Raw genomic sequence first — 57671 nt, 5'->3', positions numbered from 1 at the left:
GTACAAGAAGATCGTTTTGAAGTCATGGATGATTTTAGAAAAGGGAAATTCCGTTATTTAGTAGCAACAGACGTGGCTGCGAGAGGAATTGATATTGATAATATTACACATGTTATTAATTATGATATTCCACTTGAAAAAGAAAGCTATGTACATCGTACTGGAAGAACGGGACGAGCTGGAAATAGTGGAAAAGCTATTACATTTATAACACCATATGAAAATAGATTTTTAGAAGAGATTGAGGAGTATATTGGTTTTGAAATTCCAAAGGCAATTGGACCTTCAAAAGAAGAAGTTATGAAAGAGAAAGCTGCATTTGAAGAAAAGATATATGCTAAACCAATTATAAAGAAAGATAAAAATGCGGACATAAACAAAGGCATTATGAAGCTGTACTTTAATGGCGGGAAGAAAAAGAAAATTAGAGCGGTAGATTTCGTCGGGACAATTGCTAAAATTAAAGGTGTTACAGCAGAAGATATAGGCATTATTACGATACAAGATAACGTTTCTTACGTTGAAATATTAAATGGAAAAGGACCACTGGTTTTAAAGGTTATGAGAAATACAACGATAAAAGGTAAACAATTAAAAGTTCATGAGGCAATTAAATAAATGAAAATATCCACTTTAAAGGTGGATATTTTTTTGGGGCTTACTTATAGAGTGGATAATGTGAATGGACTTTAACCAATACGTGATTGACGATTGTTTTTTTGTATGTTAGTATTTTTAATTGGTTTTTTCTACCGTTTAATGGGAAAATTGTTAATTCGTTTAGGAGTATATTTTTATATAAGTAAATCAATTTTATTTTAATTGTTGTAAGCTATAAAAAATAAGGACGGTGTTTATGAAATGAATTTTACTCAAGATAGGTGGAGTTTTAAATGGCTTCATTTTTATTTGATGGTAGTAGTTGTTGCATCTCTTTTATTACGAATATATTTAGCATTTCATTTAGAAGGATATGAACGAGATCAACTATTTTTCGTGGATTGGATGAACACGGTAGGTAAATATGGATTAGGTGATGTGTATGCACATGGGGATTTAGTAAACTACCCTCCGTTTTTCTTAGCTCTTTTAGGTATTTATGGAGTGATATTGTCATTTTTTAATATATCCGTGGATGCTGCTGGTGTTTTAATTCGAGTCCCATCAATTGCATTTGAAGTAGTGGCTATAATTATTTTTGCTATAGCTTCTAAAAGGATAGAAAATTCGATTGTGAGAGCAGCATTAGTGACATTTTTTGCATTTAGTCCAGCAGTTATAGTGGATGGGACTATTTGGGGTCAAGTAGACATGTTACATAGTATATTGATGGTTAGTTCTATTTTATTGCTAATGTATAAGCCAACTTGGTCTGGTGCTATTTACGCTATAGCGTTACTAGCTAAATTTCAATCAATCGTAATTGCGCCTGTATTTGCTATGTATTTCCTAAAAATCATTTTTGAAAAAAGAGAAGGTAAGCAATTAATTAAATTTATAATAGGGTTCTGTATCCCGTTATTAATATTCGGCCTTTATTTCGCAGCACATGGAACATTTATTACTATGTTGACACAAGCATATTTAAATGCGGTGGGTACTTTCCCAACGGTAACTGTATTTGCTATGAATATTTGGTATTACGCGATTGGTACGGATCCTAATACGGTAGATACTATTCAAGTTTTACCACATATTACATTGAAAACAGTTGGATTAATACTCTTGTCTATTGCAGCGGCATTAACTTGTTTATATGTCTTTTTCCATCGCCATATGAATACGGCAATTCTATTAAAAGCAGCGACTTTTATAAGTTTTGCATTCTTTATGTTACCTACGCAAATGCATGAGAGATATGCTTTCCCAGCATTAGTATTTGTCATCTTTTTATTGCTATATGAAATGAAGTGGACAGGAATAGCTTTAGGATTAACGTTAACAATCTTTTTAAATCTAGTAATGGTTCTGTATGCAGGCTCTAATACGAATATGGGAATGTTTATCGTTACTATTAATGTTTTTATTTTCTATGCTATGTGTAAATTATTAGTAAAAGAGTATTGTGATCGCTTTGAATTACTAATAAAGAAACAGTAAAAATTATAATTTTAGAGAGAAGTACATTTTGCCAGTATGCAAAATGTACTTTTTTAGTTTGAAAGAGTAAAATCCCAATAGAAAAATAAACATGAGAGGATACTTAGAAAATATAATTTCTAAAATACTACAATCATTCGGATAGTTATTAGGACTCTTTTAAATCATCAATCAACTTCTCAGCTAAGCGTCTGTACATATTACTCATCGACACAAATGATGTTAGTAATAAAAATTTCTCTAGGTTCGGATTTTCTAAGGAAGAAATCTCACTTACTTCTGAAACACGGTTATTTACGTCTTGCGTAAAGTTTTCAACGTTGTTTTCGGTAAGGGTAAGATAATCTTTATATAGCGTATTTAATTCGAAGGAATCATCGCCTAATAAGGATTCATTTATATTTTCTAAGGAGCTTTTTATGTCATTAATGGAAAGGGCCCCTTTTAATTGATAAATTAGGCTAATTAAAATCATATGCTCTTTTGAGTATTTTTTATTTTTGATTGGAATAAACAGTTTCCCTTTTGCATAATTGTTAATCATTGTTTTTGTTAATACTTTTTCATTATCGGTTCTTGTTGTATCCGCATAAGTATTTTCAAATAGTTGGACAACCTGGTCTACATACAAGTCGACATTTGGAATATCCTCAAGCGTAATATTTTTTTCTAAATGTAATGTTTCAAGCAATTTATTTATATTTTTCACGTAGAACCCCTCACTTTTATAACTTAGTGGAGCATAAAGTTAAATTTATCTCTAAATATGGTATTACGAAACAAATGAATTGTAAATGTTGACCTCTAATAATAATGCGTATATAATTACATGTAGTTATCGAAACTACATGTAATTATATGAGGGGTGTTTATATGAATGCTTATATAAGGGAACCGGTTAATGCTTTTACCCACTTGGGGGGAGCTGTATTATCATTTATTGCATTATTAGCTATGCTTGTAAAAGTTTCTATTAAGATGCCATCTTTTGCGGCAATTACAGCTGTTATTTTGTTTGGCATCGGAATGATGGTTCTGTATACAGCATCAGCTGTATATCATAGTGTGGTAGCCAGTGAACGAGTTATTTATTTCTTTCGAAAGCTTGATCACTCTATGATTTTTATATTAATTGCAGGTACATATGCACCCTTTTGCTTAATTACATTAAATTCAGCAAGTGGTTTACTATTATTTTGTTTAGTTTATGCAACTGCGATTTGTGGCATTGTATTTAAAATGTTTTGGTTTAATTGTCCAAGATGGTTATCGACAGCAATTTATATTACGATGGGTTGGTTAATTGTTTTATTCTTTGCACCGTTAGCTGAGAATTTAAGTACAGGAGGCATTATTTTCTTAGTACTTGGAGGCATTTTTTATACAATTGGTGGATTTATTTATGGAACAAAGCCAAAATGGTTAGAGTTTAAATATATGGGGCATCATGAAATTTTTCATGTTTTTGTATTATTAGGTAGTCTTGCGCATTTTCTAAGTGTATATTGTTACGTAATTTAATAAAAAAACGCCACATAATAAAAATTATGTGGCGTTTTTTTATTACCTGATTAGAATCGTATATGTTATAAAATTATTATGGGATAAAATGTAAGTTTATGTGTTCGCATGTTAAACATAGGATAAGAAATATGTGATATACTTTGAGAAGTTTATAATGAATGAAATATGGAGGACTATAATTATGGCAATACTTGTAACAGGTGGAGCAGGATATATTGGTAGTCATACATGCGTAGAATTACTAAATAGCGGTTACGAAGTTATAGTAGTGGATAACCTTTCGAATAGCTCGGTAGAATCTATAAATCGAGTCAAAGAAATAACAGGAAAACAATTTAAGTTTTATAAAGAAGATATTTTAAATTATGAAGTGCTTGACGCAATTTTTGAAGAAAATGCAATTGACGCAGTTATTCACTTTGCAGGATTTAAAGCTGTAGGGGAGTCAGTAGCGATTCCATTAACATATTATCATAACAACATTACAAGCACGTTAGTGCTATGTGAAGTAATGCAGAAACATAATGTTAAGAAGATGATCTTTAGTTCATCTGCAACTGTATATGGTATCCCGGAAACGTCACCGATTACGGAGGAGTTTCCATTAAGTGCAACAAATCCATATGGTCAAACGAAATTAATGATTGAGCAAATTATGCGTGATGTAGCATTTGCAGATGCAGAATGGAGTATCGCGTTACTGCGTTATTTCAATCCATTTGGTGCACACGAGAGTGGGCGTATTGGAGAAGATCCAAATGGAATTCCAAATAACTTAATGCCATATGTAACGCAAGTAGCAGTAGGTAAGTTAAAAGAATTAAGTGTATTCGGAAATGACTATCCAACGAAAGATGGAACGGGAGTCCGTGATTACATTCATGTTGTGGACTTAGCAAATGGTCACGTAAAGGCGCTTGAGAAAGTACTGAATACAACAGGAGTAGATGCTTATAACCTAGGCACAGGCATGGGCTATAGTGTACTAGAGATGGTTAAAGCGTTTGAAAAAGTTTCGGGCAAGAAAGTTCCGTATAAAATTACAGAGCGTCGCCCAGGTGACGTGGCAGTGTGTTTTGCTGATGCATCTAAAGCAAAGCGTGAATTAGGCTGGGAGGCAACACGCGGATTAGAAGAGATGTGTGCAGATTCTTGGAAATGGCAATCAAATAATAAAAATGGCTATTTAGAAGTTTAATGATGAATAAAAAAATGACCTTTGCATAAAAGCAAGAGGTCATTTTTTATTAGGTTTATTAGCGAACCTAGAAAAGAACGTTTGCTGTTTTAAATGATATGATTTTACAATATCTTATGCTAGAAGCTAGTAGAATGAGATAGAGGAATGTATTATTTTATTAATTTTTTATAGAAATTGAAAGCGTATTATTGAAAAGTATTCCAACACTTGTATCATTGATAGAGTCCGTTTATAATCAAGGAATCCTATTTCATATTTTGATAGGATTATTTATTGTTGAAAGCGTTTTAAGTTTCCTCTTTTTTGAGGTAGGAGGTCTGACTTATTCAGATAAAAAATTATGTATGTAGTTTTAAATGGGAAGAAAAATAATATCAGTATCACTTTATAGTGTGGGGAGGTTAAAAGTGTGAAAGGTAAAGATTTTCACACGAATATATATGGGTTATATAGGATTATTACTTTCAGGGGCAGCTTTATTTTTAAATAGTCTTGTTATATTAGGGAAAGCAGAGATGAAAAGTGCGGGTGTTTTTAATTTATTTGTGGGTGCACTACAAATTATTATTCCGTTTTATTTGATCATGATTTCTGACCAAAGCAATTGGACAGTGTATTCATATGCGGCTACTTTCTTATTTGGATTAACTTATTTATATGTAGGTGTTACTTTTATAAAAGGAATGGATAGTAGTGGTCTAGGATGGTTTTGTATTTGGGTAGCAATTATTGCTTTATTCTATATGGTTGTTTCATTTGTTCAATTCCATGATGTTGTTAATGCATTAACGTGGTTTATGTGGGCATTACTTTGGTATTTATTCTTTGTATTAAATACACAAAAGAAGAACATCAATCAATATCTTGGAAGGATTGCCTTCGTACAATCATGGGTAACATTGACTTTACCTTCACTATTTTATTTTATGGGAGTATGGGGAGAGGGATTCGTATATGAACTATGGGTTTATGTATCAGTAATTTCTATTTTGTACTTCTGTTATTGTATTTATAAATATCGAGTACGTTAATATATGATCTGCATAAAAGCATGGAATCGTTAAACTGATTTCATGCTTTTTTATATATTAGCGTTTTATAATAAAAGAGGTGGTATCTCATAAATCATGAAAATGGGGATGATGAAATTGAAGAAAGTGTTGGTGCTAGGAGGAACAAGGTTTTTTGGTAAACATTTAGTAGAGTACCTTTTGCAAGCTGGACACGATATAACAATTGCCACAAGGGGAGTCACTGAAGATTCTTTTGGTAGCGCAGTAAAAAGAATAATTGTCGATAGAGAAGATAGAAAGCTACTAGAAGAGCGTCTAGAAGGAAAAAGTTATGATATTGTATACGATAATTTATGCTATAGTTCAAATGCAGCGAAAATGGTATGTGAAGTTTTGAAAGGAAAAACGAAGAAGTATATTATGACATCTTCAATGGCTGTCTATGAACCTGCATTAAGTTTGTTAGAAGATGACTTTAATCCATACGAATATGCAATTACATATGGAGATAGAAATGATTTTAATTATAGTGAAGGAAAGCGATTAGCCGAAGCGGTTTTATTTCAATATGCAACATTCCCAGTCGTTGCAGTGCGTTTTCCAGTTGTTATTGGAGAAAATGACTATACCAAAAGGTTACAATTTTACGTTGAATGTGTTGTGAACCAAAAACCTATTGTTGTGGATCATGTAGATGGAACTTTGTCATTTATACATGAAAAAGAGGCAGGAGAGTTTCTAGCTTGGTGCGGAATGGAAAATGTGAAAGGACCAATTAACGCCTGTAGTAACGGGGTAGTTTCTACGGAAGAAATTATTCATTTCATAGAAGAGAAGACGGGAATAAAAGCACTCATCCAGGAAGCTGGAGAAAATATAGCTCCTTATAATGAGGTAACTAACTGTACGTTACATAATGGAAAGGCTCGTAAATTTGGATTTTTGTTCCGAGAGCTGAAACTAGAAATAAAAAATGTTTTAAAACATTATATAAATACAATGAAGTAATCATAAATCCCCCGGTGGCAATCCGGGGGATTCTGGAGGATTTCGACAATACTGATTTTACATTACCAAATTTACCTTATACATACGACTAATGTTTTTGTGATTGAATTGCTTGTAAATACTTCTCGTTTACTTGGTCCCAGTTTACTGTATGCCACCAATTGGTAACAAACTCTGGGCGCCGATTTTGATACTTTAAATAATAAGCATGTTCCCATACATCAATTACGAGTAAGGGGATTTTCCCTTCTTGCAAAGGCGTATCTTGATTTGGTGTACTCATAACAGAGAGTTCCTCACCGTCAAGAACAAGCCATCCATAGCCACTTCCAAAACGACTAATAGCTGCTTTGGAAAGTTGATCTTTTAAGTTGTCAAAGGTATTGAAATAATAATCAATTACTTTTGCAACGTCTCCATTAGGCTCACCGCCACCTCGTGGGCTCATCACTTCCCAAAAAAGACTATGACAATAGTGACCACCACCGTTATTTCTTACAGCTGTAACAATTTCCTTCGGTAAAGCATCTAAATTACATAGCAATTCTTCTAAAGATTTATTATGTAATTCAGTATAATTTTCTAAAGTAGCATTTAAATTGTTTACGTATGTCGCATGGTGCTTTCCATGATGAATGGAAAGTGTATTGCTATCGATATGTGGCTCTAGTTCATCATAGTCATATGAAAGCTTTGGCAATTGAAATGAAGACATAACATTACCTCCTTTCTATTTAAAAAAGTTGGTCTAGGTAAAAATACTTTACCTGAGTCAAAAATACACCCATTTTCCATATAAGTCAATAGTAAGTCTGTTAATTTTCTGAAAAATATTACAATAAAAGTAACACTCTCAATTTCATTTGTGACTCCTATCCTTTTTGCTTATACTGTAAAGTAGCAAGGTTTTGTTGAAATAGAAGGAGATTGTTTATGAGTAAAACGAAACAATTAATAGAGGAAGCAAGTAATTTTATTACGATTTGTTATAAGGAGCTTCATAAAGAACAATTGATAGAAGAACGTATAAAAGAAATTCAAATTGAGATAGAGAAGACAGGGACATATGAGCATACATTTGAAGAACTTGTTCATGGTTCACGAATGGCATGGCGTAACAGTAATAGATGTATTGGAAGACTATTTTGGAGTAAGATGCACATATTAGATGCGCGCGAAGTAAATGATGAAGAGGGTGTATATAATGCATTAATTCATCATATTAAATATGCAACGAACGAGGGGAAAATTAAACCAACTATTACGATTTTTAAGCAATATCAAGGTGAGGAAAATAATATACGAATTTATAATCACCAATTGATTCGATATGCAGGATATAAAACAGAAATGGGAGTGATCGGTGACTCGCATTCCGCTACATTTACGGACTTTTGTCAGGAGCTTGGCTGGCAAGGAGAAGGTACGAATTTCGATGTATTGCCACTTGTATTTTCTATAAACGGGAAGGCGCCTACATATAAAGAAATTCCGAGGAAAGAAGTAAAAGAAGTGCCAATTGAACACCCAGAATACCCTATTTCATCACTTGGAGCAAAATGGTATGGGGTTCCAATGATTTCAGATATGCGCTTAGAAATTGGCGGTATTTCTTATACAGCCGCTCCGTTCAATGGATGGTATATGGGAACAGAAATTGGGGCGCGCAACTTAGCGGATCATGATCGTTATAATTTACTTCCGGCTGTTGCGGAGATGATGGATTTAGATACATCGAGAAACGGTACGTTATGGAAGGATAAGGCGCTAATTGAGTTGAATATTGCCGTACTACACTCTTTTAAAAAACAAGGAGTTAGTATTGTTGATCATCATACTGCTGCACAACAATTTCAGCAATTTGAGAAGCAAGAAGCTGCTTGTGGTCGTGTTGTAACAGGTAATTGGGTGTGGCTTATTCCACCATTATCTCCAGCTACCACTCATATTTATCATAAACCGTATCCGAATGAAATTTTGAAGCCAAATTTCTTTCATAAATAATATTTAGTGCAGTTTTTTTCTGCAAAATATATTTTTTTTAATTACTGTTATGTAGCAAATGGAAGCCTTTACTCTCGGTTATTTTTGGAAGAGGATTTTTGAACCAAGGAGTTCCTTATGTTATAATCAAATTTCTGTTTCGAAGACCTTATAGAAATATAAGGTCTTTTGTTTTGCTTTTTTATGTAAGAGAAAGAGATTTTTTCTTTTTAATAAGGGATTTGGCATATTTTTAGGGACAACATAAGTATGTGGGAAGTCGATAAAATGTTATGCATATATAATTATTGTGTTTTGGGTTTAAACAATAAAACATAATAAAGTTGTTTTTTTAGATTGCTGAGGAAGGAGGAAGTGTAAATGAGGATGAAGAGTCGAAAAACTGATTGGCCTGTATTTATTATTAGCGGTGGTTCACTTTTATTATTTGTAATTGCAGTTTTTTTGAACAAGGATTATGTAGAGAGTGCGATTAATAACAGTTTCGCTTTTTCAATTAAATATTTTGGTGCCTTCTGGCAAGTTTTATTATTAGGTACATTTATTGTTGCGATGTGTATGGCGTTCTCCAAATATGGGAGAGTTAAACTTGGGGGATTAGAAAAACCTGAGATTAGTACGGCAAAATGGCTTGCTATTATTATGTCTACCTTACTTGCCGGAGGTGGCGTTTTTTGGGCAGCAGCAGAGCCAATGTACCATTTGATGACGGTGCCACCAATACATGATGGTATATCTGCTGGAACGAAAGAAGCAGTTATGCCTGCTTTAGCACAAAGTTATATGCATTGGGGATTTTTAGCATGGACGATTTTAGGTACAATTAGTGCAGTAGTTATGATGTATGGACATTATCATAAAGGTATGCCGCTAAAACCTCGAACGCTTTTATATCCTATTTTTGGGGAAAAATTAAGAAAGAGCCTGCTTGGAACGATAATTGATGCAGCTGCAATTATTGCAGTAGCTGCAGGTACAATTGGCCCAATTGGATTTTTAGGTTTACAAGCAAGTTATGGGTTACAAGAATTATTTGGAATTTCTGATGTATTTACTACTCAATTAGCAATTATTGTTTGTGTAGTGGCCGTGTCTACCATATCGGCAGTAACAGGTATTGATAAAGGGATTCAAATTATAAGTAATTTAAATGTTAGATTAGCAATTTTGTTAATGGCATTCATATTACTATTTGGGCCAGGTGGATTTATTATTGATTCGTTTGTTTCTTCGTTTGGATTTTATGTAAGTGAGTTTATACCGATGAGCACATACCGTGGTGATACAAGTTGGTTAGGATCTTGGACAATATTTTTCTGGGGATGGTTTATTGGATACGGACCAATGATGGCAATTTTAGTGAGTCGAATTTCAAGAGGGAGAACGATTCGAGAAATCATCGTTGCAATTGGAATTATCGCACCTATTATTACAACGTTTTGGTTTACTATATTAGGTGGATCAGGTGTGTTTTATGAGTTAATGAATCCTGGTTCTATCTCGGATGCATTAAGTGAATCTGGTATGCCGGCAGCTATGATTGCAATTACAGGACAATTGCCACTTTCTAATATTATTGGACCAGCATTTCTTTTATTAACAATTTTATTTGTAGTGACAACAGGAGATTCAATGGCGTATTCCATTTCAATGGCAGTGACTGGAGACGGAGATCCTAGAATTAGTTTGCGAATATTTTGGTCGCTTATTATGGGAGCAGTTGCAGCAATTCTTTTATATATGGGTGAAGGAAGTATTAATGCGCTACAATCGTTTATCGTAGTGACGGCAGTTCCGGTATCAATTTTGTTATTCCCGATGCTATGGTTAGCGCCTAAAGTTGCGGGAGAATTAGCATTAAAACAAGGTATTGTAAAAGAAGAAGATAAAACTGCATTCTTATTTCAGAAGGCTAGTAAATCAAAATAAATAAAAACGTAAAGGAGGAAGCATCTTAAATGAGATGCTTCCTCTTTTACGTTTAATCTAATACTTTTCCCTTTGTTTCTGGTACACATAGTAGCATTGTAATTAACCCGATTGGGTAGATGATAAAAATCAGGGACAATGCTCCAAGTAGGTTGCCACCTGTAGCGAGTAAGCCGATGATAACAGGCCCAAATCCAGCTAATCCACGTCCTGTACCGAAAATAAAGTTTTCTGCGGTAGAGCGAGCTTCAGCAGGATAGTTTTCAGCTAAAATTGCCCCAAATCCTCCCATCATTCCATTTGCAAAGAATCCAAGCAATGCACTTCCCCATAATAATAATGTTGAATCTGTGAATAAGAAGAAGTAAATGAGACAGTATACTGTACCGCCAATATAATAAATTGCAAAAGTTTTACGACGACCAATTTTATCAGCTAGAATACCAAAGGTTGCAATTCCAATTAGCATACCGATGGTAGAAATGAACATCCAGCCACTTGCTTTTGCTAATGTATAGTTATATTTATTTGCTAAAATAGTTGGCATCCATGTGAAGATTCCGTAATATCCGAAGTTCTGGATAAATGACATAATAATAAGCCCGATTGTTGTGATTGTTACTTTTTTACTGGCAAATAACTTTCGAAGTGGGAATTTTTTTATATGTTTTAGTTGTTCTGCTTCAGTAGGTGTTAATTTACCTGCAGCTTCTTTTTGTAATAGTTCTTTTTTGTAGCGTTGTTTTTGCTCCCATATTTTCGGTTCACTTAAACTTTTACGGACATAGACAGCTAGTAAAGCTGGAATTAATCCAAATAAGAAAACGGCTCTCCATCCAAAATGCGGGACAATAAATGCTGGAAGGAGTGAAGCAACCAGTACACCAAATTGCCATCCAAGTGCAACAACAGATGTCGCTTTAGCACGCATTTCTTTAGACCATGTTTCTGTTACAATGGCCATTCCGATTCCGAATTCACCACCAACTCCCATTCCAACTAAAAAGCGAAGAATTAATAATTGCCAGTAGTCTGTTGCGAAATAAATGAGTGCGGTTGCTAGTGAAAACAGTAAGATTGTGAAGGCCATTGTACGAATACGTCCAAATAAATCAGCAATAAATCCAAATAAATAAGAACCAATTAACATCCCTATTGTGGTAGCTAATGTTAAGTTTCCACCTTCAACAGGACTTAAGTGAAACTCTTTTAAAATATAGACAAGTACGAAAGATAATAGCAACATATCTAAACCTTCTGCTGCATATCCTAGCGCAGAACCAAATAATGTTTTATATCTTTTCGCTTTCGTCTCCTCTGTTATTTGTTGTACATCAGTAGTGACGTTCATTATTACTCCTCCTTATTTTCTACAGTCGCTATGGAAGAATAACAAAAGGCCTTCTCACCTGATATGATGAGAAGGCCAAAAAAGCATACGTATCCCCAAGAAAAGAACATACGTATATTGTATTCCGACTTCCTTCTCAACCTCACGGGGTTGGGTTAAAGGACTGTATTATATTACTTTATTTTTAGCACTCTTCTATTGTATTGTCAAATAAAGAGGAAGTTATTATGTGTAAAATATTTCAAAAAACATTTCGTTCTTCTTGACGCCGACTTCATTATTTTCCCATAATAAAACTAACTAAATAAAAAGGAATGAATCAAAGATGCTAAATTTAGTACTCATGATGATTGAACGAGTCGGACTTATAGTTATTTTAGGATTTTTACTCTCTCATATTAAAACTTTCAGACGTCTCCTTCATAAACAGGATGGCTATGTAGATAAGCTTAAGCTTATTTGTATTTTTTCAGTATTTACAATTGTAAGCAATTACACTGGGATTGAAATAGCAGGAAATACGATTATGAATGAAAATTGGTTACAAGGTGTTTCTTCGTCAAGTACAATTGCGAATACGCGTATTATGGGTGTTGGTATTAGTGGCTTACTTGGTGGCCCTATCGTAGGGGTTGGAGTAGGGTTTATTGCTGGTATTCATCGTTATATGCTTGGTGGTACGACGGCGCTAAGCTGCGCAATCTCTTCTATTTTAGCGGGGATTATAACTGGTTATATCGGATATATTTTCAAAAAATATAATCGTACAATTACTCCTAAGTTTTCAGCAGTTTTAAGTGTTTTTATCGTATCTTTAGAAATGGTTATGATTTTATTAATTATAGAGGATGGAATTAGCGTTGTGAAAACAATAGCGATACCGATGATTCTTGTAAATAGTTTTGGAAGTTTTATTTTACTTTCTATGATACAAGCTATTTTGCGTCAGGAGGAGAATGCAAAAGCACTTCAGACTCATAAAGTATTGCGTATTGCTGATAAAACGTTACCGTATTTTCGTCAAGGTTTAACAGAAGAATCGTGTAAGCATGTGGCACAAATTATTCACCGCTTTACAGGAACGGATGCGGTATCTTTAACAGATACAGAGAAAATATTAGCGCACGTTGGATTAGCATCAGATCACCATATTCCTTCACATAGTTTAATAACTGGTTTATCAAAAGAGGTTTTACATACAGGACAAATAATGAAGGCGAAATCACGTGAGGTTATTAATTGCCAACATGAAAGCTGTCCCTTACAAGCCGCTATTGTTATTCCACTAACTTCACATGGAAATACGATAGGTACATTAAAACTGTATTTCAAAAATTCTAACCAGTTAAGTCGCGTTGAAGAAGAATTAGCAGAGGGGTTAGCAAAGATATTCTCCACGCAGTTAGAGTTAGGAGAAGCTGAGTTGCAAAGTAAATTACTTCAAGATGCGGAGATAAAAGCATTACAAGCACAAATTAACCCGCACTTTTTATTTAATGCGATTAATACAGTATCAGCTTTATGCCGAACAGATGTAGAAAAAGCAAGGAAGTTATTATTACAGCTGAGCGTGTATTTTCGTTGTAATTTGCAAGGGGCACGTCAGTTATTGATTCCACTAGAGCAAGAATTAAACCACGTACAGGCATACTTATCATTAGAACAAGCAAGGTTCCCAAATAAGTATGAGGTAAAGATGTATATTGAGGATGAGCTAAAGACAACTTTAGTACCACCATTTGTTCTTCAACTATTGGTTGAAAATGCACTGCGACATGCTTTTCCGAAGAAGCAACCAATATGCGAAGTGGAAGTGCATGTTTTTGAAAAAGAGGGTATGGTTCACTTTGAAGTAAAAGATAATGGACAGGGAATTGAGGAAGAACGTTTAGAACAATTAGGAAAGATGGTAGTTTCATCAAAGAAAGGGACTGGAACAGCTTTATATAATATTAATGAACGTCTTATTGGGTTATTTGGGAAAGAAACGATGCTTCATATCGAAAGTGAATTAAATAAAGGGACGGAGATTACCTTTATTATTCCAAAAAAAGTAGGGGAGGAAGAGCCGGGTGTTAAAAGTATTAGTAGTTGACGATGAAATGTTAGCACGTGATGAACTAAAGTATTTATTAGAGAGAACGAAAGAAGTTGAGATAGTTGGTGAGGCTGATTGTGTGGAAGACGCATTAGAAGAACTAATGCAAAGTAGACCAGATATTGTGTTTTTAGATATTCAATTATCCGATGATAACGGATTTGAAATCGCGAATATATTAAAGAAGATGAAAAATCCACCTGCAATTGTATTTGCTACTGCCTATGATCAATATGCGCTGCAAGCATTTGAAGTAGATGCGTTAGACTACATTTTAAAACCATTTGATGAAGAACGTATTGTGCAAACATTAAAGAAGTATAAAAAACAAAAACAAGCGCAAATAGAAACGAAGCACGAAATAAAGGGGACAGATGTAGCAGCAGAGATGCATAAATTAGCATTACCAATTGAAGAATCAATCGTACTTGTGAATATTGAAGACATTATATATGTAGGGCTTGTAGATGGGAAAGTAACAGTAAAAACAATGAGGGAAACGTATGTAACACATGATACACTTGTAATTTTAGAGAAGAAGTTACCACAAGCAAGCTTCATGCGCATCCATCGTAGCTTTATTGCGAATATTAATCATATTACTGAAATTCAGCCATGGTTCAATTCTACTTATAATTTAATCATGAAAGAAGGATCGAAAGTACCTGTTAGCCGTACATATGCAAAAGAACTCAAGAAGCTGCTTCGTATTTAAGAAGCAGCTTTTGTATTTCATCCTTTTATATTTGTAACTGATTCTGTATATTTGACGTTCTGTTATGTAAACGCTTACTTTAGTGTTTATATCCTATACAATAAAGGTACCAAATCGAAAGAGGTGGCCAAAATGAGTACGAAAAAAGTATATAGTTTCTTATCACAAGCATTTATATTCTCAGCTATTATGTTAATTTCAAATATTATTGCAACGCATTTACCAATTCCAATGCCTTCATCGGTAATCGGGTTAGTTATTTTATTTAGTCTATTATGTTTAAAAGTAATTAAATTGGAGCAAGTTGAATCACTTGGAACAGCTTTAACCGGCATTATCGGATTCCTTTTCGTCCCATCAGGTATTTCAGTTATTAATTCTCTTGGTGTAATGGGGCAATACTTTGTACAAATTTTAACTGTAATTGTTGTAGCAACAGTTATTTTACTCGCTGTAACAGGATTATTTGCACAATTCATTTTAGGAAAAGATGAAAAAGAAACAGAAGATACAAAAGAATTGAAAATAGTAAATAAAGGACGCAAGCACGGAAAGGTTGCGTAACCATTGAATTTATATATTGTTAGGAGGTAATGAACATGGCAAGCACAATGACTCCATATTTCGGAATCGTCGTTTCATTAATCGCATACGGAATCGGAACATTATTATTCAAGCATTCAAAAGGGTTCTTCCTATTTACACCATTATTCGTAGCGATGGTATTAGGGATTGTCTTTCTAAAGGTAGGTAACTTTACTTTTGAAGAATATAATACTGGTGGAAAAATGATTAGTTTCTTCTTAGAGCCAGCAACAATTGCATTCGCTATCCCACTATATAAACAAGTTGATAAGTTGAAAAAATATTGGTGGCAAATTTTATCAGCTATCGTGGTTGGATCTATTTGTTCAGTAATTGTTGTGTTCATTGTTGCAAAAGCAATCGGTTTAGATACAGCAGTAATGAATTCAATGCTACCACAAGCAGCAACAACAGCAATTGCGTTACCAATTTCAGAAAGTATTGGTGGTATTCCTGCAATTACATCGTTTGCGGTTATTTTCAACGCAGTTATCGTATACGCATTAGGAGCATTATTCTTAAAAACATTTAGAGTGAAGCATCCGATTGCAAAAGGTTTAGCACTTGGAACAGCGGGCCATGCATTAGGAGTTGCAGTAGGAATTGAAATGGGTGAGGTAGAGGCAGCGATGGCAAGTATCGCTGTAACGGTAGTTGGGGTTGTAACAGTAGTTGTCATCCCGATGTTCATGCCATTCATTGGATAGTAAAACTTACTTAAAAAATAAGAAAAGCAAGCTATTTGTAGGACAGATTTCTACTGATAGCTTGCTTTTTATGTTACAGTAGTGGTAAGACCTATTTAAAAAAATGTAAGTTTCCTTAAATCTTCATTAATACTATGTAGAATACGTTTTGAATTAGGTCATTGTATTGTAAAATAAGAAGTAAGCTACTATATACCTGTTAAGGTAGGCATATAATGAGTTTATAAAAATCTTAATATGAATGAATAATTAAAAGTAGAAAAGAGAGAGAAATCTACTTATTAACGTTTTAGTTTATAGGACAGGAGAGAGTATTCGTCGATTATGCAAATAAAAAACCTGTTTCAAAGCAAAGGATTTCAGAGGTTACTCGTATTAGTAATACTTGCTCTCGTGTTATACGGGCTGCAAAGTATGTTGAATTTAATATTAATTACGTTTATTCTCACGTATTTAATGGATCGATTCCAAAAGTTTATTTCCCGCAAATTAGATCATTTCATGCCTATTAATCGAAAAATTATTATAGCATTTCTATATGTAATGTTAATTGGTGGAATTGCTATTACGCTATTTAAATATTTACCAGTATTAACGATACAAATTTCACAATTGATTTACCAATTCAATGTATTTTTAAGAAACCCACCAGATAGTGAACTAATTAAGTATGCAGTTAATGCTGTCAATCATATGGAGCTTTCTAAATATGTAGGACAAGGCGTAGACATTTTGTATAAATCAATTACGAATGTTGGTAAATTTGGTCTTCAAGTTTTACTTTCTTTAATTTTGAGTTTGTTTTTCTTACTAGAAAAATCTCGTATTGTTGGTTTTACTGCAAAGTTTAAAGAAAGCAGGCTTGCAATTTTCTATACTGAAATTGAGTACTTCGGTAAGAAATTTGCACGTTCATTCGGAAAAGTAATCGAAGCACAATTTTTAATTGCAGTTGTTAACTGTGTTTTATCCGTGATTGCACTATGGATATTAGGATTCCCGCAATTATTAGGTTTAGCATTAATGATTTTCTTGCTTGGATTAATTCCAGTAGCGGGGGTTATCATTTCGTTATTCCCACTTTGTATGATTGCTTACAATATTGGCGGTATTATGTACGTTGTTTATATTTTAGTTATCGTAACAGTGATTCATGCGCTTGAAAGTTACGTATTAAATCCGAAGTTTATGTCGCAAAAAACAAATTTACCGATTTTCTATACTTTTATGGTATTAATTTTCTCAGAGCACTTCTTAGGTGTATGGGGACTGATTATCGGTATTCCAATCTTCATTTTCTTACTAGATGTTTTAGACGTGACAAGTGATGAAATTGAGAAGGATGTTGGAACAAAATAAAGTGAAGTAGAGAAAAAGCATCGATGTTCGATGCTTTTTCTTTTATAACATTATGTTTCTTATGCCATACTGTAAGGAGAATATAGAATAGGGGTGAAGTAATGGCTGTAAATGAAAAGGTAGAATTGGCTACATTTGCTGGAGGGTGTTTCTGGTGTATGGTTTCTCCATTTGAAGAGATGGAGGGAATTATACAGGTTGTTTCAGGTTATACAGGCGGTCATAAAGAGGACCCAACGTATAAAGAAGTGTGCTCAGAAACAACAGGACATTATGAAGCAGTACAAATTACATTTGATGCAAATAAAATGCCGTATGAGGAATTGTTAAATATATATTGGAGACAAATTGATCCGACTGATATTGGGGGACAATTCCACGACCGCGGGCAGTCTTATGAAACGGTGATTTTTTATCATAATGAAGAACAACATAAAAAAGCTGAGGCCTCAAAAGAAGAGCTTGAGCAGAGTGGACGCTTTTCAAAACCAATTGCGACAAAAATACTACCAGCAGCTACATTTTATCCAGCTGAAGAATATCACCAAGGATATCATAAGAAAAACACATTCCGCTATGAGTTATATCGTAAAGGCTCAGGACGAGATGCTTTTATTAAGCAACATTGGCCAAAGGATAATGCTCATTTAAAAGAAAAACTCAATGAGATGCAGTTTTATGTAACACAGGAAAATGGTACAGAACCACCATTTCGAAATGAGTATTGGAACCATAAAGAGGAAGGTCTTTATGTAGACATCGTTTCAGGTGAGCCGCTGTTTACTTCTCTAGACAAATTTGATAGTGGATGTGGATGGCCTAGTTTTACAAAACCAGTTATGTCAGCAAGTGTGAAAGAAAAGATGGATGTGAGTCATAATATGACACGTACAGAAGTGAGAAGTAAAGAAGGAGACTCACATCTTGGGCACGTATTTCCAGACGGTCCAGGACCAAATGGCCTTCGTTACTGTATTAATTCCGCAGCTCTTCGATTTATTCCAAAAGAGGAATTAGAGAAAGAAGGCTATGGCGATTTCCTAATCTTGTTTGGAAATAAAAAATAACCTCGCAGTTAGCGAGGTTATTTTTTGTTATTTTGCTTTTTTCTTTTTGAACTTGCTTAATACTTCATAAACGATTGGAACAATAAGAAGTGTTAATAACGTTGAACTTGTTAATCCACCAATTACTGTTACACCAAGTCCTTTAGAAATTAAGCCACTACCTTCAAATCCTAATGCAAGCGGGATAAGAGCACCGATTGTTGCAATTGCAGTCATTAAAATTGGACGAAGGCGTGTTGCACCAGCTTCTAATAAAGCTTCACGTGTTGATAGACCTTCATTTTCTTTATGAATAACGCGGTCGATAAGCACGATTGCGTTTGTTACAACGATACCGATTAACATAAGCGCACCAATCATTGCAGATACACTTAATGTTTCACCAGAGATTAATAAGGCAACAAGAGCCCCAATAATTGTGAATGGTAGCGAGAATAAAATTGCGAATGGTGCAAGAGCACCGCCAAATGTAACGACAAGAACGAAGTATACAATGGCAATCGCAGCTAACATCGCTAAGCCCAGTTGTTTGAATGATTCTTCAATATCTTTAGTAACACCGCCCATAGAAACATCTACACCGGAAGGAAGATCCATTTTATCTACTTCTTTTTGGACTGCAGCAGATGCTTTTGAAACGTCATCAGATGTTAGTTTTGCACTAACCTCTGCATAAACGCGTCCATCTCGGTGTGTTACTGTATTCGATGTTTCACCTTCTTTTACAGTCATAACATCTTTCACAGCTACTTCATTACCAAGTGGTGTTGTAATTTTGCGATTTGTTAAGTCATCGATTGTTTCATAATTTTGTTTTTCAGCTTCTACATATACATTGATATCTTTACCGTCTTTTTTAATTGTTGTCAGAACAGGGCGATCATGTTGATTAGAAAGTCCCATTCCAATTTGAGCAGCCGTTAAGCCCATTTTACTTAGCTTTTCTTGATCTGCGACTAAAGTGTACTCTGCATATGTTTTTGCAATACTAGAATCTATATCTTTTAAGTCTTTATTTTTCTTCATGATATTTTGAATATCTTTTACGACAGGCTTAATGTCTTCTGAGCTATCTCCGTAAACGTATAGTTTAATTTCATTACTACCGCCACTTGCTCCGAAGTCTTGGTTTTTCCATTCGCCTTTGCCAGACATCTTCTGTAAATCTTTAACGACTTGTTCTTTCTCTTTTTCGAAGTTTTTCGTGTCGTTATCATATTGCACGAAGAACATTGCTTGGTTTGATTGACCAGGACTCATTGGATTCTCTCCACCTAATGAGAACTGAATTGTTTTGACGTCTTTATTATCTTGGAAGTGCTTCTCAGCTTTTGTTGCAATTTTTTCAACGTCTTCTAACGTTTGACCTGGTTCAGGATTATATGTTGCAATAATCATTTTTTCTTCTTCAGAAGGTAAGAAACTTACACCGATAACTGGTACAAGTGCAAGACTACCAACCAATAGAAGGACAGCGATACTTGATGTAATAATTTTGTGATTTAAAGCCCATGCAAGTATGCGTTTATAACCATTTGCTAATTTACTTGGCTTTTCTTCATGATGTACTTCTTTTTCCCTCATACTCTCTTTCTTAAATAAAGAGTGAGCTAGCATCGGTACGATTGTAACAGCTACTAGTAATGATGCTAATAAAGCGAAGACGATAGTTAAGGCAAATGGTAAGAACATTTCACCAATCATACCTTTTACTAGTCCAAGTGGTAAAAATACAGCAATTGTTACAATGGTAGAAGACATAATTGGGATAAACATTTCTTTCGTAGCTTCACGAATTAAATCTTTTCCGCGCAATTTCTCTTCTGATAACGACATACGTCGGTAAATATTTTCAATAACAACAATTGAGTCATCGACAACGCGGCCTATAGCAACGGTCATTGCTCCAAGTGTCATAATGTTAAGCGTAATATCCATTTGCTTTATGACTAAAACAGCAATTAATAAAGAAAGTGGTATTGAAACGACAGAGATTAACGTTGTTCGAATATTTCGTAGGAACAGCATAATAATAACAATCGCAAAGATAGCACCGAAAATTGCTTTGCTTAGCATTGTTTCAACTGATTTTTCAATAGGTGCACCTTGGTCGAATGTTGAAATGATCTCTAAATCTTTATATTTTTTCTCAAGATCTTTTACTTTATCTTTTACTGCATTTACAACATCAACTGTATTTGCATCAGAGGCCTTCACAATTTGAATTCCAATTGCTTCTTTTCCATTTGTTCGAGAAATGGATTCTGCTTTCCCAACTTCTTTAATGTCAGCAATTTCGTCTAATGTAACTGTTGGAATCCCGTTCATAGCAGTTGGATTCATTTGCGGCGTTTGTGCACCAGCGCCAGCATTTTGACTACCTTGACCGTTAGGTGAGGAAGGTATAGCTGGGATTTTAAGTTCTTTTAATGCTTTAATCGTTGTAATATTTCCATCTACAACAACTGATTTTTCCGTGTCTTTAAATGTGTATAAGCCAAGTGGTAAAGATACATCCGATCCCTTAATCACATTTTTTACAGTATCTTCACTTAGTCCTAGTTCTTTCATTTTATCTTTCTTGAAGACAAGCTGTACTTCATCTACTTGTTGGCCAGCAATTTGGACAGATGCAACACCATCAAGTCCTTTTAATCCTGGTACAACATTTTTTTCTACATTTTCAGTTAAGGTAGCTAAAGATTCATTCTTGCTTGCTACGCTTAACGAAATAACTGGGAAAGCATTGAAGTTTACTCGTGAAACTTTAGGATCTTTAACACCTTCTGGGAGTTTTACATTTGTGAGAGCTTCTTTAATTTCTGTTTCTGCTTTTTCCATATTTTTATCAAAATCGTATTCTACTTGAATAGAAGATGCGTTTTGAAAAGATGATGAGCCTACAACGTTAACACCGCTTAAATTTTGTAGTTGTTCTTCCATCGGCTTTGAAACTTTATCAGCTACTTCTTCTGGTGTAGCACCAGGATAGACCGTAGTTACTGTTACAATCGGTGTTGTAATATCAGGAATTGTTTCCAGCTTCATATTGAGTCCAGAGTAGATCCCTGCAATAGTAACAATAATGGTTAGTAGCCAAACTGCGAACTTATTTTTTAACGAGAAATTGATGATTTTGTTCATGTTTGCGCTCCCTTTTTATTGTATTGACCAACTGGTCAGTCTAATACATAATATAACTGACCAGTTGGTCAATCGTCAATAAAAAGAGATGGTATAATACATTTATAATAAGATGCGAGATTAAATTTAGGAGAGAAGATATGAAAGAAAAAGAGCGTTTAATTATAGAAGCGGCTATGAAGTTATTTGCGACTAAGGGTGTAAATGCAACGTCGGTACAAGAAATCGTCACCACTTGTGGTATTTCAAAGGGAGCTTTTTATTTGTACTTTAAATCGAAAGATGAGCTTTTATTAGCGACGCTTCGATATTATTATGAAAAAATCCAAAAGAAAATGCTGGATATTGAAAAAGAGTCTTTACTACCACGTGAAAAATTTGAAAAGCAATTATACTTTCAGTTTACTGATGTGCAAAAACATAAAGAGTTTATTATTATGCATGCAAGAGAAAATGCCATTCCGTTTAATAAAGAAGTGGAAGAATTTATGATGCGGATGAAGTTAGAGTCTCATGCATTTTATCGGAATAGTTTATTGTCCATTTATGGTGAAAAGGTTATGCCATATTTATTGGATTTAGTAATTATGGTAGAAGGTATATGCCGTGGGTATTTAGAATTAATTATTTTACAAGCACTAGAAATTGATTTGTCCTATGTATCGATATTTATTTTAAAAAGGATAGATCATTTAGTAGATGGGCTCATAGAATCTTTGGAAGAACCTGTTCTACACGAAGAAGGGCTTGGGGAGTTTGTTTGTAAATCAGACCTTATTAAGGAGCAAGTTAAAGAACGTTTTTTAAAAGAAATCATTGTGTTTAAGCGAACATTAGCTGATCAATTAGAAGATGATGAATTGCTTGTTACATTAGATGTTTTAGAGTCAGAAATGAGGTCAAACCCTAGAATTCCAGTCATTCAAGGGATGTTATCTAACTTAGAGGTATATCCAAATTTAAAGGAATTTCGCTTGCGGATTATGGAGTATTACAATATAAAAAGGTAACAATGATGGCTTTCATTGTTACCTTTTTATTATATATTCACTATTTCTTTTTTCTGTACAGTCTCTTCTTTTTCAAGGTTAATTGTTTCTTTCACGATATAAATTGGACGGTTTTTACTTTCGTCATAAATACGAGCAATATATTGACCGACGATTCCAAGGCCAAGTAACTGAATACCGCTAAAGAATGTAATAGCGACCATAATAGATGCCCAACCTGTTTGCGTACCAGAGCCAATAATTTTCACAGTAATTGTATATACTAAGACAATTATTGAAATGAGAACTGATAATAAGCCTAAAGTCATAACTATACGTAACGGTTTTGTTGAAAACGCAATAATGCCATCAGATGCAAATTTAATCATTTTCTTCAATGGGTATTTTGTTTCACCAGCAAAGCGCTCGTCACGTTCATATTCAACATACGTTTGGCGGAAGCCAACCCAAGACATCATCCCACGAATGAAACGATTGCGCTCAGTCATTTGATTGAAAACATCAGCTACTTTACGATCGATGATTCGGAAATCACCAGTATCTTTTGGGATATCGATATCGGACATGTAATTTAAGAATTTATAGAAATACTTAGCTGTTAAAAGTTTAAACCAAGTTTCACCTTTACGTTGTTTACGTTTTGCATAAACAACTTCATATCCTTCTTCCCATTTTGCAATAAGTTCAGGAATAACTTCAGGTGGATCTTGTAAGTCTGCATCTATAATTACAATAGCATCACCTTTTGCAGCAGCAATACCAGCTGTAACGGCTACTTGATGTCCAAAGTTACGCGCGAAATTAACGATTTTTGTACGGTAATCATTTGATGCAATCTCAGATAAGATTTCCATTGTACGGTCTGTGCTACCGTCGTTTACAAAGACAAACTCGTAATTAATATCATTTTGAAGCATAACGGACTTTAAACGGTTATAACATTCCTGCGCTACTTCTTCCTCGAAGTACATAGGAACTACAACCGAAATTAATTTTTGCATGTTGTATCCTCCGTAGTTTTAATAAGTTGTTTAAGTTTAATTAGTAGCCTTTTCAGTTTGGTTGAATGTCCAAATTTTATTAAGGACAAAATTGATAACCATTCCGACACCAATTGCGAAAATCTGTGCAATTAGCGCATTAAAGGCAAGTTTATCTACTAATATAAATAAACATAATGTATTAAAAGCCAATACAATTAAATTTACAGTTAGAAATTTAAAGAACATTGACGTGCTTTTATTATTAGGTTTAAACACCCAATTTTTATTCCAATAGTAGCTATTGGCAACACCAATTAAATAGGCAATGGTATTCGCAATAAGGTAGTTCATCCCAAATTTTAATAATATCCAAAAGCTAATAATTGTAATGAGCGTATTAAAGATTCCTACTAAACCAAACTTTAAGAGTTTCTCCATAATATTATCCTCATTTTTATAAAATATATAAATTTAGGTGGTATAGGAAAAAAGATACCAGTAGATAGTATAACATATTTTTGAACTTCATATTATTTATTTATAAGAAAGTATCTCCAAGGTTGAAAAGGAGGTACTTTGCACTTAATTTCTTTTGAATTTTCGAACGTATTGAAAACATACGTATATCCCATAACTTTGTATTATGCTGAAACTTGGTATTATGAAATACCTGTATCTAGTTTGGTATTCAATTAATAGATGAATTAATACATATCCAACAATTAGTAGTAAGAATAATGTGTAATGAAGATTGTCTTGTTTTGTTACTATAAGGTAAAGAATCGCTATTATTCCGAAGAACATCGCAGCTGTATACATATAGCGCTCATATAGAATAGCATTCTCTTTTAAATCTTGCATCCCATCCAGAATTTCAAAGTTAGGTGTATATAAGCTCCATGATGGTGAAGAATCGGTATCACCCCACATAAGTGCAAACTTCTCTTCAAATAATGATATAACCTTGTCCTTGTCAGCTAATCGTTCTTTAATAATTTTCTTTTCTTCTAAAGTGCGTTCTTCGCCAATCTCTAGAGACATAATATGGCCTGCGTCTTCATGGGAATACCCACCCTTTGTTTCATGGTTAAGACCGACTACAAATTTCCAAAGAGGATCGCGATTCGATAATGGATATTGTGTAATTCCAGAAGAGATAAATGCAAAGCTTATCATGTAGTGAACTAAGTAGAAAACAATAAAAATCCCACATAATTTCTTAAAAGAATTGAAAATGATTTTTTTAGGTTTCCCCAGCATTCCATGTAGGAAGATGTAAATAGCAACAGCAATTAAAATTAACATACCAAGTGGTCGCATAATGTCCCCTAAAGATAATAAGATACCAATAAAAATCCACATATATTCACTTTGCAATCCTTTAGTTACTAATAAATAAAATCCAAAGTAAAAGAAGAAAGTAGCTAGATGTTGATTTGTTAACACAGAACTTAGCATAATACTTGGAATATATAATGCATACATCAATCCAGCGATACGTCCGGACCATTCATTAAATGTTTTCGCAGTGATTTTATAAACAAATATTGTAGTTCCCGTACAAAATAGGACATTTAAAAATTGTAAAGCGAATATTCCTTCTCCAAAAATCTTTATAATGAGCGCTTCATACATCGTAAATCCAAGTTGATACACCCACGAAGTGAAATATATAGTATTTGTAAAACTAAAATCACCGTGGGCAGCTTGAATAGCGCTATTATACATTATTGCAAAATCTGATAAAGGTACGCTTGGTATTTGTAGAATCCAAATTAAGCGAACGATAAAAGCTAATAAAGTAAGTGAAATCACGAATGTTAGCGATGACATATATTTATTTATTAAGCACGCTACTATAAGAAAAACGAGCCCAATTCCAATCATAATAGGAAGACTTACTGAATTTGGAACGTCTAGTTTATCGCTAATTGTGAGATATGATTCCCACGTAATCCATGACAAGATAATGAGACATAGTATTAATAAAGATTTAGTCAAAAAAGAATTGATTCTATTAAATGCTGTAATCGGCATTAAATTTATACACTCCTTCAAATCAATTATATTTTAGTAGTTGAGAATATTCTATTCTTGGTATGTAGAGTATCACCTAAAAGAATACCATGATTAGTTTACTTATCAAAATACGCCCGGGGCTATATAGGAGATGTATTTTATATTTTTATTAGGACGGAATATAAAAATACATTTTTCTTACATAGAAATTAATATGTAAGAAAAATGTAGTGGAAAGTTATGAATTGTGTTGCGACCATTCTTCAACATTCCAAACTTTTGTTATCCAATCTTCATAAAAGTCTGGTTCATGACACACTAAAAGAATTGTTCCTTTGTAAGCTCTCATCGCTTTCTTCAATTCTTCTTTTGCTGTAACATCAAGGTGATTTGTTGGCTCGTCAAATAGTAACCAGTTGCTCTCTTCCCCCATTAGCTTACATAAACGGACTTTCGCTTGTTCGCCACCACTTAATTGGCTTAGAGGACGAGAAATATGTTCGTTTTTTAAACCGCACTTTGCCAACATTGCACGTATTTGATGTTGGTCTAGGCTAGGGAACGTGTTCCAAACATCATCAATCGGTGTTATATTATCAGCTTTCACTTCTTGTTCGAAGTATGATGGGTTTAAGAAATCACCAAGGCTTGTTTTTCCGCTTAATGGTTTGATTTTACCTAAAATCGTTTTTAATAGTGTAGACTTACCTACGCCATTACATCCGACGATTGCAATTTTTTCACCGCGTTCAATTGTCATTGTTAGTTTTGGTAATAACGGGTGTGTATATCCAATTTCTACATTTTCTCCTTCAAAGACGAATCGGCTACTTGCGCGACTTTCTTTAAACGAGAATTCAGGTTTAATCGCCGTCTCAGGACGATCGATACGTTCCATACGATCGAGTTGTTTTTGACGACTTTTTGCACGACCTGTCGTTGAGTAGCGCGCTTTATTCTTCGCAATAAAATCTTCTTGTTTTTTTATAAATTCTTTTTGTTTTTCATAAGCATTAATATGTTGGTTTTTATTAATTTCCGCTAGCTCTAGGAATTTTTCATATGTCGCTGTATAACGCGTCATCTTTGTGAATTCTAGATGGAAAATAACATCGACACATTTATTCATAAATTCCGTATCATGGGAAATTAATAGGAATGCGTGTGGATATTCTTTTAAATAATTTGTTAACCAATGAATATGTTCAACGTCTAAATAGTTGGTAGGCTCATCTAATAGTAATACTTCTGGTTGCTCAAGTAGTAACTTTGCAAGTAATACTTTTGTACGTTGTCCACCACTTAATGCAGCAACATCACGATCTAAACCAATTGCGTCAATTCCAAGACCGCGCGCTGCTTCCTCAATTTTCATATCTAATAAATAGAAACCGCCTGCTTCAAGAGCATCTTGTATTTCCGCCATTTGCTCAAGGAGTTCTTCTAATTCTTCAGGTGTAGCAGTTCCCATTTTTTCTGTAACTTCATTTAAAGCTTTTTCTTTTTTAAATAAAGGTAAAAATGCATCTGCTAATACGTCACGAATTGTACGGCCAGGTGTTAAAATTGTATGTTGGTCTAAGTAACCATAATTTGTGCCAGGTGTCCATTCGACACGGCCTTCATCATGGATAAGTTCACCAGTAATTATATTCATAAATGTTGATTTACCAACACCGTTTGCTCCAACTAATCCAACATGTTCTCCTGCGAGTAAGCGCATGGATACATCTTTAAATAATGTACGATCACCAAATGTATGGCCTAATTTTTCAACAGTTAATAAGCTCATAATGTCCTCCGTTCAATTCTAAATAGTGTCTTGAATCATGATACTAAATTCTTCGATATAATGCTATCATTTCAAAAAATGTATATAAGTAAACAAAGCAAGTTTCTCCTCATAATTTGGAAGAGAAACTTGCTTCGTTGTTGTTTATCTGCCTAGCTTTTTATTCGCAAACCCTAAAAGTAACCTGCGTATTTGTGGGTCAATTGCAAGACCGATAATGCCGTACAATATACCAGTAAGTGTTAAAGCTACTAGTGGTGGTAAGTTAATTAACACAGTACGATATAGAGCGTAACTGATTATAAATGCTAGTGCATTGAATATTGTTCCTTTGAATAGTAATGTAAAGCCTTTACGAGCGAATAAAGTAAAGCCGATTAATAATGTAATCTCGGTAAGGATAGCAGCTACAGCTGCTCCCATCATTCCAAATTGGCTACCTAATACGATGTAACTTATGACAGCAACAGCTAATCCAATCCCCATCGTTGTCGCACGCTTCCACTGTTGACCAATTGTCGTTAAATTATCAGCAAGTGGGTAGTTGATAGATTGTAAAATGACCATAAAGGCTAAAATTGCAAGAGCGTCACCAGCTGGGGCATACTCTTCACCTAATAAAGTAACAATCCAAAATCTTGGATTAGCGATGAATGGGATAGAAATCCCCATTCCTAAGAAAGACATAAGCTTTAATTCAAACAGAGATAGTTTTCTATGTTCATCAATATTTTTTTCATTTCCAAAAGCAAATAACTTTGGATAAAAGGCTGCTGCAATTACACCGGGTATTTGATAAAGTACAGCGGGTATTTTAGAAGCAGCTCCAAAGAATCCAACTTGCTCGTACGTTGAGACTTTTTCTAATATAATAGGCCCTAACTGTGGCAAGAGCATAATGATAATGCCATTGATTGTGAAAATCAGCAGTTGATCTAAAATCCCTTTGTCCCAGCCCTTATGAACTGTCGTATGGCGAATTACCATTATAAAGGCGATGACACCTGTTACAAGACTGGATATTCCGTACATGGCAGCGACCATCATAAGTGACCATTTAAATGACATTCCTAGTAGAAGAGCAGCTGCGGCTGTTACACCTTGTATTACAGAAATAATGGCTGTAAATTGCATACGTTCTGTTACTTGGAAGTAAGCCATCCCGACACCTTGTAAAGTTGCTCCAAACATTGTTGGTAGTACAACCCAATATACCATGGCGCGTAAGTAGGCATCTGTATAGAAGAACTGAGCAAAAATAGCGAAGAGTACAGAAATTACGACAGCTAATACGAAACGAATGCGTAAATAACTACTGATTAGTACGCTAATATTTGCATCCTTTCTCGTTCCTTCACGCATAAACGTATGTGTCAAACCTGCATCTGTGAAATAACAAATAACAGCGGAAACTGCTAATGCAGTTGTAAACATCCCATACTCACCAGGAGAAACGTATCTTGCGAAGAGAATCGTCGCGATAGCAAGTACAAATCGAACAGTAATATTTCCTACAAATAGGTAGGAGGCATTTTTAAGAATCTTATTTGTTTTCATGAGAAAAAACCTTTCTATTCTTTAGGACCTTTTTCGTTTGTCCTATTTGTAAATTTGATTTGTTTACGGAAAGAGAGATGAGTACTATATTTTCAGTTTAAGAAAACAGAAATTTAATTCGTACAAACCAAAGCATTGCATATAGTTTTTTACTACGCTTTCCATTTTTTGAATAGATTTTACGGCAATATTTCTTTATATCTTTTTTGATTAATTGAACTTGGGCATTATTTAATTGAGAGTTTTCTTTAATGTATATACAAGCATTATTGATAACCGTATAAGGGAATAAATAAGTCTCAAGAATCTCAATAAGTGACTGAGGGTCTTTCGTAATGAAGTCTTGAGATTTATTATGTACCCAGTCTTTCATACGATTGAATACTTCCAGTTCTTTAGTTGTTTTTAATTCGTAATCTTTATATTTAGAAGAAAGATTTCCTTCGGATAAGATTCTATAATATGTTAAATATTCATCCACATAGCATACATTTGTCACACTCATTAGTTTAAATAAAAACTCCAAGTCTTCTCCCCAGCTACATCCTGGTGTAAAACGGATATTATGATTCATTGCGATAGAGCGTTTGAAAATCCAAGTACTTGTTTGAGCAACAACTTGGTGTGTTAAGAATGCTTTTGCCATATCACCTTTAATAAAGTTTGTTGTATGCTCAATCTTTTCGCCTGTTTCTTCGTAGAAATTCATATAACCACAATAGCACGCATCCATGTTGTTTTTATGCATACTCTCGATTTGTTTCTCAATTTTAGTTGGATGCCATAAGTCATCACTATCAAGGAAAGCGACGTATTCCCCGCTAGCATTTTCAATCCCTGTATTACGAGCTACTGAAACGCCTTGGTTTTTTTGGTGAACGTATTTTACTTGCCCCGGATATTTTTCTGCAAGATTTTTTACGATAGAAGGTGATTGATCTTTACTTCCATCATCTACAATTACAATTTCAATGTTTTTATATGTTTGATCCAGTATTGACTGCATTGTGTCTTCAATATATTTTTCTGTGTTATACAGAGGTATGACAACAGAAACAAGTTGTTTTTGTTCCATCATAGAATTTTTATCTCCTCAAATTTTTTATGTCTTGCACCATATATACAAGCCTTTTGAAAGGAAGAGGATTACAAGAACATCTGTATCAGTTTAACGCATATAAACTTTGTAAATCAACTTTCTATTATTGTACTTTGTATACAAAGTACAATAATAGAATATATTTTCTTGTGAAAATATATAAATAAAATTTGAAAATTATGTATTTTAAGGGGAGATATGAAATGTTAAGGCGATTTGCGCTTCGTTTTGCAACTTTACAAACACATGGTGCAGATTTGATTCTAGCTAGCGATGATATAGGTTATCAAAAAATGGAAACTATTTTATTGGAAACAGGAATGTTAATATATCATGTGCTTGATAAACCACCTATTCATATTATGCCAGGTTTTCCAGTGTTTTTAGTTACTGTATTTTACTTTTTTGGAAATGGTAATAAAGGCCTTTTTGTAGCTAAATTAATTATTATCCTATTAGGAGTACTTATTATTTTACTAACTTATAAGATTGGTACTTATTTATTGAATCCCGCTGCAGGATTAATAGGTGCTTTCTTATTAGCGGTGTATCCTCCAGAGATTGTTGTGGAAAATTTAACTTTAACAGAAGGACAGTTTCTATTCTTTTCATTGGGATTATTATATTGGAGCTTAAAATTAGCTGATACTCATAAAACGAAACATTTTCTACTTTTTAGCATTGTACTTACGCCTACAAGTTGCTTTATATCCAATACTATTATTTATATATCTTTTAATGAAGCGCTATCCATTCCGCATTATGATGAAGCAAGCGATAGTATTTTTTATAATAAAAAATACATGCAAGGAAGGACCTGTGCATGTATGATGAGAAGATTATGTTAAATATTCCAAGGCTTACTTAAAGTTAAAACTTCAGCCATCTCTTTACTTTTTAAACGTCCCTTTTTTCGGTTTTCCGCGCGTTCTAAACCGGTTGTGTGTAACCAATGTTCTTCCTGAGTTTCAGGTAGTACTTGTGGTACGGACGAAGGTTTTCCATCTTTTATAGCCACAAATGTAATGAAGCAAGTAGCAGCAATTCTACGCTCGCCTGCTAATAAATTTTCTGCGATTACTTTTACGAAAACTTCCATTGAAGATTTCCCTGTATAACACACAAATGCTTCATAACAAACAGAATCAGCTTGGTGAATTGGAGTTAAAAAATCAACTGAATCAATAGATGCTGTTACGCAATGTTTACGACTATGTCTTGCAGCCGCAATTGAAGCAATACTATCAATTTCTGCTAATAATTTCCCTCCAAAAAGTGTTTGGTGATTATTTAAATCGTTAGGAAAAACACGTGTTGTCTTAATTGCTTTAGATTCTCGCATGAATTTCTTTTCCATATATTCAGCCCCTATAGTCTGTTTTCAATCAGAATAATATGTGTAAGTGGAGTACTCATATTAGATATTTAATGAAGTAAAGTGTATTCCAAAATAGGATTATTTAAACTTCTGTATTTGTATTCATGTAACTGAAAGAAAATTTATTTTATCTAAAATGTAGTGTAAAAGAGGATTCGCTTACATTGCAAGTAAAAAGTAATGACTATGTATTCGTCATAGAAATTCCCTATCAGCCGTGTACCCATTCATGATAGAATCATTTTGTTATGAATGGAAATAGAGGTGCAATGGACATATGAATCATATACAAACAAATTTTTCATCTTTCTTCAATAAAATTACGATCGGTGCGATGCTCGCATTTTTCGCTTATAGTTGTTGGGTAGCATTTGAGACAAGTAAGCAATTCTTTGGAGGAAGTACAACAAGTGTAACAATCATATTGGCAATTTTCGTCATACTTATTTTGTTAGTGGCATCAATTCTACAATATCGTTTTACAGATAAACAATTTCTTATTTTTCTTATAAGTATATCTATAGTTGTGAGGCTTAGTATGCTGTTATTTGTAGATGCTCCAATAATTGGTGATATGAAAGTGATGTATGAGTCTGCAAAGCAGATTGCAATTGGTAATAATATAGGGACTGTAACTCATTTGCCTTTTATTATATATGAGTCAGTAATCATTCGTATATTCGGTGATACATTATTCGCTTTACAACTATTTAATGTGTTATTTTGCGCAGGAACCGCATTTTTTATTTATCGTATTGCGGCAATGGTTTTTGGAGAAGAATGCGGTCGTATTGCTTCTATATTTTATGCCCTGTATATTCCAAATATATTGCTGAGTTCCGTATTAACTCCTGAGTCACTTGCAATATTTTTATTTTATTTTGCTTGTTACATACTTTTATATAAAGGGTTAGATCATCCTTATATGTGGGTGTTTTCAGCGGTTTTATTTGCATTTAGTAATATGATTTTCCCGATAGGATTATTTCTTCCTATTTTTATCACTGTATATGTATTATTAATTGAAGTGTCTCAATCAGCAACGAAACAAAAAGTGTTACTAAAGATGGTAGGGATACTTATTCTATTTTATAGTACTCATTTTGGTGTGAATTATGGAATTAAGGCAATGGGATTGTCACAATATACGATTTCGAATGAGACGTATGTTCAATCTGTCTTAATTGGAAAAAAGAAACATGAGGAAAAAATATCGAAAAATCAAAGTGTAACAGAGCATATTGATCAAAAGTTAAAAGAGATTGAGGGAGAAAGATTTAAACTTTTAGAACCGATGATAAATCAGTTTTCAGATGAGGGGATAAATTCTATTCTTTTCAAATGTGAAAAACTGATATATATAGCCGTAACATTGTTTATGACTATAGCTCTATTGCACTTCCTTATTAAGAAACAACAAAATGAAGGGTATATGTTGTTCTTATTTTTAATTAGTGGCTACGTATTGTTAAGGCTTTTCCAAGTAGATATGGCATATTACAATGTAATTATGCCGGCATTGTTTATTTTGCAGAGCTTTGGTGTTTATATGAGTTATGTGTATTGTCAAAAAATATTTTTCAGAAAATAAAAAGAATCCATTCTGGATTCTTTTTTTTTGATGGAAGATGAAATTTAGTAGTCAGTGCAAAATGGAAAGTATGCCGGACCTGAATTTTATTCCGCTATTTTCCGGACAGTCAGACACCACCTCAAAATCAGCGAAAGCAAAGAAGTTAGGTGGGGGCGGACTGCCTGTAAAAGCCCGATTGTTGAGGGCTGATTAAAGTTTCACTTTATCTTATCGATTTAGTTCTAGTTGTAAATTATCGGCTGTTAGAGCCATTTGTGAGGAATCATCTTGAATTCCTTTCATTACTTGTGAAATAGCTTGTAGCTCATGTTCAATTTTCTTATTCTGTTCTTTTGAGTTAGACATATCTTTTACAATTTCTTGGAAGTATCGATCTGTTGCCGACATACTATCGGTTCCTTCTGATACGAGAGAGCTAATTTGTTTCACGGAAGACGAGACACGGATAATTTGTTCATTTGTTTTTTCGACGAGCTTTGTAACGTTAAAGATAGATTCTTTCGTTTGCTCTGATAATTTTCGGATTTCACCAGCAACAACAGAAAACCCCTTCCCAAATTCTCCAGCACGTGCAGACTCGATAGCAGCATTTAGTGCGAGTAAATTTGTTTGCTCCGCGATTGATTTAACGATATCTATGATTTCGTTAATTTTGTTAGAAATATCAAGAAGTTCATGAGTATCTGTAATAATCGTTTCCATATTCATTTGAATAGATCCCATTCGTTTGTTTTGCTGGTTTAATTGTTCTTTCCCTTTATTCGCTTTTTCTTCAGATGTTGTAGCTAATGATGTACCTGTTTTAGCAATCTCTACAATAGTTTCAGACTTAGCGGTTAGTTTTTGAATAGAAGAGCTTGTCTTTTCAGATACAGCAGCTAGTTCTGTTGCGATATGCGTAATTGTCATAGCAGTTAGTTCTTTTTCTTTCTCATGTTCTTTTTGCATTCTTTCATATTCAGATTCATAAGCTGCAAGAACAAGTTCTTGTTCAAGAGTGAATAATTTATTTATGACATTTATAGAATAGGAAAAATCATCGATTGTTGTTATTTTTGTTTGCAAAATCTTCATGATAGAGCGGAATAATTCTTGATAAGCAGCAGTATACCATTTTCGATGTAAACCAATTTGCACATGTCTTTTTGCAATTCTAACACGCTGTTCAATGAAATCTTCATGCATATTGCCGCTGAATAATTCTTTAATATGTGTTTTTAAAGTTTGTTTTAGTTTTGGAATAGAGCTGTAACGTTCAATAATAGTAATTAAATTAGGTTGTTTTGTAATGTTGGCATAGAATTTTTCAGTAATCCAATCAATTTCTGCATAAATAAAAGGCTGTAGTACTTTTACAACTTGTAAATCTTCTTTTGAAATATGTAGCATATCCATTTGAATTTTCAATTCAGAATTAGTAGGTACATTAAAAGTTATTTGTTGGTCCTTACTTAATTCGATTATACTGGCATTTGTTTTATTAATATTTTTTCTGAAAACCCCAAGCATCATTCTTCCCCCTGTATATAAAACGTTTTCAATTTTAAAACTAATATAGAGTAATTATATATGCTTATATATAATTACTCTATATTAGTTCGTTGAATAGTATATAAATTAAGAGAATTCTAGATAGAATTCTCTTAATGGCCTTTATTAATTTTAGCATGTGTTTTAAAGAAAACAGGGAAATGCACATTATATATTACAGTGACGACACGAATAACGAATGTTACTAATAAACAAACATAGAAAGCTAATACGTGCGCCCCCATAGCGTATGTGATTAGGAAGCTAATTGCTCCTAAGATAGAAGCGATTGCGTAAATCTCTTTTCGGAATACGTAAGGGATATCTTGAGCACAAATGTCACGCAAAATACCGCCTCCAATACCTGTAATGACTCCCATTGAAACAACTAGAAATGAGGCGTCAACATGATGTGACATTGCCGCATTTGCACCAATAGCTGTAAAAACGCCTAATCCAACAGCATCAGAAAGCATAATAACGACTTGAAGTTTATTGATACGCTCAAAAAACATACAAGTAAATAATGCTGATAATACACTTACGAAAAAGTAAATGGGTTTTACAAATGCGACAGGGGGCAGGTTACCAATCATGATATCACGAATAATACCGCCGCCGAGCGCAGTAGCTACAGCTAAACAAAGGACACCAAATAAATCTAAATCTTTTTTTAAACCAACTAATGTACCAGAAATGGCAGCGGCGATAATGCCAAGAAACGTAAATATATCGATTAATAACATGGCCTTAATCCCTTTCTCTTAAAGATGTTCCAGAGAAAAAATATACACTAAAGTATTGGAAATAACAATTACTTTTCGTTACATGTATAAAAACGGATAAAATACATAAAGAAAGCGTTTGAAAATGCTTAGGAGAAAACGAAGCAAGGTTAATCTTTAGTTGTAGGATAGCCGAGTGGGTGTTTGTATGTAATTATTAAATTTTATATACTTATAAATAAATTAAAAAATGTTACTATAATGCTGATAATAAGTGGAAGAGTGTTAGATAGTTTTTATAGAGATAGGGAAGAATAGCTAAAGGATAATGTTTTCTAGCACTACTTAAGCTGAATTTGGTTAGTTTCGGCATAAAAATAAGTTCTCAATTTAAATATGAGTTATGTTATAATTGCTAGGTGTGTTTTAACGATAATAAATTATGATTAAAAGATAATGTTAAGATTTTGTATGGAGGTCTTGGAATGTTAGCAAATCAAGCTAGGGTTAGATTTGAGCATTTTTTGCTCTTTTTTATTATTTTACAGCCTGTTTTAGATTTATTAACGTCTCTTAGCATCACTTTATTAAAGTCAAATGCTACCGTTGGAATTTTAGTAAGATTCCTTATTATGGCTGTTGGTGGTATTTACATTTTAATTCAGGCAAAAGAGAAGGAAAATAGAAAGTTTTTAATTTATCTTATATTATTAGCCGGCGTTTTAGGGATAGGATTTATTAATAACAAACTAGTTAAGGATCCTATTGTACTTAGTGAAGAAGTTAAATTCGTTGCGAAAGCATTATATATATATATTATGCTGGGATCATACATTTTAGCTTTAAAATCATTGAAAACGAAAGTTAATATTAGTGATAAGGTTCGAAATAGTATTGTATATTCTACATTAATCATTAACGCAATTATGGTTATTTCTATTTCAACATCTACTGACTTTGGTAGTTATGAATGGATGAAGGTTGGTTCTCGAGGTTGGTTCTATGCAGGGAATGAACTAGGTTCAATCTTAGCTATTATTTTCCCTATTGTGGTACTATATTCTATTCAAAAAACAAAGAGCTGGAAACATATTTTATATTGGATTCCATCACTTTTAATGATTTACTCATTAATTCAAGTTGGTACAAAAGTAGGAATGGGCTCAATTGGTGCTACGTTGGCAGCAGCAATCGGGATCATTGTACTACAATTATTATTTAATAGAAAAAATCCGAACAAAAAATCTCTTGCACTTAACGCAGTAATTGCTATTGTCCTATTAGCTGGTGTAGTTGGGACGTTTAAACAAACACCATTAGCACAAAATATGGGCATTCATAATAATTATTTATCAGAGCAAAATGTGGCTCAGCAAGGCCAAAAAGAACAAGAAATTAAAGATAAGTTGAAAAAAGAACAAGAACTTAAAGCAAAAGAAGAAAATCATCATAAAGTTGAAAAGCCAGAAGAAAAGGCGAAGATAGAAGAGGAAGTTAAGAAAGAACTTGAGAAAGAGCAAAAGAAAGAAAATCAAGAAAACCTTATTTTCAGTGGACGTCAAGTATATGAAGAAAGACATAAGCAGTTCTTTAAAGAAGCGCCAATGTCACAAAAGTTATTAGGAATGGGTTATGCAGGTAACTTTAAATACAATGAACAAAAGCAGCCAGATCCAAAACTAATTGAAATGGACTTCCATGATTGGTTTTACGATTTCGGGATTATTGGCTTTGTATTACTAATGATTCCATTTATTTATTACGGGCTAAGAATTCTACTAGCATTTGCTACGAGATTTAAGGACATATTTAATATAAAATATGGAATGATTTCAGCAAGCTTATTGTTAGCGTTAGGTATTGCTTATATTGCAGGACATATTTTAACAGCACCAGGAGTTGGAATTTACTTTGTAGTGGTGTTAGCTTATCTAATAGTAGACCTAGAAATTGAATGATAAAAATAAAAGCTAACTTTTGTTAGCTTTTATTTTTTAGTACAGTAAAATAAAAATAGATGGAAACGTAGCGAGGATTTAAAGGAGGAAAAAATATGAGAATATTGCATATGAATGCAGGAGCAGAAGATGGGGGGGGGAAAACACATATTATTTCACTTCTCGATCAGTTTCCAACTGGTGAAGTAGAATTAGCAGTATTTGAAGATGGAATTGTTGCGAAGGAAGCAAGGGAGTTAGGGATAAAAGTCCATGTGTTTTCACAAAAATCGCGCTATGATTTATCCATTTTAAAGAATATAAGTGAATTTATTAATAAAGAAAAATTTGATGTAGTTCATACACATGGTCCTAGGGCTAATTTCTATGTTTCTTTAATGAAAAAGAGAATAAAGGCAAAATGGGTAACGACTATTCATAGTGATCCATTTCAAGACTTTACTAAACAGGGCTTAAAAGGTTGGATTTTTACGAAATTAAATTTGAAAGCCTTAAAAAATATAGACTTATTTTTCGTTGTAACAAATAGATTGAAAAAAAGCTTGGCAGCATTAGGCATTTCAAATGACAAGATGCATGTTATTTATAATGGAATTGAATACGATCAGGAAAAAGCAGAAGGCTATAATAAAAAAGAAATGTTCAATATTGATGAAGATGTATTTACGGCAATCCAAGTAGCACGATTACATCCCGTCAAAGGACATGAAGTTTTATTCGATGCGTTACAACAAACAAAATTAGAGAAAATTAAAGTATTATTAGTTGGCGATGGCCCATTAGAAGAAAATCTAAAGTCATTAGCTACTGAAAAAGGGATTAACGATAAAGTAGAGTTTTTAGGACATCGTCAAGATGTAAAACAATTATTTGCGTCGTCACATGTAAATTTATTAACTTCCCATAGTGAAGGGTTCCCACTAGTTTTATTAGAAGCGGCAAACCAACGTGTACCATCAATTGTGACTAGGGCTGGAGAAATTGAGCCATTAATCGTAGATGAAACTTACGGATGGATTGTGCCAACAGGTGATGGAAAGACATTAGCATTAGCTTTAGAAGAAGCGTATGATAAGTGGAAAACGGGAGAATTAGCAGCAATGGGTAAACATATTTATGAGCATGCTACTATGAACTTCTCACTTCAAAAACTATATGAAGATACAAAAGAAACATATAAGCAATTAATAGCGAAAAACTTGTAATGATAGAGAGGATAGTTAACTATGGCAGTACAAACAGTTGATATTCTAGGCGTTCCTTTTTCTACAATGACAATGGATGAAACGGTCCAATATTTAAAAGAACAACTAGAAGCGGAACGAACTCATACGTTTCAGGTAGTAACAGCAAATCCTGAAATTGTTATGTGCGCAAAAAAGGATGAAAAGTTCTATCAAACATTATTGAATACAGATTTAATTACACCTGATGGTATTGGGGTTGTAAAGGCAAGTGGTATGCTTGGTACACCTTTAAAAGAGCGTGTAGCAGGTTTTGATTTAATGTGTAATTTACTTGCGAAGTTATCAGAAGATAGTAAACCAGTATCTGTTTTCTTATTAGGTGCAAAGCCACATGTTGTACAAGCTGCAGCAGATCATTTAACAAAGACATATTCAGCTGTATCCATCGCCGGTACACAAGATGGTTATTTTAAACAAGAAGACGAAGAGAATATTATTTCTCGCATTCAAGAAGCAAAACCAGATTTATTACTTGTTGCACTCGGTTTCCCGAGACAAGAGAACTTTATCCAAAACAATAAGCATCGTTTAGAAACGAAAATGGCTGTTGGAGTGGGTGGAAGTTTAGACGTATGGGCTGGAGAAGTAAAACGTGCACCAAAATGGATTCAAGCGATTCATTTAGAGTGGTTTTATAGATTATGCAGTAATCCAACACGCTGGCGTCGTCAGTTAGTATTAGCGGAATTTTTAAAAGAAGTAATGCGTTCGAAAAAGTAGCGAAATATCGCTGCTTTTTTTATTTGTTCATTTTTAATAAATTGAAACTTTAATCAGTGAGGCATTCCTACTGATTATTAGCCCTCACCAATCGGGATAGACGTTTTACTTTTTGGGAATGATGAAGGAGAAATTTTTTACACAAAAGTATTTTACTTATACAATTCACACATGTAAAATGATGTGTAAAGACACCTGTGTGAGGAGGACTTCTAGTGGGCAAGGTAAAAGAAATTTCGAAGCGCAAACTACTTGGTATAGCTGGGCTTGGATGGCTATTTGATGCAATGGATGTTGGAATGCTTTCATTTGTAATGGTAGCCTTGCAAAAGGATTGGGGATTAACGAGCCAGGAAATGGGCTGGATAGGTAGTATTAACTCAATCGGTATGGCAGTAGGAGCGCTTATTTTTGGGATACTATCAGATAAAATAGGGCGAAAATCAGTCTTTATTATTACATTATTATTATTTTCTATCGGTAGTGGTTTAACTGCGTTAACGACGACACTCGCGATGTTTCTCGTTTTACGCTTTGTAATTGGTATGGGGCTTGGCGGAGAGCTTCCGGTTGCCTCTACACTAGTATCAGAGAGTGTTGAAGCACATGAGCGTGGGAAAATTGTTGTGTTATTAGAAAGTTTTTGGGCAGGTGGATGGTTAATTGCAGCTCTTATCTCGTATTTTGTTATTCCGAAATATGGTTGGGAAGTTGCGATGGTATTGAGTGCAGTTCCAGCACTATATGCTTTATATTTAAGATGGAATTTACCGGATTCCCCAAGGTTCCAAAAAGTTGAAAAAAGACCATCTGTTATTGAAAATATAAAATCAGTTTGGTCTGGGGAATATCGTAAAGCAACAATTATGCTATGGATTCTATGGTTTTGTGTTGTCTTTTCCTATTATGGAATGTTCCTTTGGTTACCGAGTGTAATGGTGCTAAAAGGGTTTAGTTTAATAAAAAGTTTCCAATACGTACTTATTATGACGTTAGCTCAACTTCCAGGGTATTTCACCGCTGCTTGGTTTATTGAACGTCTCGGTCGTAAATTTGTTTTGGTTACGTATTTAATCGGGACAGCTTGCAGTGCCTATTTGTTTGGGGTTGCGGATTCATTAACAGTATTAATCGTGGCAGGTATGTTACTATCCTTCTTTAACTTAGGTGCTTGGGGAGCATTATACGCCTATACACCTGAGCAGTATCCAACCGTTATTCGTGGTACAGGTGCAGGAATGGCAGCAGCGTTTGGGCGTATTGGTGGTATTCTTGGGCCACTATTAGTGGGGTATTTAGTTGCCTCAGAAGCTTCACTATCATTAATATTTACGATTTTCTGCGGATCAATTTTAATTGGTGTATTTGCTGTAGTAATACTTGGACAAGAAACGAAGCAAAGAGAATTAGTATAAAGTGAAATTTTAAATGTATGCCTGATCGTTTATTACCCTACACTACTCGGCTCTTTCTAGGCAGTTAATGTAGGATAAAGGGGGAGAGGAAACCGAAGGGGTTTCCTTTTTTCTGTTTTTTTAGATAAATAATGGTATAGTAAGAAAAAGGGATTATTTCTTATAAAAGCGAATGTATACAGCAGGACATATGGACAAAGAATTAGGTGGTTGAAGAAATGAAAATTTTACTGATCATGGAAGAGGCAGAAGAGAGAAGAGAGTTAGCTGAAAATTTCACTGAAAATATGAGAAATGTAGAATGTTTTGAAGCAAAGACAGGAACAGAATCTTTATTTATGATGAAAAAACATATACCAGACTTTGTTTTTTTAAGTGCCAAATTACTAGATGGTACTGGTTTTGAATATGCAAGTTTATTACGAGAAATAAATTGCTATACAAAATTTATTTTTGTAGGTGAAAACATAGAGGAATCTATTACAGCTTTTCGTTTCCAAGCATTTTATTATTTATTACGACCATTTCGTGAAGAAGATTTACAATTTCTTTTATATAAAATAGGTAAAGAACAAGGTGAGAAAGCAAAGAGTTATTTGCGGAAACTACCGATAGAAAGTCAAGAAGGTATACGATATATGCTTCCAGAAGATATCGTATATGTAAGTAAAAATAAAGAAAATAAAACTGTTTCAATTTACACAACGAATAATCAGTATATTTCAACATATACACTTCAGGAATTAGAAAATAAGCTAAATGCATATGATTTTTTACGTGTGCATAAAAGCTATTTAATTAATATGTCATATGTAAAAGAACTGAAACCTTATTATAATGGCACGTATAATTTGTATTTAGATAGGTATGATGAGCAACCGATTCCAGTCAGTCGTAATTATGTAAAACGCCTTCGAAATAACATTGAATTATAGTAGGTAATGAGAGTATTTTAACATGATAAACTGAAAATCCTTCATGATAAGGAGGATTCAAGTTAAATATTCAGAAAATTTAGTACAATCTCCACTAAGAAATAGTATTGGGGGAATTGTATGTGAAGACATTGAAATCGATCTTACTTTGGGGCGTTATTACAGCAGTAGGAGCAGGTGCTTTTGGGGTAATAGCTTTATCACAAGGTGAAACCATTAATGCTGTATGGCTCTTAGTAGCTGCCGTATGTGTATATGCAGTTGCTTATCGTTTTTATAGTAGATTTATAGCGAGAAAGGTTTTTAATTTAGATGATAATCGGCAAACACCAGCCCATACATTAAACGATGGGAAAGACTATGTTCCGACAAATAAGTGGGTATTATTTGGACATCACTTTGCAGCGATTGCTGGGGCGGGACCTTTAGTAGGACCGATTTTAGCAGCACAAATGGGATATTTACCAGGGACCATTTGGATTATTGTTGGGGTAGTTGTTGCGGGGGCTGTTCAAGATTTTGTCATTTTATTTGCTTCGATGAGACGTAATGGTAAATCGTTAGGAGAAATGATTAAGGATGAGATTGGACCTGTTACAGGACTAATTGCAATGATAGGTATTTTAGGAATTATGATTATTTTATTAGCAGTATTAGCGTTAGTCGTAGTAAAGGCACTGATCGGAAGTCCTTGGGGAATGTTTACGATAGCAGCAACGATTCCTATCGCTATTTTAATGGGAGTTTATATGCGCTATATTAGGCCTGGTCGTGTTGGAGAAGGGTCAGTAATTGGTATTATCCTACTTATTTTATCTCTTATTGGAGGACAGTATGTAGCAGAAAACCCAACACTTGCAAGTATGTTCACATTTAGTGGTGAAACAATTGCTATTATGCTTATTGTATATGGATTTATTGCATCTGCATTACCAGTTTGGATGCTATTAGCACCACGTGATTATTTAAGTACATTTTTAAAAGTTGGAACAATCGTTGGATTGGCGATAGGTATTTTAATTGTAGCACCCAATTTACAAATGCCAGCAGTTTCGCAATTTATTGATGGAACTGGTCCTGTTTTCTCCGGCAATTTATTCCCGTTCTTATTTATTACGATTGCCTGTGGTGCGGTCTCTGGATTCCATGCTCTCGTTTCATCTGGTACAACTCCAAAAATGATTGAGCAAGAGGGACATGCACAGCCAATTGGTTACGGAGCAATGTTAATGGAGTCATTTGTAGCAGCGATGGCAATGATTGCAGCTTGTGTATTAACGCCAGGAACTTATTTTGCGATTAATAGTCCGGCGGCACTTATTGGTACGGATGTATCGCAGGCAGCTCAAGTTATTTCTTCATGGGGATTTGCTATTACACCAAATGAATTAAAAGAACTTGCTGTAAATGTTGGAGAGCAAACAATTTTATCACGTACAGGTGGAGCACCAACGTTAGCAATAGGTATGGCATATATTTTCTCACAAGTAATAGGTGGAACGGCGATGATGGCATTCTGGTATCATTTTGCCATTCTTTTTGAAGCCCTATTTATTTTAACAACGATTGACGCAGGAACTCGTGTAGGACGATTTATGATTCAAGATATTTTAGGGCATGTATATAAGCCGTTTGCGAAAACAGATTCTACATTAGCTAATGTAATAGCTACAACGTTATGTGTATTAGGGTGGGGATATTTCTTATACCAAGGGGTAATAGATCCGCTCGGTGGAATTAATACATTATGGCCACTTTTCGGTATTGCAAATCAAATGCTAGCAGGTATTGCATTATTACTTGGAACGACAATTTTGTTCAAAATGGGGAAAAAGGCGTACGTTTGGGTAACACTTATTCCAACTGTGGGATTGCTTATTGTAACAATGACAGCTGGTTATCAAAAGCTATTTCATGAAAATCCTAAAATCGGATTTCTATCTCACGCGAAGGTGTTTCAGGGAGCGTTAGATGAAGGGAAAGTGTTAGCACCAGCTAAAAATGTTACTCAAATGAAGCAAATTATTTTTAATGATTATATCGATGCAGCGCTTTGTGGGATTTTTATGATAGTTGTAATCGCTGTGTTAATTTCAGCACTTCGAATTTGGATACAAGTATTAAGAAATAAGCCAATGCCGTTAAAAGAGGCACCATATATTCCTAGAGATGAAAGTGAGTCGAGGAACTATGCTTAAAAAGCTGTGGCAAGTATGGGGGGAAAGGAAGCGCTTTATTAGTTTGCTCGTTGGGGTACCAAGTTATGAAATATACGTAGAGCATATGAAAAAGCATCATCCAGAAGAAGAGATTGTATGTCAAAAGCAGTTTTTTGCTGAGGCACAAGAAGCAAGATTTAACGCAAAGGGTGGAAAAATATCACGCTGTTGTTAATGAAAAAGGGCGAGTTTTCGCCCTTTTTATTTTTTTTGCTGTTTCACGTGGAACAGCAAAAAAATAAACAAAAAACTTTGGGAATTATAGGGATTTCGTATACAATAAAGTGAGGAAGGGGATAGATGGAAAAGTAGGGAGATTATTTTATGTTAAGGGACTTATTTGTAAATACAACAATTATTATTTCCTTTATTTTTGTTGGAGGTCAGCTTTTAAGAGATAAGCCGTTAAAAGAAGGATTCTCTTTTTTGCAGAAGTGTGTAATCGGTATTTTTACTGGAATATTAGGTGTACTGTTAATGCATTTTGGTGTACACATTGAAGATATTATGTTGGATTTACGTTATTTAGCCGTTATTTTGGCAATTATAGTTGGAGGTCCGGTAGCTAGTAGTATAACAGTTACTATAATTTTAATTACTCGGCTAATTTTTACTGAGTACTCTTTAGCTTCCGAATTGGCTTGCTATACAATTCTACTAAGTGGAATTGGTGTTATCTTTATTGCAAGAATACAAACTTCGATTACGTTAAAGTTAGTATGGTTACACGTATACTGCCTTTCTATTTTGATAGTACCGATGTATATATTATTTAATGATATATCTGTAGTTGTACTATATTTAATTTCAAGTATTACTACAGGTTACATAACATTCGTAAGTACAAACTATGTTTTACAATCCAATGAGTTATTTCAAAAGATGAAACAATACGCAACGATAGATGCATTGACAGGTTTAGGAAACGTAAGACAGTTTGATTTAGAGATGAATTGTCATATTAGTAATAAGAACATGAAAAATGATTCGCTTTGTTTACTCCTTATAGATATTGATCACTTTAAGTATGTAAATGATACGTACGGGCATCCTGCAGGGGACGAAGTGTTAAAACAAGTAGGATGTATTTTACGAGAAACTTCACAATTTCCAGATTTGGCTTTTCGAAAGGGTGGAGAGGAGTTTGCGCTTTTGATACCGAATAAGGGATTAGCTTACGGAATTTGTATGGGCGAGCAAATTCGTACAGCTGTTGAAAGTCACCCATTTCAATTGTTAGATGGAACAAAAATAAAAATTACGGTTTCGGTAGGGGTTTCAGAGTATGAAGGGTCATCAGAGCAATTTATTCAAGCGGCGGATGATGCGTTATACTACTCGAAACGAAATGGTAGAAATAAGGTTAGTTCTGCATCTTAAAGATAAGATGACCAGAAGACATAAAGCTTATAAAAAACACTCACAGAGTCAATGTATGAACCTTGTGAGTGTTTTTATTTATATATTAGACAAGTTCTTTTGATACAACGAATTTACGATATGCACCATGGTGAGTTGGACCTACGTATTCGTTAATTTTGAATGAGTAACGAATAGCGGCTGTGATGAATTCTTTAGCAGTTTTTACTGCTTCTTTCACAGGTTTTCCTTTTGCAAGTTCTGCTGTAATTGCAGCAGAATATGTACAACCTGCACCGTGTGTATTGGTTGTATCGATTTTTTCTGATTCTAGAAGTTCGAATGTTTCTCCATCATATAGGACGTCGATTGCAGTTTCCGTACCAAGTTTGCTTCCGCCTTTAATTAGTACGTATTTGGCACCTAAAGCGTGGATTTTCTTCGCTGCTTCTTTCATGTCCTCAAGAGAATTAATTTTCACACCGCTTAATTGGTAAGCTTCAAATAAGTTTGGCGTTACAACTAATGCCTTTGGCACAAGAACGTCACGTAAGCAATCGTTCGTTTCAGGATGTAATGCTTCATCTGCACCTTTACATACCATAACAGGGTCAACTACTACATTTTTGAAATTGTGCTTTTCGATTGTTTCTGCAACCATTTCAATAATTTCTACTGATCCAAGCATACCTGTTTTTAAAGCATCTACGCCAACACCTTCAATTGTTGTTTCTAATTGTGGTTTTAATGTAGAAGCTGGGATTGGAAATACGTTATGTGCCCAACCGTTATGTGGATCCATCGTTACGATTGTTGTAAGAGATGTCATTCCGTATACGCCAAGTTCTTGGAATGTTTTTAAATCTGCTTGTATACCAGCACCGCCACTTGTGTCAGAACCAGCGATAGTAAGTGCTTTATTTAATGTCATTATGAAAGCCCCCTCAAGTGATATAATGAAAACTATGTTTTCACCATTATATCAATGTTACGAATAAGTACAAAGTGAAAAGTAGATGATTTATTTTAAGAGCTATTTAAAATCTTGTATGCAGGAGACTGAGTATGTTTCGAGATAATCGTACAAATGAATTAGTTATATTAAAGGAAATTGCAGAAACATTAAATACATCAAATGATACGTATCATGTATTGCAAGCTGTCCTAGAGAAATTACTAAGTGTGACAGGCTTAACGACAGGATGGATTTTTCTTGCAGATGAAAATGGGAAGTATACGAAGTTGATTGATTACCAATTACCAGAGGCACTTACATATGAAAATAAACGCCCGATGTGCGAAGGTGAGTGTTGGTGTTTACGAGGTTTTGTAGATGGGAAATTAGAGAGAGCCGTTAATATTATTGAATGTAAAAGAATTAATAATGCAATTGAATATAATTGGGGAGATACGGAGGGCATTCTTCATCATGCTACGGTTCCTTTAAAAGCTGGAGGAGAAAAATTTGGGTTGTTAAATGTTGCAAGTCCGGGTAAAACACATTTTTCGGAAGAAGAATTAGTATTACTCCAATCGGTTGCTTTCCAAATTGGTACGGCTTTAAAGCGAACAAAATTATATGAAAATGAAAAAAGAAGAGCACATTATTATGTGAAATTAGAGCGTTTCATTCAAGATTTAAAAACGATTCATAAGTTTAATGTATTACCTGAAAAGGTGGTAAATCACGTAGGTGAAGTATTTCAATGGAATCAAGTAGCGCTTTTTATTAGGGAGGAAAAAGAATTATCTCTGCGAGCGTCTTACGTTCAGGAAGAGTTACAAGAGGAAGTGAAAGAGGCGGCCAACAAGGCGTTAGAGCAAGATGAACCAGTTCTAATAAAACATCAAATAGGGCATAATGTGCATCTAAATCAAACTGTTATTGCTACGCCAATACATATTCAAAACCATATATTTGGTGTTTTATGTGTTAGCTTGAATAATGGAGAGTTTGATGCTAATACAATAGATGTAATTCAAGCGCTATCAAACCATGTTTCGTTAATAATAGAGAATTTGAGGTTAAACGAGCAGCGCCGTGAACTTGTACGAATGGAAGAAAGAAACCGATTAGCAAGAGATTTACATGATTCTGTTTCGCAAAAATTATTTTCATTAACCTTCATGACAAAAGGCGCCGAGGCAGTTTTAAAAGGTAAAAATGAAAAGGTAGATCAATCTTTGCATGAGATGCGTGAACTTGCACAAGGAGCTTTGAAAGAAATGAGGACATTAATTTGGCAGCTTCGTCCAGCAGGATTAGAAAAAGGATTATTGCCAGCTCTAAAGCAGTACGGTGAAAATTTGGGACTGAAAATTAGGGAGCAAGTTACGGGTGTTCGTGATTTACCTCGTGTAGTAGAAGAAGCTTTATGGCGCATTGGCCAAGAAGCACTGAACAATGTAAGTAAGCATGCAGGTGTAAAAGAAGCGACGATTTATTTTACAGTGAATGAGAAAAATGTATCATTAGAAATAGTTGATCAAGGAAAGGGCTTTGTGGAAAAGAATATAAAAGAAAAGAAATCACTAGGTATGACTACGATGCGTGAAAGAGTAGAATTAGTTGGTGGAACAATTAAAATTGTAAGTAGTAATAAACGAACGAGCGTAAAAGTAAATGTACCATTATGATGTGAAAATGAGGGAATTTTGTGAAAATAAAAGTATTGTTAGTTGATGATCATACAGTTGTTTTAAAAGGATTAGCGTTTTTCTTAAGCACACAGGAAGATTTAGATTTAGTTGGAGAAGCGAATAATGGGAAAGAAGCGTTAGTGAAAGTAGGAGAAACAAATCCTGATGTTATATTAATGGATTTATATATGCCTGAAATGGATGGTGTTGAGGCGACGGCATATATTAAAAAAGAGTATCCAAATGTGAAAGTAATTGTGTTAACTAGCTTTTCTGATCAGGCGCATGTGTTACCTGCATTAAGGGCTGGAGCAAGTGGGTATATTTTAAAAGATGTAGAACCGGATCAGCTTGTTGAGGCTATTCGAAGTGCATATAAAGGTAATATTCAATTACATCCGGATATAGCAAATGCTCTTCTCTCTCAAACATTACCTGTAGAAGAAAAGGAAGAAGAACCTTCTATTCAAGTAGATGTGCTAACAGCGAGAGAAAATGAGGTGTTGCAACTATTAGCAAAAGGGATGAGCAATAAGGAAATTGCATCTGTTTTAGTTATTACAGAAAAGACAGTTAAGGCGCATGTAAGTAGCATTTTGAGTAAATTAAATTTATCCGATCGTACACAAGCGGCGTTATATGCAGTGAAAAATGGAATTGTATAAGACAAAAGTCGTAAGACCTAGTTCGCCTTTAGAAGGTGGACTTTTTTTATGGAAAAATACGTCTATGTGAGGACGAAATTGTCTTGATATAAAGATAAAATATTTTTGTAAGCAACAAAACAACAATTACAAGGGATACCTTTTTTGAAAGCATATAACAACATAAGAGTGAGTACTAGGAGGAAGAAATAATGGAAACAGTTTTATTCGTTAAAGCAAACAACCGTCCAGCGGAACAAGCAGTTAGTGTAAAATTATATGAGGCATTTTTAGCAAACTATAAAGAAGCACACCCAAATGATACAGTAGTAGAACTGGATTTATATAAAGAAGAATTACCATATGTAGGTGTAGACATGATCAATGGTACATTCAAGGCAGGTAAAGGATTTGATTTAACAGAAGAAGAGGCAAAAGCAGTAGCAGTTGCTGATAAGTATTTAAATCAATTCCTAGAAGCTGATAAAGTTGTTTTCGGCTTCCCATTATGGAACTTAACGATTCCAGCAGTGCTACACACATATATTGATTATTTAAACCGTGCTGGTAAAACGTTCAAATACACGCCAGAGGGTCCAGTTGGCCTAATCGGTGATAAGAAGATTGCATTATTAAATGCACGAGGCGGCGTATATTCAGAAGGTCCAGCAGCTGAGGTAGAAATGGCTGTTAAATATGTAGCAAGTATGATGGGCTTCTTCGGCGCAACAAACATGGAAACAGTAATTATTGAAGGACATAACCAATTCCCAGATAAAGCGGAAGAAATCATTGCTGCAGGTCTTGAAGAAGCAGCTAAAGTAGCAAGTAAATTTTAATTAAAATTATAATCGTCACTCGAAAAGGCAGCATTAACATGTAAACGTTAATGCTGTTTTTTTATATTTTTAGTTCATCAGCAAGTTTTTTTAATTGAATTCGATCTCGTATGTAATAGGTTCTTCCGTCTTTTTTTAAGTAATTTTGTTGGCAAAACTGATTTAATACATATAAAAGATGACGGTAGCTGACATTTAAATATTCCGAGGCCTCAGTATGCTTTTCTATATAACAATTATTTTGTTCTGTTAATAAAATAAAAGCAGCTAATCGATTTTCAAAAGGATAACTATAGTTTTTTGCGTAATTTTCAGTGCGAGTAATTGTCTTTTCTCCAATAAATTTGCATAAGTGCTGTAAAAACGTTGCATCTTGTAATAAAAGTTGCTGACAATCTTTAAGAGGAAGTGCCAAACAAACACAATCTTCTAGTACTTCAACGGACTTAGTAATATTTTCTACTCCTATTAATCCTAATTCCCCGATAAAAGATGGTGCTTGAATAAAATTAATTAATGAAACCTTCCCGTTTTTATGACTCATATATATTTTTGCCTTCCCAGAAATTAAGTAATAGAGATAAGGGAGAGTATTTCCTTCGCTACATATCATCTCTTTCGTTTGAAAAGAATGTAGCTCTACATATGGCAAGACATGAAATGAAAATAGGGTATGGAATTGATGGATTTGCATGTATTGATAAATTTCTTCCTCATTTTTGCTGATTTTCATATTTTCACCCCTATTTATAGTATGAGATATCTCCTATTATCTTTACAAGAAGGAATGATACGATTTATGTAAATTTGTTTTTGTAGAAAAGAGAGTGTGATGAGTTTATGAAAAAATATAAAACATTGCTATTTGATGTAGATGATACATTATTAGATTTCCAAAAGGCTGAAAAAATGGCTTTACGGGTGCTTTTTGAAGAGAAGGGAATCTCTTTAACAGACGAGATAGAGGCTCGTTATAAAAAAATAAATAAGGGTCTTTGGGATGCTTTTGAAAAAGGTGAACTATCACGCAATGAAGTTATAAATACACGATTCTCTCTGTTGTTTCAAGAGTATGGAGAAGAAGTAGACGGAATATTATTCGAAAATAATTACCGTAACTACTTAGAAGAAGGAAATCAACTCATGCAAGGTGCGTTTGAATTTATAAATCAAATTCAAGGGGAGTATGAGTTGTATATAGTGACAAATGGTGTTTCTAAGACGCAAGATAAACGTTTGCGTAATGCAGGGTTACATTCATTGTTTAAAGATGTTTTTGTTTCAGAAGATACAGGTTTTCAAAAGCCGATGAAAGAGTATTTTGATTATGTTTTTGAACGGATTCCTAACTTTGCACCTGAAGAAGGGCTGATTATTGGTGATTCATTAAGCGCTGATATTAAAGGTGGATATGTAGCGGGAATTGATACTTGTTGGTTTAATCCAGAAAGGAAATTAAATGATAGTGGGATTATACCGACATATGAAGTGCATAATTTTGAGGAGTTAGAAGCGTTATTAAAGCAGCATGTGTAATAAAAAAATAGGCAGTGGAGCTTTCGTCCCCACTGCCTATTTTTATTAATTTTTATTTTCGTTATGTTTTGGGAGTGGAAAGGCATTCCCGATAGCAGCTGCACCAAGCATGGGCAATAGTAAATTAAGCGGGAAAAACATAAGTAATAGTAATGTTATAGCTATTGGCTTTCGTAACGCATAGCTTGAAATTGCTGTCGTTACGATAGCAACGGATGCTACTGGATCTATAGGAAGAATAGATGCTACAGCGTATCCGATACTTGACCCAGAAAATATAATTGGGAAGATATGTCCACCCCGCCACCCTGTGTTCAAACAAACGGCAGTAATACACAACTTTAAAATCCCTGAAAGAAGTAGTATCCAAAAAGATAAATGGCTCCATTCAACAACTAACTCTTTTAATTGATGTTCCCCTGAAAATAATGTGTACGGAAGAAAAGTTCCTGCAATTCCTAATAAAATGCCACCGATAATTCCGAGTGTCAGCTTGTATTCCCTAAAAGGGTGAATTAACTTCTCTAATGTGAATTCTAACTTGAAATAAAAGAAACCAACTATAGCACCGATACTAGCAAGTGGAAGAAATGCGATCCATTCATTGAAAGAAAGTGCACCTTCCTCGAAATCAACAATAAAGGATCCACGATTATCGAGTTTACTCAGTAGTAAATAAACAGAAAAACCTGCGAAAGTAGTAGCTAAGTATACAATTGCCTTTTTTCCTTTAGAAAAAGCAGCAATTTGTTCCCCCTCATTTTCATTCGGTGCTAAATAACCGAATAATGGTGCGTTAAAAATGACACTTAAAGTAGCGCCAATTCCAATCTCGGTTAGCTCATTCATACCCTTTAAGGCAAATGTAAAGCGATCCCCTACCCATGTGCACAGTCCGCCTATAATTCCAACTAGTGCGGCTTCTGGACCAAGACTAGCTCCGAAAATTAAAACAATAATCGCTGTTAAAGTAGCCTGATGGACAAAGCGATATTCGATTCGACCAGTTTTTTTATATTCAGTCATCACTTCAGGCATAAGGCGTGGATATATACCGAAATATTTTTGTGATAGACCAACGAGGACCCCGCCAATTATTGTTACGCAAAGGGTGTAATAAGAGGGATAAGAGAGAACTTCAGGCAAGTATCCCCAAATAAAGTGGATTCCAATATTTATTGTGACTAAAAATAACCAGACTGTAGCTCCTACTATAGATCCTAGAAGAATGCCATATAGAGCAAGTATGTACTGCATATCTTTTTTATTTGTCATGTTATACCTCCGTTATGTAAATCTCAGTAGGGAAAAAGTGAAATATACTAGTGGAAAATGGATTGAATATATATAGTATCTTTTTGAGAGGACCGCCTATTCAACATATAGGCTGAATTTTAGAGAATTTGAATTTATAGGTTAAATTACTTATTTAATTTTATAGACTGATTTGAGTTTTTTAAAGGTCTTTTTTGAAATAGACTAGAATATATTTCTTTTGTTGCTTTATATGAAACTGTTAACATTTATTTTAGAACATTCAGAAAAACTGTTTGACATTAGGAAATTATTGCTATAAAATCAACGGTAATTGCATAGTCTTATCAAGAAAAGGTGGAGGGACAGGCCCGATGAAACCTTGGCAACAGCCGTATAACGGAATTGTGCCAAATCCTGCAGGTAGTAATCCTGAGAGATAAGAAAGAGCCTTTAGAGCGTGTTTTCAAACTGCTCCTTTCTTGTTTTCAGGAAAGGGGCAGTTTTTTATTTTGTATAAAAGAAAGGAGAATGAGAGATGGGAGAATCATGGGGAAAAGGAACGATTTGTGTGCAAGGTGGCTATACGCCAAAGAATGGTGAACCACGTGTTTTACCACTTTATCAAAGCACAACTTATAAATACGATACTTCGGATGATTTAGCAGCTCTATTTAACTTAGAGGCAGAAGGATATATTTATACGCGTATTGGAAACCCTACTCTAGCCGCATTTGAGCAGAAGTTATCAGATTTAGAAGGCGGTGTAGGAGCTGTTGCAACGGCTTCTGGGCAAGCAGCTATTATGCTCGCAGTTTTAAATATTTGTAGTAGTGGGGATCATTTACTTTGCTCTTCAACTGTTTACGGGGGAACGTTTAATTTATTTGGGGTGAGTTTACGTAAGCTTGGCATTGATGTTACGTTCTTTAATCCAAATTTAACGGCAGATGAAATTACGGCACTTGCTAACGATAAGACGAAACTTATCTATGCAGAATCATTAGGAAATCCAGCGATGAATGTTTTAAATTTCAAAGAATTTTCAGCTGCCGCTAAAGAATTAGAGGTACCTTTTATCGTTGATAATACATTAGCAACTCCTTATTTATGCCAAGCGTTTGAATATGGGGCAAATATTATTGTTCATTCTACGACTAAATATATCGATGGGCATGCGAGCTCTTTAGGCGGTATTGTAATTGACGGTGGAAACTTTGATTGGACAAATGGAAAATATCCTGAGCTTGTTGAACCAGATCCAAGTTATCACGGTGTAAGTTACGTTCAAAACTTTGGTGCAGCAGCATATATTGTGAAAGCACGTGTTCAACTATTAAGAGATTATGGAAATTGTATGAGCCCATTCAATGCATATATTAGCAATATTGGCTTAGAGACTTTGCATTTACGAATGGAGCGTCATAGCGAAAATGCTCTGGCAGTTGCTAAGTGGCTTGCTAATCATGAACGTATTGAATGGGTGAATTATCCGGGATTAGATAGTAATGAAAATTACTCGTTAGCACAAAAGTATTTGAAAAAAGGTGCTAGTGGGGTTTTAACATTTGGTATTAAAGGGGGATTAGAAGCAGCAAAAGAATTTATCGCAAATGTAAAACTAGCAACTCTTGTAACGCACGTAGCTGATGCACGAACTTGCGTTATACATCCCGCTAGTACGACGCATAGACAATTAAATGCTGAAGATCAGCGTTTAGCTGGTGTTACATCTGATTTAATTCGTTTATCGGTTGGTATAGAAGATGTTTCTGATATTATTGCAGATTTGGAAGCAGCTCTAGTTGGAGGCAAAACACATGCCGATCATAATTGATAAAGATTTACCGGCTCGCAAAGTGTTGCAAAAAGAAAATATTTTTGTAATGACGAAGGAGCGAGCAGAAACACAAGATATACGCGCTTTGAAAATTGCTATATTAAATTTAATGCCAACGAAGCAAGATACAGAGGCACAATTACTTCGCTTAATTGGAAACACACCGTTGCAATTAGATGTTCATTTACTTCATATGGAATCACATCTGTCTCGTAATGTAGCGCAGGACCATTTAACGAGCTTTTATAAAACGTTTCGTGATATTGAAAATGAAAAATTTGATGGGCTCATTATTACAGGAGCACCAGTTGAAACTCTTTCTTTTGAAGAAGTAGATTATTGGGAAGAGCTTAAACGTATTATGGAGTATTCAAAAACGAATGTAACATCTACGCTCCATATTTGCTGGGGGGCACAGGCTGGTTTGTACTATCATTATGGTGTTCCAAAGTATCCCCTTAAGGAAAAAATGTTCGGTGTATTTGAACATGAGGTTTGCGAGCAACATGTGAAATTGTTACAAGGATTTGATGAATTGTTTTTTGCTCCGCATTCTCGTCATACAGAAGTACGAGAGAATGATATTAGAGAAGTGAAAGAATTAACATTGTTAGCAAACTCTGAAGAAGCAGGTGTTCACCTTGTTATTGGGCCAGAAGGAAGGCAAGTTTTTGCCCTTGGACATAGCGAATATAGTTGTGAGACGTTAAAACAAGAATACGAACGAGATCGTGACAAGGGATTAAATATTGATGTGCCAAAAAACTATTTTAAACATAATAATCCAGATGAAAAGCCGCTTGTTAGGTGGAGGAGTCATGGTAATTTATTGTTTTCTAATTGGTTGAATTATTACGTGTATCAAGAAACCCCTTATATATTGTAAAGAAAGATTGTGTAACACGTGGCAACGTTTTCCTTGTAAAGATTAACTTATATTTTTCCGAATGTTCAAAATACATTGTCTTTCAGATTTTTTACTCATATAATTTCATCTAAACACAATTTTTGAGGGGTGGACAGTACTATGAAAGAAATTCAAGTTGGGTTATTAGGTCTTGGGACAGTTGGCAGTGGTGTGGTTCGTATTATTACGGATCATCAAGAACGACTCATACACCAAGTAGGTTGTCCAGTTAAGGTAACGAAAGTATTAGTGCAAAACATTGAGAAAGAGAGAGAGGTAGAGGTACCTTCTACTCTATTAACACAAGATGCAAATGAAATTTTAGATAATCCAAATATTGATGTTGTCATCGAAGTGATGGGTGGCATTGATGATGCAAAATCATATATTTTACAAGCTTTAAAAAGCGGAAAGCATGTTGTAACTGCAAATAAAGACTTAATGGCATTACATGGAGCTGAATTATTAGCGACAGCAAAAGATAATAAGGCTGATTTATTCTATGAGGCGAGTGTGGCAGGGGGAATTCCAATTTTACGCAGTATCGTAGAAGGACTTTCTTCAGATCTTATTACGAAAGTAATGGGAATTGTAAATGGAACGACAAATTTTATTTTGACGAAAATGTCAGATGAAGGGAGAGCATATAACGACGTGTTAAAAGAAGCCCAACAACTTGGATTTGCAGAAGCAGATCCAACATCAGACGTAGAAGGTTTAGATGCAGCAAGAAAAATGACGATTTTAGCTACTCTCGGTTTCTCTACAAATGTAGAGCTTGGAGATGTGAAAGTAAAAGGGATTACCTCTATTACAGAGGAAGATATTGAATACAGTAAGAGCTTAGGTTATACAATTAAATTAATCGGTCTTGCAAAACGAGATGGTGAAAAATTGGAGGTTACAGTTGAACCAACTTTACTTCCAAATACACATCCTCTTGCGGCAGTACAAAATGAATATAACGCTGTGTATGTGTACGGTGAAGCAGTTGGAGAAACGATGTTTTATGGACCAGGCGCAGGAAGTTTACCGACAGCGACAGCTGTTGTTTCGGATTTAGTTGCTGTAATGCAAAATATTAGATTAGGGGTAACAGGAAATAGTGCTGTAGTCCCACAATATCAAAAAGTATTAAAAGAGCCAGACGAAATTGTCGTGAAAAAGTTTTTAAGACTGCATGTAAAAGACGAAATTGGTGTATTTGCAAAAATTACTTCATTGTTCTCTGAGCGTGGCGTTAGCTTTGAAAAGATTATTCAAATGCCGCTTGAAGAGAAAGGAAAGGCTGAAATTGTAATTGTAACGCATCGTGCGTCTCTTGCTGATTATGATTATATTCTACATACGTTGCAAGGGTATGAAGAAATCGATTGTTTGAAAGCGAACTATCGAATTGAAGGGGATGCTAAGTAGTATCTCTTACCATAAAACAGAAAGAGCCTATTAAGCAGCTTGCTTAATAGGCTCTTTTCTATTTAAAATCTGCGTACCAACTTGAATAAATGCTTGGATAATCCAGCCTGTTGTAAAGGATAAGATGATTGTTCCAAAATAGATAGGTCCATCTAATAAAAAGCTTAACGTTAAAAATAAAAAGGCTAATGAAATCTCTGTTCTTCTAAACGTCCATTTTTTCTTTTCAGCAACCGTTAAAACGAAAGCTTCTTGAGGCGCCGCGCAAAGGTTTGTAGAGACGTAAAGACCAATTCCAGCTCCAACGAATAGATTTCCGCAAATAAGTGTTATATATTTTGGAAGAGAGCGGATAGCGTCCATAATAGTTGTAATGGAACCAATCCAATCAACAAAAAGAGAAATAAGAACCATCGTTACAATTGTACCGATTGTAATTTGTTTTTTATTCCAAAAGAGTACGATAAGTGTAAAGGCAAAGTTAATCATGAAAATCCAAAAACCAATGCTTATCCCAAAATTTTGATATAGTGCAATAAAGAAGGAATCATAAGGACTAAGTCCAAAGGAAGTAATTGTTGTCATCATATTAATACCGATGGCAAGAATGAGTAAACCGCCAATGAAAAATATATATTCTAATTTGAATCGAAGCATAGTTGTATATCCTTTCTACATGTATTTGCTAGGAAAGGATATATTGTGGAAAGCTTACCAGGTCAAGGGAGAATTTTTGTGAGAAGGGGAAAATGAGATGACAAATATAAGAAAGATTGCTGAACTTGCTGGAGTATCTGTTTCAACTGTTTCACGTGTACTAAATAATCATCCGTACGTAAATGAACAGAAACGAAAAGAAATTTTAGCAATTATAGAAGAATTAAATTACACGCAAAACGTGAATGCAATTCATTTAGTGAAAGGAAAAACGAATGTAATTGGCGTTTTATTGCCACACGTAAATGATCAATATTATAGTGCTATTATCGAGGGGATATCAAAAGAAACAGCAAAGAATAATTATAATATGATGCTTTGCCAGACAAATTATAGCGAAGAAAGAGAACTAGAAATTTTAAATATGTTAAAAATGAAAAAGCTTGATGGGGTTATTATTTGTTCTCGGACAAATAGTAAGGAGAAGCTTGAAGAATATACGAAATTCGGCCCGATTGTTATGTGTGAAGAAATAGATTCGAAGTATATTTCAAGTGTCCATATCGATTACTACAAAGTATTTTCACGTGGGA

At 34.3% G+C, this 57671-nt stretch carries 49 protein-coding genes, 2 pseudogenes and 1 riboswitch (2 of these 52 cut by a window edge); of the genes and pseudogenes, 33 read left to right on the top strand and 18 right to left on the bottom strand.

Features of this window, described 5'->3' with window-relative positions; translation table 11 throughout:
• Positions 1–618: the final stretch of an ATP-dependent RNA helicase DbpA gene (gene dbpA / locus AC1Q51_RS17890; protein WP_492331622.1), read on the top strand. It extends 828 nt beyond the left edge of the window; the window shows 618 of its 1446 coding nt (coding positions 829–1446); its start codon lies off the left edge, out of view; it ends in the stop codon at positions 616–618.
• Positions 619–861: 243 nt separating this feature from the next.
• Positions 862–2100, top strand: coding sequence for a hypothetical protein (locus AC1Q51_RS17885; protein ID WP_002094212.1), 1239 nt, complete (start codon positions 862–864; stop codon positions 2098–2100).
• A gap of 148 nt (positions 2101–2248) precedes the next feature.
• On the opposite strand, the gene AC1Q51_RS17880 is transcribed toward AC1Q51_RS17885, so the two are convergent.
• Positions 2249–2809 carry a DUF1836 domain-containing protein gene (locus AC1Q51_RS17880; protein WP_000789961.1) on the bottom strand — a complete coding sequence of 187 codons (561 nt, stop codon included), beginning with the start codon at positions 2807–2809 and terminating at the stop codon, positions 2249–2251.
• Positions 2810–2973: 164 nt separating this feature from the next.
• Here AC1Q51_RS17880 and trhA point away from each other — a divergent pair, with 164 nt between their 5' ends.
• The 4 genes from trhA (at position 2974) to AC1Q51_RS17860 (ending at position 6846) form a co-directional block, all read left to right on the top strand.
• Positions 2974–3621: a PAQR family membrane homeostasis protein TrhA gene (gene trhA / locus AC1Q51_RS17875; protein ID WP_000995320.1), complete on the top strand. Its 648-nt coding sequence runs from the start codon at positions 2974–2976 to the stop codon at positions 3619–3621.
• A gap of 184 nt (positions 3622–3805) precedes the next feature.
• Positions 3806–4822, top strand: coding sequence for a UDP-glucose 4-epimerase GalE (galE, locus tag AC1Q51_RS17870; protein ID WP_000996538.1), 1017 nt, complete (start codon positions 3806–3808; stop codon positions 4820–4822).
• 443 nt (positions 4823–5265) lie between these two features.
• Positions 5266–5856 carry an AmiS/UreI family transporter gene (locus AC1Q51_RS17865; RefSeq protein ID WP_000540540.1) on the top strand — a complete coding sequence of 197 codons (591 nt, stop codon included), beginning with the start codon at positions 5266–5268 and terminating at the stop codon, positions 5854–5856.
• 96 nt (positions 5857–5952) lie between these two features.
• Positions 5953–6846: an NAD-dependent epimerase/dehydratase family protein gene (locus AC1Q51_RS17860; protein WP_141553429.1), complete on the top strand. Its 894-nt coding sequence runs from the start codon at positions 5953–5955 to the stop codon at positions 6844–6846.
• A gap of 88 nt (positions 6847–6934) precedes the next feature.
• Here AC1Q51_RS17860 and sodA read toward each other — a convergent pair whose 3' ends face one another.
• Complete coding sequence (gene sodA / locus AC1Q51_RS17855) at positions 6935–7561, bottom strand: superoxide dismutase [Mn] (RefSeq protein WP_000094037.1); 627 nt, start codon at positions 7559–7561, stop codon at positions 6935–6937.
• Between the two features lie 218 nt (positions 7562–7779).
• Here sodA and AC1Q51_RS17850 point away from each other — a divergent pair, with 218 nt between their 5' ends.
• Together AC1Q51_RS17850 and AC1Q51_RS17845 are read left to right on the top strand one after the other, a co-directional pair.
• Positions 7780–8850, top strand: a complete 1071-nt coding sequence (locus AC1Q51_RS17850; protein ID WP_090978335.1) for a nitric oxide synthase oxygenase — start codon at positions 7780–7782, stop codon at positions 8848–8850.
• Between the two features lie 360 nt (positions 8851–9210).
• The gene (locus AC1Q51_RS17845; RefSeq protein ID WP_001242450.1) at positions 9211–10779 is read left to right on the top strand and encodes a BCCT family transporter; all 1569 of its coding nucleotides are present in this window, start codon (positions 9211–9213) and stop codon (positions 10777–10779) included.
• Positions 10780–10831: 52 nt separating this feature from the next.
• Here AC1Q51_RS17845 and AC1Q51_RS17840 read toward each other — a convergent pair whose 3' ends face one another.
• Positions 10832–12130, bottom strand: a complete 1299-nt coding sequence (locus AC1Q51_RS17840) for an MFS transporter (RefSeq protein ID WP_016513283.1) — start codon at positions 12128–12130, stop codon at positions 10832–10834.
• Between the two features lie 325 nt (positions 12131–12455).
• Between AC1Q51_RS17840 and lytS the strand changes: the two genes are divergently transcribed.
• The 6 genes from lytS to msrB all read left to right on the top strand — a co-directional run bounded on the left by lytS (position 12456) and on the right by msrB (position 18661).
• On the top strand, positions 12456–14225 hold the full coding sequence (gene lytS, locus AC1Q51_RS17835) for a two-component system sensor histidine kinase LytS (protein ID WP_000933592.1): 1770 nt from the start codon (positions 12456–12458) through the stop codon (positions 14223–14225).
• On the top strand, positions 14203–14943 hold the full coding sequence (locus AC1Q51_RS17830; RefSeq protein ID WP_000921848.1) for a LytR/AlgR family response regulator transcription factor: 741 nt from the start codon (positions 14203–14205) through the stop codon (positions 14941–14943). The genes lytS and AC1Q51_RS17830 overlap by 23 nt, the downstream gene beginning before the upstream one ends.
• A 132-nt stretch (positions 14944–15075) precedes the next feature.
• Positions 15076–15507 carry an antiholin-like murein hydrolase modulator LrgA gene (gene lrgA, locus AC1Q51_RS17825; RefSeq protein ID WP_053563271.1) on the top strand — a complete coding sequence of 144 codons (432 nt, stop codon included), beginning with the start codon at positions 15076–15078 and terminating at the stop codon, positions 15505–15507.
• A 35-nt stretch (positions 15508–15542) separates the two neighbouring features.
• Entirely contained in the window at positions 15543–16235 is a 693-nt protein-coding gene (gene lrgB / locus AC1Q51_RS17820) for an antiholin-like protein LrgB (RefSeq protein ID WP_000168869.1), read from the top strand.
• Between the two features lie 324 nt (positions 16236–16559).
• On the top strand, positions 16560–17594 hold the full coding sequence (locus AC1Q51_RS17815; RefSeq protein WP_001166009.1) for an AI-2E family transporter: 1035 nt from the start codon (positions 16560–16562) through the stop codon (positions 17592–17594).
• 101 nt (positions 17595–17695) lie between these two features.
• Positions 17696–18661 (top strand): peptide-methionine (R)-S-oxide reductase MsrB, encoded by a 966-nt coding sequence (msrB, locus tag AC1Q51_RS17810; RefSeq protein ID WP_000290179.1) that lies wholly within the window; start codon positions 17696–17698, stop codon positions 18659–18661.
• 27 nt (positions 18662–18688) lie between these two features.
• Here the strand turns inward: msrB and AC1Q51_RS17805 are convergent, their stop codons facing one another.
• Entirely contained in the window at positions 18689–21805 is a 3117-nt protein-coding gene (locus tag AC1Q51_RS17805; protein WP_151527110.1) for an efflux RND transporter permease subunit, read from the bottom strand.
• Between the two features lie 140 nt (positions 21806–21945).
• Between AC1Q51_RS17805 and AC1Q51_RS17800 the strand changes: the two genes are divergently transcribed.
• Positions 21946–22815, top strand: coding sequence for a TetR/AcrR family transcriptional regulator (locus tag AC1Q51_RS17800; protein WP_000659599.1), 870 nt, complete (start codon positions 21946–21948; stop codon positions 22813–22815).
• Between the two features lie 29 nt (positions 22816–22844).
• Here AC1Q51_RS17800 and AC1Q51_RS17795 read toward each other — a convergent pair whose 3' ends face one another.
• From AC1Q51_RS17795 to AC1Q51_RS17770, 6 genes are all read right to left on the bottom strand, one after another.
• Complete coding sequence (locus AC1Q51_RS17795) at positions 22845–23816, bottom strand: glycosyltransferase family 2 protein (protein WP_001170716.1); 972 nt, start codon at positions 23814–23816, stop codon at positions 22845–22847.
• Between the two features lie 36 nt (positions 23817–23852).
• Positions 23853–24236 (bottom strand): GtrA family protein, encoded by a 384-nt coding sequence (locus tag AC1Q51_RS17790; protein WP_000413280.1) that lies wholly within the window; start codon positions 24234–24236, stop codon positions 23853–23855.
• 144 nt (positions 24237–24380) lie between these two features.
• Positions 24381–25835 (bottom strand): glycosyltransferase family 39 protein, encoded by a 1455-nt coding sequence (locus AC1Q51_RS17785; RefSeq protein ID WP_001122909.1) that lies wholly within the window; start codon positions 25833–25835, stop codon positions 24381–24383.
• 220 nt (positions 25836–26055) lie between these two features.
• Entirely contained in the window at positions 26056–27609 is a 1554-nt protein-coding gene (locus AC1Q51_RS17780) for an ABC-F family ATP-binding cassette domain-containing protein (RefSeq protein WP_000055383.1), read from the bottom strand.
• A 144-nt stretch (positions 27610–27753) separates the two neighbouring features.
• A complete protein-coding gene (locus tag AC1Q51_RS17775) occupies positions 27754–29166 on the bottom strand; it encodes an oligosaccharide flippase family protein (RefSeq protein WP_000856145.1) in 1413 nt (470 codons plus the stop codon).
• Between the two features lie 97 nt (positions 29167–29263).
• Positions 29264–30244 (bottom strand): glycosyltransferase family 2 protein, encoded by a 981-nt coding sequence (locus AC1Q51_RS17770; RefSeq protein WP_000970511.1) that lies wholly within the window; start codon positions 30242–30244, stop codon positions 29264–29266.
• A gap of 200 nt (positions 30245–30444) precedes the next feature.
• On the opposite strand from AC1Q51_RS17770, the pseudogene AC1Q51_RS17765 reads away from it, so the two are divergent.
• Positions 30445–31048, top strand: a pseudogene (locus tag AC1Q51_RS17765) (4-amino-4-deoxy-L-arabinose transferase); the annotation flags it as partial.
• Positions 31049–31109: 61 nt separating this feature from the next.
• Here AC1Q51_RS17765 and AC1Q51_RS17760 read toward each other — a convergent pair.
• Positions 31110–31622, bottom strand: coding sequence for an acyl-CoA thioesterase (locus tag AC1Q51_RS17760; protein WP_000412126.1), 513 nt, complete (start codon positions 31620–31622; stop codon positions 31110–31112).
• A 298-nt stretch (positions 31623–31920) separates the two neighbouring features.
• On the opposite strand from AC1Q51_RS17760, the gene AC1Q51_RS17755 reads away from it, so the two are divergent.
• A complete protein-coding gene (locus tag AC1Q51_RS17755) occupies positions 31921–33234 on the top strand; it encodes an ArnT family glycosyltransferase (protein WP_001015628.1) in 1314 nt (437 codons plus the stop codon).
• Between the two features lie 210 nt (positions 33235–33444).
• Here the strand turns inward: AC1Q51_RS17755 and AC1Q51_RS17750 are convergent, their stop codons facing one another.
• The 3 genes and pseudogenes from AC1Q51_RS17750 to AC1Q51_RS17740 all read right to left on the bottom strand — a co-directional run bounded on the left by AC1Q51_RS17750 (position 33445) and on the right by AC1Q51_RS17740 (position 35513).
• Positions 33445–34146, bottom strand: a complete 702-nt coding sequence (locus AC1Q51_RS17750) for a methyl-accepting chemotaxis protein (protein ID WP_372430521.1) — start codon at positions 34144–34146, stop codon at positions 33445–33447.
• A 54-nt stretch (positions 34147–34200) separates the two neighbouring features.
• Positions 34201–34746, bottom strand: a pseudogene (locus AC1Q51_RS17745) (protoglobin family protein); the annotation flags it as partial.
• Between the two features lie 134 nt (positions 34747–34880).
• On the bottom strand, positions 34881–35513 hold the full coding sequence (locus AC1Q51_RS17740) for a trimeric intracellular cation channel family protein (RefSeq protein WP_000924377.1): 633 nt from the start codon (positions 35511–35513) through the stop codon (positions 34881–34883).
• Positions 35514–35977: 464 nt separating this feature from the next.
• Between AC1Q51_RS17740 and AC1Q51_RS17735 the strand changes: the two genes are divergently transcribed.
• From AC1Q51_RS17735 to AC1Q51_RS17700, 8 genes are all read left to right on the top strand, one after another.
• Positions 35978–37450 (top strand): O-antigen ligase family protein, encoded by a 1473-nt coding sequence (locus AC1Q51_RS17735; protein ID WP_000880753.1) that lies wholly within the window; start codon positions 35978–35980, stop codon positions 37448–37450.
• 95 nt (positions 37451–37545) lie between these two features.
• On the top strand, positions 37546–38655 hold the full coding sequence (locus AC1Q51_RS17730; protein ID WP_001221224.1) for a glycosyltransferase family 4 protein: 1110 nt from the start codon (positions 37546–37548) through the stop codon (positions 38653–38655).
• A gap of 21 nt (positions 38656–38676) precedes the next feature.
• Positions 38677–39417, top strand: a complete 741-nt coding sequence (locus AC1Q51_RS17725; protein ID WP_000290751.1) for a WecB/TagA/CpsF family glycosyltransferase — start codon at positions 38677–38679, stop codon at positions 39415–39417.
• Between the two features lie 215 nt (positions 39418–39632).
• Positions 39633–40832, top strand: a complete 1200-nt coding sequence (locus AC1Q51_RS17720) for an MFS transporter (protein WP_000521106.1) — start codon at positions 39633–39635, stop codon at positions 40830–40832.
• Between the two features lie 218 nt (positions 40833–41050).
• Positions 41051–41767 (top strand): LytR/AlgR family response regulator transcription factor, encoded by a 717-nt coding sequence (locus tag AC1Q51_RS17715; protein ID WP_492331621.1) that lies wholly within the window; start codon positions 41051–41053, stop codon positions 41765–41767.
• A 122-nt stretch (positions 41768–41889) separates the two neighbouring features.
• A complete protein-coding gene (gene cstA, locus AC1Q51_RS17710; RefSeq protein WP_016513279.1) occupies positions 41890–43965 on the top strand; it encodes a carbon starvation protein CstA in 2076 nt (691 codons plus the stop codon).
• A complete protein-coding gene (locus AC1Q51_RS17705; protein WP_000914502.1) occupies positions 43958–44161 on the top strand; it encodes a YbdD/YjiX family protein in 204 nt (67 codons plus the stop codon). Before cstA ends, AC1Q51_RS17705 begins: the two co-directional genes overlap by 8 nt.
• A 149-nt stretch (positions 44162–44310) precedes the next feature.
• Positions 44311–45366: a GGDEF domain-containing protein gene (locus AC1Q51_RS17700; protein ID WP_000942876.1), complete on the top strand. Its 1056-nt coding sequence runs from the start codon at positions 44311–44313 to the stop codon at positions 45364–45366.
• Positions 45367–45451: 85 nt separating this feature from the next.
• On the opposite strand, the gene pdxK is transcribed toward AC1Q51_RS17700, so the two are convergent.
• On the bottom strand, positions 45452–46276 hold the full coding sequence (pdxK, locus tag AC1Q51_RS17695; protein WP_000174259.1) for a pyridoxine/pyridoxal/pyridoxamine kinase: 825 nt from the start codon (positions 46274–46276) through the stop codon (positions 45452–45454).
• A gap of 134 nt (positions 46277–46410) precedes the next feature.
• Between pdxK and AC1Q51_RS17690 the strand changes: the two genes are divergently transcribed.
• The 3 genes from AC1Q51_RS17690 to AC1Q51_RS17680 all read left to right on the top strand — a co-directional run bounded on the left by AC1Q51_RS17690 (position 46411) and on the right by AC1Q51_RS17680 (position 49468).
• Positions 46411–47982, top strand: coding sequence for a GAF domain-containing sensor histidine kinase (locus tag AC1Q51_RS17690; protein WP_000488132.1), 1572 nt, complete (start codon positions 46411–46413; stop codon positions 47980–47982).
• 20 nt (positions 47983–48002) lie between these two features.
• Positions 48003–48650 (top strand): response regulator, encoded by a 648-nt coding sequence (locus AC1Q51_RS17685; protein ID WP_071713913.1) that lies wholly within the window; start codon positions 48003–48005, stop codon positions 48648–48650.
• Between the two features lie 191 nt (positions 48651–48841).
• A complete protein-coding gene (locus AC1Q51_RS17680) occupies positions 48842–49468 on the top strand; it encodes an FMN-dependent NADH-azoreductase (RefSeq protein ID WP_089172051.1) in 627 nt (208 codons plus the stop codon).
• A gap of 61 nt (positions 49469–49529) precedes the next feature.
• Here AC1Q51_RS17680 and AC1Q51_RS17675 read toward each other — a convergent pair whose 3' ends face one another.
• Positions 49530–50201: a transcriptional regulator YeiL gene (locus AC1Q51_RS17675; protein WP_000703310.1), complete on the bottom strand. Its 672-nt coding sequence runs from the start codon at positions 50199–50201 to the stop codon at positions 49530–49532.
• Between the two features lie 107 nt (positions 50202–50308).
• On the opposite strand from AC1Q51_RS17675, the gene AC1Q51_RS17670 reads away from it, so the two are divergent.
• Positions 50309–51004: a YjjG family noncanonical pyrimidine nucleotidase gene (locus tag AC1Q51_RS17670; RefSeq protein WP_090978327.1), complete on the top strand. Its 696-nt coding sequence runs from the start codon at positions 50309–50311 to the stop codon at positions 51002–51004.
• Between the two features lie 45 nt (positions 51005–51049).
• Here AC1Q51_RS17670 and AC1Q51_RS17665 read toward each other — a convergent pair whose 3' ends face one another.
• Positions 51050–52279, bottom strand: a complete 1230-nt coding sequence (locus tag AC1Q51_RS17665; RefSeq protein ID WP_100910522.1) for a chloride channel protein — start codon at positions 52277–52279, stop codon at positions 51050–51052.
• A gap of 320 nt (positions 52280–52599) precedes the next feature.
• Positions 52600–52704, top strand: a riboswitch (SAM riboswitch).
• Positions 52705–52796: 92 nt separating this feature from the next.
• Here AC1Q51_RS17665 and AC1Q51_RS17660 point away from each other — a divergent pair.
• The 3 genes from AC1Q51_RS17660 (at position 52797) to AC1Q51_RS17650 (ending at position 56421) form a co-directional block, all read left to right on the top strand.
• Complete coding sequence (locus tag AC1Q51_RS17660) at positions 52797–54095, top strand: bifunctional O-acetylhomoserine aminocarboxypropyltransferase/cysteine synthase (protein WP_000504786.1); 1299 nt, start codon at positions 52797–52799, stop codon at positions 54093–54095.
• A complete protein-coding gene (gene metA, locus AC1Q51_RS17655; protein ID WP_001121531.1) occupies positions 54079–54984 on the top strand; it encodes a homoserine O-acetyltransferase MetA in 906 nt (301 codons plus the stop codon). The genes AC1Q51_RS17660 and metA overlap by 17 nt, the downstream gene beginning before the upstream one ends.
• Positions 54985–55125: 141 nt before the next feature.
• Positions 55126–56421 (top strand): homoserine dehydrogenase, encoded by a 1296-nt coding sequence (locus tag AC1Q51_RS17650; protein WP_000659109.1) that lies wholly within the window; start codon positions 55126–55128, stop codon positions 56419–56421.
• 30 nt (positions 56422–56451) lie between these two features.
• Here the strand turns inward: AC1Q51_RS17650 and AC1Q51_RS17645 are convergent, their stop codons facing one another.
• Positions 56452–57078, bottom strand: a complete 627-nt coding sequence (locus AC1Q51_RS17645; RefSeq protein ID WP_000943411.1) for a YczE/YyaS/YitT family protein — start codon at positions 57076–57078, stop codon at positions 56452–56454.
• A 97-nt stretch (positions 57079–57175) separates the two neighbouring features.
• On the opposite strand from AC1Q51_RS17645, the gene AC1Q51_RS17640 reads away from it, so the two are divergent.
• Positions 57176–57671, top strand: the 5' portion of a protein-coding gene (locus tag AC1Q51_RS17640) for a LacI family DNA-binding transcriptional regulator (RefSeq protein ID WP_053563286.1). It continues 482 nt past the right edge of the window; the window shows 496 of its 978 coding nt (coding positions 1–496); its start codon is at positions 57176–57178; the stop codon falls past the right edge of the window.

The organism is Bacillus sp. MT94, from assembly GCF_058792475.1.
The sequence above is the reverse complement of the archived record's forward strand: the minus strand, read 5'-3'. Positions and strand labels throughout refer to the sequence as shown.

Bases quoted from the DNA above. Each gene is read 5' to 3' on its own strand.
- AC1Q51_RS17885 (WP_002094212.1), top strand. From the start codon at position 862: ATGAATTTTACTCAAGATAGGTGGAGTTTTAAATGGCTTCATTTTTAT.
- trhA (WP_000995320.1), top strand. From the start codon at position 2,974: ATGAATGCTTATATAAGGGAACCGGTTAATGCTTTTACCCACTTGGGG.
- galE (WP_000996538.1), top strand. From the start codon at position 3,806: ATGGCAATACTTGTAACAGGTGGAGCAGGATATATTGGTAGTCATACA.
- AC1Q51_RS17865 (WP_000540540.1), top strand. From the start codon at position 5,266: ATGGGTTATATAGGATTATTACTTTCAGGGGCAGCTTTATTTTTAAAT.
- AC1Q51_RS17860 (WP_141553429.1), top strand. From the start codon at position 5,953: ATGAAAATGGGGATGATGAAATTGAAGAAAGTGTTGGTGCTAGGAGGA.
- sodA (WP_000094037.1), bottom strand. From the start codon at position 7,561: ATGTCTTCATTTCAATTGCCAAAGCTTTCATATGACTATGATGAACTA.
- AC1Q51_RS17850 (WP_090978335.1), top strand. From the start codon at position 7,780: ATGAGTAAAACGAAACAATTAATAGAGGAAGCAAGTAATTTTATTACG.
- AC1Q51_RS17845 (WP_001242450.1), top strand. From the start codon at position 9,211: ATGAGGATGAAGAGTCGAAAAACTGATTGGCCTGTATTTATTATTAGC.
- AC1Q51_RS17840 (WP_016513283.1), bottom strand. From the start codon at position 12,130: ATGAACGTCACTACTGATGTACAACAAATAACAGAGGAGACGAAAGCG.
- lytS (WP_000933592.1), top strand. From the start codon at position 12,456: ATGCTAAATTTAGTACTCATGATGATTGAACGAGTCGGACTTATAGTT.
- lrgA (WP_053563271.1), top strand. From the start codon at position 15,076: ATGAGTACGAAAAAAGTATATAGTTTCTTATCACAAGCATTTATATTC.
- lrgB (WP_000168869.1), top strand. From the start codon at position 15,543: ATGGCAAGCACAATGACTCCATATTTCGGAATCGTCGTTTCATTAATC.
- AC1Q51_RS17815 (WP_001166009.1), top strand. From the start codon at position 16,560: ATGCAAATAAAAAACCTGTTTCAAAGCAAAGGATTTCAGAGGTTACTC.
- msrB (WP_000290179.1), top strand. From the start codon at position 17,696: ATGGCTGTAAATGAAAAGGTAGAATTGGCTACATTTGCTGGAGGGTGT.
- AC1Q51_RS17805 (WP_151527110.1), bottom strand. From the start codon at position 21,805: ATGAACAAAATCATCAATTTCTCGTTAAAAAATAAGTTCGCAGTTTGG.
- AC1Q51_RS17800 (WP_000659599.1), top strand. From the start codon at position 21,946: ATGAAAGAAAAAGAGCGTTTAATTATAGAAGCGGCTATGAAGTTATTT.
- AC1Q51_RS17795 (WP_001170716.1), bottom strand. From the start codon at position 23,816: ATGCAAAAATTAATTTCGGTTGTAGTTCCTATGTACTTCGAGGAAGAA.
- AC1Q51_RS17790 (WP_000413280.1), bottom strand. From the start codon at position 24,236: ATGGAGAAACTCTTAAAGTTTGGTTTAGTAGGAATCTTTAATACGCTC.
- AC1Q51_RS17785 (WP_001122909.1), bottom strand. From the start codon at position 25,835: ATGCCGATTACAGCATTTAATAGAATCAATTCTTTTTTGACTAAATCT.
- AC1Q51_RS17780 (WP_000055383.1), bottom strand. From the start codon at position 27,609: ATGAGCTTATTAACTGTTGAAAAATTAGGCCATACATTTGGTGATCGT.
- AC1Q51_RS17775 (WP_000856145.1), bottom strand. From the start codon at position 29,166: ATGAAAACAAATAAGATTCTTAAAAATGCCTCCTACCTATTTGTAGGA.
- AC1Q51_RS17770 (WP_000970511.1), bottom strand. From the start codon at position 30,244: ATGATGGAACAAAAACAACTTGTTTCTGTTGTCATACCTCTGTATAAC.
- AC1Q51_RS17760 (WP_000412126.1), bottom strand. From the start codon at position 31,622: ATGGAAAAGAAATTCATGCGAGAATCTAAAGCAATTAAGACAACACGT.
- AC1Q51_RS17755 (WP_001015628.1), top strand. From the start codon at position 31,921: ATGAATCATATACAAACAAATTTTTCATCTTTCTTCAATAAAATTACG.
- AC1Q51_RS17750 (WP_372430521.1), bottom strand. From the start codon at position 34,146: ATGACAATTACGCATATCGCAACAGAACTAGCTGCTGTATCTGAAAAG.
- AC1Q51_RS17740 (WP_000924377.1), bottom strand. From the start codon at position 35,513: ATGTTATTAATCGATATATTTACGTTTCTTGGCATTATCGCCGCTGCC.
- AC1Q51_RS17735 (WP_000880753.1), top strand. From the start codon at position 35,978: ATGTTAGCAAATCAAGCTAGGGTTAGATTTGAGCATTTTTTGCTCTTT.
- AC1Q51_RS17730 (WP_001221224.1), top strand. From the start codon at position 37,546: ATGAGAATATTGCATATGAATGCAGGAGCAGAAGATGGGGGGGGGAAA.
- AC1Q51_RS17725 (WP_000290751.1), top strand. From the start codon at position 38,677: ATGGCAGTACAAACAGTTGATATTCTAGGCGTTCCTTTTTCTACAATG.
- AC1Q51_RS17715 (WP_492331621.1), top strand. From the start codon at position 41,051: ATGAAAATTTTACTGATCATGGAAGAGGCAGAAGAGAGAAGAGAGTTA.
- AC1Q51_RS17705 (WP_000914502.1), top strand. From the start codon at position 43,958: ATGCTTAAAAAGCTGTGGCAAGTATGGGGGGAAAGGAAGCGCTTTATT.
- AC1Q51_RS17700 (WP_000942876.1), top strand. From the start codon at position 44,311: ATGTTAAGGGACTTATTTGTAAATACAACAATTATTATTTCCTTTATT.
- pdxK (WP_000174259.1), bottom strand. From the start codon at position 46,276: ATGACATTAAATAAAGCACTTACTATCGCTGGTTCTGACACAAGTGGC.
- AC1Q51_RS17690 (WP_000488132.1), top strand. From the start codon at position 46,411: ATGTTTCGAGATAATCGTACAAATGAATTAGTTATATTAAAGGAAATT.
- AC1Q51_RS17680 (WP_089172051.1), top strand. From the start codon at position 48,842: ATGGAAACAGTTTTATTCGTTAAAGCAAACAACCGTCCAGCGGAACAA.
- AC1Q51_RS17675 (WP_000703310.1), bottom strand. From the start codon at position 50,201: ATGAAAATCAGCAAAAATGAGGAAGAAATTTATCAATACATGCAAATC.
- AC1Q51_RS17670 (WP_090978327.1), top strand. From the start codon at position 50,309: ATGAAAAAATATAAAACATTGCTATTTGATGTAGATGATACATTATTA.
- AC1Q51_RS17665 (WP_100910522.1), bottom strand. From the start codon at position 52,279: ATGACAAATAAAAAAGATATGCAGTACATACTTGCTCTATATGGCATT.
- AC1Q51_RS17660 (WP_000504786.1), top strand. From the start codon at position 52,797: ATGGGAGAATCATGGGGAAAAGGAACGATTTGTGTGCAAGGTGGCTAT.
- metA (WP_001121531.1), top strand. From the start codon at position 54,079: ATGCCGATCATAATTGATAAAGATTTACCGGCTCGCAAAGTGTTGCAA.
- AC1Q51_RS17650 (WP_000659109.1), top strand. From the start codon at position 55,126: ATGAAAGAAATTCAAGTTGGGTTATTAGGTCTTGGGACAGTTGGCAGT.
- AC1Q51_RS17645 (WP_000943411.1), bottom strand. From the start codon at position 57,078: ATGCTTCGATTCAAATTAGAATATATATTTTTCATTGGCGGTTTACTC.